Genomic DNA, 56493 nt, shown 5'->3' with positions numbered 1-56493 from the left:
CGCGCCGTCCTCGTCGAACGCCTTGATGTAGCTTTCGAGCGCATAGGGCGCGTTGAAGATGCCCGCGCAGCCGCACGAGGCTTCCTTGGTATGCACGGCATGTGGCGCGCTGTCGGTGCCGAGGAAGAATTTGGGCGAGCCCGAGGTCGCGGCCTTGCGCACCGCGAGCCGGTGATGCTCGCGCTTGGCAACGGGCAGGCAGTAAGCGTGCGGGCGGATGCCGCCGACAAGCATCGCGTTGCGGTTGATGTGGAGATGCTGCGGGGTGATCGTCGCGGCGACATTGGCGGGCGCTTCGGCGACGAACTGCGCCGCTTCGGCTGTCGTGATATGTTCGAAGACGATCTTGAGGCCGGGCAGCGCACGGACGAGGGGTTCGAGCGTACGGTCGATGAACACCGCCTCGCGGTCGAAGATGTCGACGTGCGCGTCGGTGACCTCGCCGTGGATGAGGAGCGGCATGCCGATGTCCTGCATCCGTTCGAGCACGCCCATGATGTTCGCGACGTCGGTAACGCCATGCGCGCTGCCGGTGGTCGCGTGCGCAGGATAGAGTTTGGCGGCGGTGAACACGCCCTCTTCATGGCCGCGCGCCATCTGGTCGGGGTCGCTGTGGTCGGTGAGATAGGCGACGATCAGCGGCGTGAAATCGAGATCGGCGGGCACCGCAGCGTTGATGCGGTCGCGATACGCGCGGCCTTCCTCGGCGGTCGTGACCGGCGGCGAGAGGTTCGGCATGACGATCGCGCGCGCGAACTGGCGCGCGGTATAGGGCGCGACATGGGCCAGCATCGCGCCGTCGCGCAGATGGACATGCCAGTCGTCGGGGCGGCGGATCGTCAGGCGGTCGGTCATCGAAAAGACTCGTCGTAAGTGGGCTTGGCTTTGGCTGCCGCGTCCCTAGATTATCGCCATGGCCAATACCACCCTTCACGACCGCGCCCTCATCCGTCTGTCGGGGGAAGACGTTCGCGGCTTCCTGCAAGGTCTGGTCACCAACGACACGTCGGGCAATCTGCCGGTGTGGGCGGCGCTGCTCACCGCGCAGGGCAAGGCATTGTTCGATTTCCTGATCTGGGCCGACGAGGAGGATGTGCTGATCGACTGCGAGCGCGAGGCCGCCGACGCGCTCGCCAAACGGCTGACGCTCTATCGGCTGCGCCGGGCGATCACGATCGAGCGCGACGAGGGGCTTGCCGTCCACTGGGCGCCCGAAGGCGACCTTGGCGTCGTCGATCCGCGGCTTTCCGAACTCGGCCAGCGCTGGCTCGCGCCGGCGGATGAAGGCGAGAGCGAAGACGGGGACGCCGATGCGGCGTGGCGCGCGCACCGGCTGGCGCTCGGCGTCACCGAAGGGCGCGCCGAGCTTGGCGACGGAACGACGCTCTGGCTCGAATGCAATGCCGCCGAACTCAGCGGGGTCAGCTTTACCAAGGGCTGTTACGTCGGGCAGGAAAATACCGCGCGGATGAACTGGCGGCAGAAGGTGAACCGGCGGCTGGTCGTGGTGCCGATCGCCAATGCCGACGAAAAGCGGCAGGTGATCGCCTATCCCGAACTTGGCTGGTCGGTCGAGCATCGGCGGGCGGAGAATGTCGATGCCGCCGAAGCGCCGGAATGGCTGCGCGAGGGGCTCGCCGCCGGTTCATGACAGGTGCAGGCTTTGCTGATAGATTGCGGCCATGCGCGCACTGCTGATTTCCTCGGCGCTCGCCGCCGCTTTCGCCCTGTCGGCCGCCGTCGGTGCGGTGCCGACTTCGTTGCTGCCTGCCGAGCCGGAGATCGCGGCTCCGCCCTCCGGGCTTTCCCCGCTCGCGGCGGACTCGGCGTGGACCCCGCGTTTCGAGGCTGCGGCCGACGAACTGGCAGCGGCGCTGCGTTCGCGCGACGAAGCCCAATGGGCGCCGCTGCTTGGCGGACGTTGGCTGGCCGCTGCCGATCGCGAGCGCATAAGGAGCCTGCTCGACGATCGTGACAGCCCGTTCCTTCATGCGCTTCTCTCGAAGGGATATACGCATCGCGCGATTCTTGGCTGGAACGCCCCCGCGTCGATGAGCGCCGCCGAGCGCGCAGCGATCGAAGCCGGGAAGGAGGCCGAGGCGCTCGTCTGCTGGACCGCGGGCGGAAGCGGCGAGGGGCCCTGGCCGGCGACGGCGCGCGACGCCGACAATCGCCCCGGTCAGCCCTATGCCTGCGCACGAATCGCTTACAGCATTCGCGGCGAGGCGCCGACCTGGCGCGCTTTCATCGAACAGGGCGAGGAGCGCGCGGCGGCGGCCGCCGCACCACGCGAACCCGCTTAACCAATCTCCAACCCAAATTTGCGACAAACCCGTCCATGATCGGACGGTTTCTTGGATTGGCGGTCGCCATCACGGCGTTGGCGGTCGGCGTGGCGAGCGTCGCCAGCCGATCGACCGGCGATGGCGGCGATGCGCCGGTGACGGCGGCGACGCAGGACAACAGCAACTGGACGACGCAGCGCGGCAAGCGCGGCTGGTCGTCGGGTGTCCCGTCGTCGGGCGCGCGATCGCCGGGCGGCGAAGTGCGGCTCGGCCGGTCGGGCGATTCGCATTTCTATGCCGACACCGAAGTCGACGGCACCAATATCCGGATGATGGTCGACAGCGGTGCGTCGATCGTCGCGCTGACACGCCGCGATGCCGAGGCGATCGGGATCGATGTCGACAGCCTGCCGATCGGCGGCATGGCGCGCACCGCGGGCGGCGACGTGCCGATGCGCACCGTGACGCTCGACAGTGTCGTCGTCGAGGGGATCGAGGTGCGGCGGGTCCCGGCGGCGGTGATCGATGCCGACATGGGCGTGTCGCTGCTCGGGCAGAGTTTTCTGTCGAAGCTGGATGCCGTCAATGTCGAGGGGGATATGATGACGCTGCGGTGACGCGGCGGCGTTGGGGTGGTGAGCGGACTGTCTGGTAATGACCTTGGCTGTTCAGAGCGGACGCTTTGATTTGTTGCGCGGACGGGTAAACAGATCAGTGAACGGGTTTCGGGACAGGGGCAATCGAGTGCACAAAGGGGCTTCTATCTTAGGCTTGATTGCCATGCTGTGCCTTGGCGGATGCGAGGGGGACGAGGCATCTCGCTCGTCGCAACAGCGGCGTGGAGAAAAAGCTATCTCTACCGTGTCGGCTAGCCCCGAGATTCAGAATCCTTTTCCGGGCGCCAAGGAAGTTCGGCTGTTTGTTGAAAAAGGATATGGCCCGGATGGCACGCCAATTTTGAGTAGGCCCGAGGGTCGCCTTTTAAGTGCCAGCGAGTTGGCAGATTTTGAAGGGGCCTTGCGTATCGAAAAAGCTCCAGAAGCCATGGCCGCTTGTTTTATCCCACATCATTTTTTCCGCTATTATGACGAGCGCGGCAGGCAAATCGGCGAGATCAATATCTGCTTCTGCTGCTCAGGCGTAGAAGCATCCAAGGGCGCAAAAATATCGGTAGGTCCTGATCAAATCCTGGCGGCCGATTACAAGAAGCTGGAGGCTCTCGTCCTTCGTCTAGGCGAACCGACAGATGTGCTCTGCGATTGATGGAGCGGGGCCTCAAATAAATTGCCGCTTTCGGGATCGAGAGCGTTTGCATCTGAGGACGGCAATCGGTCGTGAACTGCCACACCGGGGCGGCGGTCGCGATCGCGCGCCGGCCTTGCCATTCGCGACGCTTTTCCCCACATCGAGCGCCATGAATGCTTCCAATCCCCCGATGCGCGCGGCGATCGTGCCGGTCACCGCTTTCCAGCAGAATTGCACGCTCCTGTGGTGCACCGCGACGAACAAGGCGGCCTTTGTCGACCCCGGCGGCGACCTGCCCAAGCTGAAAGAAGCGGTGCAGCAGACCGGCGTCGAGGTCGAGAAGATCCTCGTCACCCATGGGCATATGGATCATTGCGGGCAGGCGGGGATGCTCGCGAAGGAACTTGGCGTCCCGATCGAGGGGCCGCACGAGGACGACCGTTTCTGGATCGAAGCCTTTGCCGAGGACGGCGCGCGTTTCGGGATGGTCGGCGAATCCTTCGAGCCCGACCGCTGGCTGGTCGATGGCGACACGGTGACGGTCGGCAATCTCGAGATCGATGTCATTCATTGCCCGGGGCATACGCCGGGGCACGTCGTGTTCCACCATGCGCCGTCGAAGCTGGCGATCGTCGGCGACGTGATCTTTCAGGGATCGATCGGGCGCACCGACTTCCCGCGCGGCAACCACCAGCAATTGCTCGATTCGATCACGCAGAAGCTGTGGCCGCTGGGCGGCGACACGACCTTTCTGCCGGGGCATGGTGCGCACAGCAATTTCGCCCACGAACGGCGGACGAACCCGTTCGTGAGCGATATGGCGCTGGGCGGCTAGGATCCTGACCCTGGCGTCAGCGCGGCGCGACCGCCACTTCTTCCATTTCGGTCGTCGTGATGTTCGTCGGCGTGAGATAGACGATCGCGAGCGCGCCGATGGCGAGGCCGAGCAGGGTCAGCATGGTGATGATCGTGCCGACCATGCGGCCCCACATCATGCCGTCCATACCGAGCGCGTGGAGGATGCGGCCGACAAGGTAGAGCGCGCCAACGCCCCACAGCCACATCGACGAGCCGAGGCCGAGTTCGACGAGCGCGAGCAGGATCAGCACGAAAGCGGTGTTTTCGACGAAATTGCTGTGCGCGCGCATCCGCCGGGTGAGGAGGTCGTTGCCGCCGTCGCCGATAAAGACCTTTTCCCTTGTGCGAACGCGGCCGACGCGGACCGAGAGCCACAGGTTGAGCAGCGCCGCGCCGGCGGCGATCGTCAGGCTGATCGGCAAGATTATCATTTGGCTTCCCCCTTATGGGCCGGTCGTTCCGGCGATGGGGGCGGTGTGGCATCGCCGGGCGCGCAGGGCAAGCTTGTGCCCGATAATGAAGCCGTGGCCATCTTCGCGCGCAATGGGCTTGCCTTTGCGGGCAAAAACGCTATAGCCGCGCCCGATCCGGCACCCGACACCATCTGGCGTTGAGGCACCTTCCGGCGGAAGATTTTTCCTGCGTCATCTGGGCGGGAATGGGCTTCGGCGTGGCGGGCGGGCCAGTCATTCCCGGCGACGGAGATGACAAATCCGGGTAGCCGATTCGTGACACACTATTTGAGAATGCAGGAAAAATCATGGCCGTTCCCAAGCGAAAAACCTCGCCCTCGAAGCGCGGAATGCGTCGCAGCCACGACAGCCTGAAGGTCGAAGCCTATCAGGAATGCCCGAATTGCGGCGAGCTGAAGCGCCCGCACAACCTTTGCAACGCCTGCGGCCACTATAACGGCCGCGAAGTGGTGTCGGTCGGCGCGTAAAAATTCAGCCGGAGGGCATTAGATGGCACTGACACCGCGAATCGCAATCGATGCGATGGGCGGTGACGTCGGCGTGCAGATGATGCTCGCCGGCGCCGCGATGGCGCGCCACAAGCATGATGGCCTCCGCTTCATCCTCGTCGGCGACGAGGTGCAGATCAAGGCGGCGCTCGACAACCACCCGAACCTGCGCGCGGCGTCGGATATCCTCCACACCGACGGCGTCGTGAAGGGCGAGGACAAGCCCAGCCAGGCGATCCGCAAGGCGAAGAGCACCTCGATGGGACTCGCCATCGACGCGGTGAAGCGCGGCGATGCCGGCGGCGCCGTGTCGGCGGGCAACACCGGCGCGCTGATGGCGATGGCGAAGCTGGCGCTGCGCACGATGCCGGGAATCGACCGGCCCGCGCTCGCGGCGCTGCTGCCGACGCTCGGCGACAATGACGTCGTGATGCTCGACCTCGGCGCCAATACCGATTGCGACGCCAACAATTTGATCCAGTTCGCGGTCATGGGCGCCGCCTATGCGCGCACCGCGATGGGGCTGGAACGTCCGCGCGTCGCGCTGCTCAACATCGGCACCGAGGAATTGAAGGGCACCGACGAGATCCGCGACGCCGCGGCGCGGCTGCGCGAGGTTCACGGGCTGCCGATGGAATTCACCGGCTTTATCGAGGGCGACAAATTGTCGCGCGGCGATGTCGACGTGATCGTCCACGACGGTTTTTCGGGCAATATCGCGCTGAAGACGATCGAGGGGACGGCGCGTTTCGTGACCGACCTGCTCCGCCGCGCCTTCACCAGTTCGACGCGCTCGAAGATCGGCTTCCTGATCTCGCGCCCGGCGACCGAACTGCTGCGCCACCATCTCGACCCCAATAATCACAATGGCGCGGTGTTCCTCGGCCTCAACGGCGTGGTGCTCAAGAGCCATGGCAGCGCCGACGCGAAGGGGGTCGCGAACTGCGTCCACCTGTGCGCCGAGCTGATCGAAAAGGATATCACGCGCCAGGTGACCGAGGATCTCGCGAATTTCCGCAGCGGCGACGCGGCATGACGCTGCGCGCCATCCTGGCCGGCACCGGATCGGCGCTGCCGCGCACGCGGGTTTCGAACGCGGAACTGGCGCAGCGCGTCGATACCAGCGACGAATGGATCGTCGAGCGCACGGGCATTCGCTTTCGCCACATCGCCGAGCCTGACGAGACGACCGCCACGCTTGGCGCCGATGCGGCGCGGCAGGCGCTGACGGCCGCAGGGCTCGAGCCGTCGGACATCGGGCTGATCATCGTCGCCACCGCGACCCCGGACAATACTTTTCCCGCCAGCGCCACGAAGGTGCAGGCGCTGCTCGGCACGCCCGACTGCATCGCGTTCGACGTTGCAGCGGTCTGTTCGGGCTTCCTCTATGCCGTGTCGGTCGCCGACGCGATGCTGCGCACCGGCGCGGCAAAACATGCGCTGGTGATCGGCAGCGAGACGTTCAGCCGTATCCTCGACTGGGAAGACCGCACCACCTGCGTGCTGTTCGGCGACGGCGCGGGCGCGATCATATTGTCGGCGGAGGACGTCGCCGACGACCGCGGCATCCTCGCGACGCGGCTCCACGCCGAGGGCAAATATTCGGACATGCTCTATGTCGATGGCGGACCATCGACGACCGGCACCGTCGGCCACGTCCGGATGCAGGGTCGCGAAGTCTTCCGCCACGCGGTCACCAACCTCGCGAGCGTGCTCGGCGAAGTGATGGAAGATATCGGCCTGTCGCCCGACCAGATCGACTGGGTCGTCCCGCATCAGGCGAACAAGCGGATCATCGACGCGACCGCCAAAAAGCTGGGTTTGCCCGCCGAGCGCGTCGTGCTGACGGTCGACCAGCACGCCAACACATCGGCGGCGTCGGTGCCGCTCGCGCTCGACCTTGCGGTGCGCGACGGGCGCATCAAGCGCGGCGATCTTGTCGTCCTCGAAGCGATGGGCGGCGGCTTCACATGGGGCGCGGCCGTCCTCAGGATGTGACCAAAGGCGGACGCGTCGGCGGCCCGCAGCGGGGCACGGCGGAACTCGTCGCGTCAACTTCTCGCTCCATCCGTTTCAGTTTGGCGGATTAATTCGGATTTGTTACATATGCGTAACGGGACTCGTGACGGTGGGGGCTGTCACAGGACCAATTGCGCATTTTCGCTTCAGGAGGGGGAAGGGATCAACATGACCGCAGGGACACTTACGCGAGCCGATATCGCCAGCCGGATCAACCAGCAGATCGGGCTGTCGCGCAATGAATCGGCGGCGATCGTCGAATCGATTCTGGACCATATGTCCGACGCGCTCGCGGTGGGGCAGAATGTCAAAATCTCGGGCTTTGGAACCTTTGTGCTGCGCGACAAGGCGCAGCGGATCGGCCGCAATCCCAAGACGGGGATCGAGGTGCCGATCCTGCCGCGGCGCGTGATGACGTTTCGCGCCAGCCAGACGATGCGAGCACGCGTTGCCGGCAAATAGCTTTCGCCCCATCGATGCCGAGGCCTGGCATGGCCGGCGATGACGGCAAGGCGCCCAGCGCCATGCTGGCAATCGGCGAACTGGCGGTACGCATCGGGGTGCCGACGCATGTGCTGCGATATTGGGAAACGCGTTTTCCGCAATTGAAGCCGCTCCAGCGGTCGGGCCGCCGTCGCTATTACCGCGCCGAGGATGTCGCGCTCGCCGAACGTATCCACCATCTGTTGCATGTGCAGGGATTTACGGTGGAAGGCGCGCGCAAGGCGCTGTCGGAGCCGGACGCGGCGCCTGCACCACAGGCGGCGCCGATGCGCGATACCCAAGCGCCGCCGCGCGCGGCCGGAATCCCGGTCGAGGCGCTCGTCGCGCTGCGCCAGCGGCTGGCCGCGGCGCTGCAGTGAGGCGACGGCGGTTCGGTCCGATAAGGCCGGCCTAGGGTGAGCGTTTCCGATCCTCCGGGCGGGAAGGATCGGCAGCTTCCAACCAAAAAGAACCTCGATGTGGCGCGGGATTCACGGAAAGAGCCCTGCCAGACGACAGGGCCCTCCCGTCCTCTGCGGTCATGACCAAAGGAAGCCCCCTCGGCTTTCCGGGTCGCCAAGGAAAGCCTCTGTCGTACGAGGCTAGGCCTATTCGGCGATATGTCGAATCAATTCGGCCGCTTCCGCGAGGAGGGCAGGTTTGACGCGCGTTGCGCGGAGCGCGCGCCTTGAAAAACAGGGCTGGCGATCCCACTTACGATATATCGCTGGCTTTGTTCTGCATGCCGGAGACTGAGAGACGATCGCGCTCCCGCAAAAAGGGAGGATGACGGTGGATCTCAACCAACTTCTCTATCATCACCAGATGGCGCTCATGGTCGTGAGCCAAGCCCGGCGCGACGGCCATTTGCTGCCGAGCTTCGATCTGCCGCGCTATTATGCGAAGCGGATCAACGAATATCGCGAGCGCCGCGGCCTGGGGGACGGGTTTGTCGCGGTGGCCGAGCAGGCGCATGGCAGCCCGAAGGCCGGCGCGCCGGTTTCCGAGCCTGCGGCCGATTATCCGGTTTTCGTTGGCGACACGCTGGTTGCCGAATTGCTCGTCAACGAGGCGCTCGCCATGACCGACGAGGAAAGGACATCCTTCGGCCTTGACGACGTCGTTGGCCGCCTTGCCGAGGTCCAGGAAGATATCTGGATTATCGGACGCGACATTTATCGTGCGCTGGGGTTCGATGAGGACAAGCTGGCCACGCTCGCCGCCAAATTGCCTGCCTCGCCCGATTTGCATGGCCGGACGAAGAGCGGGGGCGACGATGCCAGATCCGGATAAACCCCGCCCTGCCTCGGCGAGTCTGCGTACAAATCCGTTTCGGCGAAATCGCCGGTTGACGCCCCTCGCGCCCGATGATGCGCAGCGGCAAGGCGCCATCAGCGCGCTGGCGTTCCAGCTACTTGGCGGGCGGGATGCGGCGCTCGACTTCCTCAACACCGAAGACGCAGTCCTGAGCGGACGTCCGATCGCCGTCGCAACGCAAAGCGAGGCTGGCTATGCCAGCGTCGAACGGGAAATCCGCGCGCGATCCGTTTTGCCGGGCGCGCGCCATGGAGAATGATCCCCCGGATGCGAGCCATATCGTGCGATGCTGGTTCGAATGGCAGATCGACGGCCTTGCGCGAAAGGTCATCCTTGTCGTCGAAACCGATCTCCCCATGCAGCCGGACGAAAACGGCTATGAAGTGATCGCTCTCGACCATCTGCGCGCCGCAGCCATCGCGCGGTCGCGTGCGTCACCCGGCGCCATCGACGGGATCCGCATTGTGCCGGTTCGTTAATAGGGCAGGCCCCTGGCCTGCCCCGACAAGAGGATCGAACGTCCGATATGGCCGACTATGAGATCATCGCCGTTCGCGAAGGTACCGGTAACGGCCGGACGCATCATATCGCAGCGGTGAAAGTGGGCGAGAGCCTGTTCCTCGCCGATCAGATCGTCGACTGGATCAACGCCGGGACGCACCGTTTCTGGGTGTGGTTCCAGAATGAAGAGATCAATCTGATCGCGAGGGAGCAAGGCTCTTCGCGGCGCTATTACCTGACCATAACAGGCGGGAGCTTCCCGCCGATCGCTCTGCTATCGCTGCCCCGGTTCTGATCGGGATGCCGGCCTGGCTCGATGGCCGGCATTCCGCGCGATACCGGCGATGCCCTCAATCGTCGTCCATGGCCGGGGCAAGCGCCGGGTCGAGGTCACGGGGGCGGATGAAGTCGGCGAAGCGCGCGATTCCGGTGTCGAGATCGTGCCAGTCGGCGATGTCGAGGTCGAGCCGCGCGAGCGCCGAGGTCGGAAGCTTTTCCTCTACCTTTGTGCGGAGTTCGTCGCCCGCCGATTCGGGGACGAGCATCAGGACCAGATCCTCGAGGCCCGGATTATGGCCCGAGATCAACAGGTGCTGCGCGTCGCGGCCGGTATCGCGGATCACGTCGATCAGCGTCGCCGCCGACGCGAGATAGATGCGGCGGTCCCAATGCGGTTCGAGCATATCGAGGCCGGCGGCGGGCTGAAAGATGTCGAGCGTTTCGGTCACGCGCACCGCGGGCGAGGCGATGATGCGATCCACCGGTAGCTTCCGCCGTTTCAGCCATTGGCCGATGATTTCGGCGCCGCGCGCGCCGCGCTTGTTGATCGGGCGGTCGAAATCGCGTTCAACCTGGACGTCCCAACCCGATTTGGCGTGGCGCAGGATGGTCAAAGTCTTCAAAATATCTCCCCGCGCCGCTGCGCTATCCCTCGATTTCGCAGGCCTTGTGCCGGAAACTTATGACGGTGAAAAGGCTGGAAACGCGGTAGACTTCGTCCCCCGTCTGCGCGCGACATTGGCGGCGGCGACATGGTTGACCGCCTCGTCGAGCGGCAGGCGGCGGATCGGCGTGCCTTCGGGAAAGGCGCCGAGCAGCCGCGAGGGAAAGCTGGGCGAGAGCATGACGAACTGGCCGAAATCATCGGCGCGGCGGATCAGGCGGCCAAATGCCTGCCCGATCCGCGCGCGGATGACCATATCGTCATAGGCGCTGCCGCCCTGCGCCGCGCGCCGCGCCGCGTGCAGGATCGTCGGGCGCGGCCAGGGCACCCCTTCCATCACGACGAGGCGGAGCGAATCGCCGGGGACATCGACGCCGTCGCGCAAGGCATCGGTGCCGAGCAGCGAGGCGTGCGGGTCGGCGCGAAAAATATCGACGAGCGTGCCGGTGTCGAGCGGATCGACATGCTGGGCATAGAGCGGGAGGGCGGCGCGGGCGAGGCGGTCGGCGATGCGCGAATGGACGATGCGGAGGCGCCGGATCGCGCTGAACAGGCCGAGCGCGCCGCCGCCCGCCGCCTCGATCAACCGGCTGTAAGCGCCGGCAAGCGCGGGCAGGTCGCCGCGCGCGATATCGGTGACGATCAGCACCTCGGACTGGCGGGCATAGTCGAAGGGGCTCGGCACCGCGAAATGGCGGACGCCGCCGTCCATGTGGCGCGCGCCGGTGCGGATGTCGGCGTCGGCCCAGCCGCCGCTGCCGTGCCCGCCGCCGCGTAACGTCGCTGAAGTAACGAGCACACCCTGCGCCGGGCGATAGACAACCTCGGCGATCGGACGCGCAGGGTCGAGCCAGTGGCGGTGGAGGCCGCAGTCGAACTCGCGCCCGTCGTAGCGGTCGACCGCGAGCCAGTCGACGAAATCGTGGTCGGCGGGTCCCCCGACGCGCCCGAGCAGCGACAGCCAGCCGCCGAGCGTGTCGATGCGCGTGCCAAGGCTGTGGCGCGCGCCATCGACGCGCGCGCGGGCCTGTCCGTCGAGCCAGTCGGGCGGGTCCTCGGTCAAGGCTTCGAGCCGTTTGCCGAGGGTCATCAGCGGACGGAGCAGCGCCTCGATCGCGTCGCTCGCGCTCGCGGCCGCGGTGACCAGTTCGGGGTCGGGATCGGCGAGCTCGGTTTCGAGACCATAGCCCGTGTCGGCGGTGCGGCTGTCGATGCCGCGGGCATAGACCATCGCACGCACCGCGACGAGCAGCCGCTCGACCGCGCCCCACGGTTCGTTTTCCGAAAGGCGGCCGAGCCAGCCGTCGCCGGGCAGTTCGGCGGCGGCGGCGATCGCGGCCTGGATCGCGCGGTCGCCCGCCTCGTCATAGCTCGCGACATCGGCGAGGCGTGCGGCGAGCCCGCGGCGGCGCCCGCGCGATTTGCCCTCTGGCCCCAGAACCCAGCGGCGGATTTCGACCGCTTCCTGGCCGGTGAGCGCCGCAGCGAACATGCTGTCGGCGGCGTCCCACAGATGGTGGCCTTCATCGAAGATCAGCCGCGTCGCGGGCGCGCCCCCATCGCGCGGACGCGCCGCCTGCACCATCGTCAGCGCGTGGTTGGCGATGACGATATCGGCCTGCGTCGCGGCGCGAGCCGAGCGTTCGATGAAGCATTTGCGGAAATGCGGGCAGCCCGCATAGATGCACTCGCCGCGCCGGTCGGTCAGCGCGGTTGTGCCGTTGCGGCGGAACAGCGCGGGAAGCCAGCCGGGCAAATCGCCGCCGACCATGTCGCCGTCGCGCGTATAGGCGGCCCAGCGCGCCACAAGCTGCGCAAGGATCGCGGCGCGGCCCGAGAAGCCGCCTTGCAACGCGTCTTCGAGGTTGAGCAGGCAGAGGTAATTTTCGCGCCCCTTGCGCACGACGACTTTTTCACGGTGCGTTGCGGCGTCGGGGTAGAGCCGTTCGGTTTCACGCGACAGCTGGCGTTGCAGCGCCTTGGTGAAGGTCGAGATGCACACGCTGCCCGCCGACTGGTCGATCCATTGCTTGGCGGGAGCGAGGTAGCCGAGCGTCTTGCCGATGCCGGTGCCGGCCTCGGCAACGAGCATCTGCGGCGCGTCCTTGCGCTCGCGCGGCGCGAAGATCGCGGCGGTTGCGCGGGCGTAATCCTGCTGCCCCGGGCGGCGTTCGGCGCCGTCGCCGGTCAGACGGTCGAGCCGCGCCACGACGTCGGCTTCGTCGATCGTCACCTGGCGCGGGGCCCCGCGCGGCGGCGTTTCCTCCCATTCGGGGAGGCGCGCGAAGAGCCAGCGTTCGCTGGCGTCGGGGCGGGGCAGGCGCGGCTGGACCAGCGGCGCCCACGACCAGCGCTGGCGCGACAGCGCCTCGGCGCCGTGCCACGCGCCCTCGCGCTCGGGCCAGTCGGGATCGTCGAGGGTCGAGAGCATCGCGGCGGCGGCCCTGGGCAGGAAAGCGGCGATATCCTCTTCGCTTTCGGGCGGAGTCAGGGCGACGGCGGCGGCGATACCCGCCGGGGTCGGCACCGCGAAACGCGCGGGATAGAGGAACGCGAAAAGCTCGAGCAGGTCGAGCCCCGACAGTTCGGGATAGCCGAGCCGGTCGCCGGTCAGCGTCGCATTGAGGAAAAGATGCGGCGTCGCCGCGACCGCCGCGATCGCCTCACCGCGCCCGACGCGTTGCACGCGGCCGTGCGTGTCGGCGATCCAGATGCCGATGTGGCTCGCGTGGATCGCGGGCAGGGTAAGCGGGTCGGGCGCCATCGCGCCACGGTAGGGACAAAAGGCGAACGCGGCAAGGCGATCGCGACGGATCGATCAGGACAGGCCGCGGCGTCCGAACACAGGCGGGCGGCTGCTGTGGAAAATCTGCGCGGGCTCGACAAGTGCCGCGTCGCGTGCGCTCCGGAGCGCGTTGTAGAGTGCGCCGTGCGCGAGTTCGTAGGGGAAGCGCACGCCCATGCGGTCGTGCTCGGCCCACATGACCACGGCATAGGTCACCTGGCCGCCATAATGGATTTCGCAGCGCGAGCGCGCCGGCATGCTGGCGCCGTCGATGCGCGCGCCGCCCTCGGACAGGTCGGTGATCCGGCCGTCGACGAAGTTGAGCACGCCGTTGACGGTGACGTCGATCGACACCGGGGTGCGTTTGTGGCCGCGGGTCGTGGGGATGCGAAAATGGTCCATGTCCGCGACGTTACGCCTTCATGGTAAATTTTCCGGTAACGATGTTGGATCGCGGCGGGACAATTTTGCCTTTCGATTCCGCCCCGCTTGCCGCTATGGGCGCGGGATGACCGACTTGCATCTTCACCCGTCGCTGCGCGAACCCGCGCAAACGTCCAAGGCCTGGCCGTTCGAGGAAGCGCGCAAGCTGGTGAAACGCTATCCCGACGGGAAGCCCGGCGGCGAGGCGGTGATTTTCGAGACCGGCTATGGTCCGTCGGGGCTGCCGCATATCGGCACCTTCAACGAAGTGCTGCGCACGACGATGGTCCGCCGCGCCTATGAGGCGCTGACGGGCGGCGCGCCGACGCGGCTGATCGCGTTCAGCGACGACATGGATGGCCTGCGCAAGGTTCCCGATAATGTGCCCAACGGCGACATGCTGCGCGAATATCTGGGCAAGCCGCTCACCGCCATCCCCGATCCGTTCGGGAAGTTCGAAAGTTTCGCGCACCATAACAATGCGATGCTGCGCGAATTCCTCGACCGCTTCGGCTTTGAATATGAATTCGTCAGCTCGACCGAGCAGTACAGGGCGGGCGCGTTCGACGACGCGCTGAAGAATGTCCTGCGCCACAATCAGGACATCCTCGACATCATGCTGCCGACGCTGCGCGCCGAGCGCGCCGCGACCTATTCGCCGATCCTGCCGGTCAGCCCCAGGTCGGGGATCGTGCTGCAGGTGCCGGTGACCGTCGTCGATGCCGACGCGGGGCTCGTGTCGTTCGAGGACGAGGGCGAGACGATCACGCACTCGGTGCTCGGCGGCGGCGCGAAGCTGCAATGGAAGGTCGACTGGGCGATGCGCTGGGTCGCGCTGGGCGTCGATTACGAGATGTACGGCAAGGACCTGACCGACAGCGGCGTCCAGTCGGGCAAGATCGCCAGGGCGCTCGGCGGGCGCAAGCCCGAGGGGCTGATCTATGAGATGTTCCTCGACGAGAAGGGCGAGAAGATTTCGAAGTCGAAGGGCAACGGCCTCTCGATCGAGGAATGGCTGAGCTATGGCAGCGAGGAAAGCCTGGCCTTCTTCGCCTTCCGCGAGCCCAAGGCGGCGAAGCAACTCCATATCGGCGTCGTGCCCAAGGCGGTCGACGAATATCTGCAGATGCGCGGAAATTATCCGGCGCAGGAGCCCGACAAGAAGCTCGGTAACCCCGTGCATCACGTCCATGTCGCGCGCGGGCAGGATGTGCCGGCGGCCGAACTGCCGGTGACCTTCGGTCTGCTGCTCAACCTCGTCGGGGTGATGGGCGCCGACGCGTCGAAGGAGCAGATCTGGCGCTATCTCGGCCAATATGTCGCGGGCGCGAATGCCGAGGCCTATCCCGAACTCGATCGGCTGATCGATAATGCGATGGCGTATAACCGCGACTATGTCGCGCCGACGCTGAAGCGCCGCAAGCCGCAGGATGGGGAAGGCGCTGCACTGAAGGAACTCGACGACAAGCTCGCCGCGCTGCCCGCCGAAGCCTCGGCCGACGATATCCAGAATATCGTCTATGAGATCGGCAAGAATGAGGCCTATGGCTTCGAAAACCTGCGCGATTGGTTCAAGGCGCTTTACGAGACCCTGCTCGGGTCGAGCGCGGGACCGCGCATGGGCAGCTTCATCGCGCTGTTCGGCATCGACAACACGCGGCGTCTGATCGCCGAGGCACTCGCCTGAGGCAATAGGAGAAACCCGTTCGTGTCGAGCGAAGTCGAGACACCCATCGGGACGGCGCAAGATCGAGGGGCATCTCGACTTCGCTCGATGCGAACGGAATTGAGGAGGTCCGAATGACCGCTGAGCCTGCTTACGAATTGGCGCAGATCAATATCGGGCGCTTTCGCCTGCCGCCCGAGCATGTCGCGAACCGCGATTTCATGGATGCGCTCGACCATGTGAACGCGGTCGCCGAGGCGGCCGACGGCTTCGTCTGGCGGCTCACCGGCGAGGGCAATAATGCGACCGACGTGCCCGTGACCGACGATCCGCACCTGATCGCGAACATGTCGGTGTGGCGCGATATCGACGCGCTCGCGGCCTATGTCTATCGCACGCCCGATCACCTGACGGTGATGAAGCGGCGCAAGGAGTGGTTCGAGCATATGGCCGTCTATCAGGCGCTCTGGTGGGTTCCGGTGGGCCATCGCCCGACCGTCGCCGAGGGCATGGCGCGGATCGCGACGATCGAGGCGCTGGGCCCGACCGCCGAGGCCTTCACCTTCAAACGGCCGTTCGCGGCGCCCGACGGCACGCCGGCATCGCCCGTGCAGGATGAGTGCGCGTGACCGACATGATCGATATTTTCACGACCGGCGGGACGATCGACAAGGTGTATTTCGATGCGCTGAGCGAGTTCCAGATCGGTCCCGCGGCGATCCCGGACATGTTGCGCGAGAATAATGTCCATGTGCCCCACCGTGTCACGCAGCTGATGCGCAAGGACAGCCTCGAGCTTGACGATGCCGACCGCGAGGCGATCCGCGCTGCCGTCGCCGCGAGCGATGCGTCGCGCATCCTCGTCACGCACGGCACCGACACGATGGTCGTCACCGGCCGCGTGCTGGCCGGGATCGCGGGCAAGACGATCGTGATGACCGGCGCGATGCAGCCTGCGTCGGTCCGCGCGAGCGACGCCGAATTCAATGTCGGATTTGCATTGGCTGCCGTGCAGACGCTGCCGCCCGGCGTTTATGTCGCGATGAACGGGATGATCTTTGACCCCGAAAAGACGGTGAAGGACCGGGCAGGGTCGCGGTTCGTCGCGGAATAGACCTCGGCGATTTTCGGCTCCGTCATTGCTTCGCTTCGCGCGCAATGACGATGGTTTTGGCTCAGCCTTTCGCCGTCACCTGCCGCAGCACGGCGGTGTAATCGGGCGCGATCGTCATCGAATCATGCTTGCCCGCGCGACCGAGTGCGGCGTGGACCTGGGGCAGGCGATAGCAGGGCACACCCATGAACAGGTGGTGCTCGGCGTGATAATTCACCCAATATGGAGCGACCGTCGCGCGTGCGAGCCAGCCCGCGTGGGTGGTCCGGGCGTGGGTGAAGGGATCCTCGCTGCCCGTCGTCGTGCAGGCATGTTCGGCGATGTTGCGGACGCGGAGGTAAAGCTGGAAAGTCGTCGCGAGCCCGGCCAGCCAGAGCAGCCAGGGCGTCCAGCCGTAGAGCGCGAGCGACAGGGCGAGCAGCGCCGCCTGGACGACAAGGAAACGGCCGACCGCGCGGGCCACGGCGATCGCGCCCGCGACGTCGATCGTCGGTGACGTCATGCCGTCATCGGACTGCTTGTTGAACGGCGTTCCGGCCTTGGTGCTCGCGCCGCTCTTTTGCGCGGCCTCGCCGCTGAGCATCGCTTTCAATCCGGCAAAGGCGAAGCCGAATTGCGCCATGCGCTGTTTGAAGAAGGTCTGCCCGGTCAGGTCGCGCAGCATCTTGCGGCGCAGGCTGGCGCGCGTCGTCGGGAAGGGTTTCGACAGCGAAAGGTCGGGGTCCTCGGGCTGCTGGGTGAATTTGTGATGCTGGAGGTGATAGGTGCGATAGGCGATCAGGTCCGACCCGACCGCAGCGCCGGTCAGCCACTGGCCGAGGAAATTGTTGATTTTGCGGTTCGGATGCAGCGCGCCGTGCGCCGCGTCGTGCATCAGGATCGCGAGACCGAGCTGGCGCCCGCCGACGAAGACGATCGCGAGCAGCCATGCGGCAGGGTTCTGCGACCAGGCCGCGAGGCCGACGAGCGCGATGCTGACGATCCATGCGTGCGCCACGAGCCAGATGCCGCGCCACGAGGAGGCGCGTGTGATCGCCGACCATTCGGCGCGGTCGAAAAAGCGGTCGGGCGGAAACAGGCGGACGGCGGGCATGGTTGATTCATAACAAGTTGCGAACCGAAACCCAAGCCCTTCCGTTTTGGCACAATATCGGCGGAAATCAGGGCGCTGCGGTAAGGATTTGGCAACCCTCTTCCGGCCAGTGAGAACCGCGATCACACAGGCGGAGAGTTTCGGGAAATTGACGGTTCGGCGCACCATCATCCGGCCGGGAGCGGGCGATCCGGCGACGGGCGAGTCGCTGTTCGATTCGCCCGAGTTCGTTACCGGCGTCATGCGCGTCGCAAAGCTGTGGCATTATGTGCTGATCGGCCGCGTGCTGGCGTTCCTGACCTTTGCTTTCCTGCCCGGTCTTGCCGGCTTTCTTGATCACCCGTCGCACTGGCTGGTGATGGCGGCCGGGTTGCCGTGTGACGTCGTGCTGACGGTGATCGGGCAGGCGATGCGCCGGCCGCGGCCGATCGCGCACCAGCGTGTGCGGGCGATGGCGATGCTGTGCATGGCGCTGATCGCGCTCGGCACGCTGTTCAACGCGGCGGCGATGTTCGCCGCGATCGCGGCGCCCGACGAGGGCAGCTATTTCGATGCCTTCACCGCGATTCATGTCGGCACGCTGCTCGTCGCGGCGTCAGCGGCGGCGATCGTGCGGCCGGCCTTCTTCACCTTTGCCGGGGCCACAGCCCTTGGCGGTGCGATCGGGGTGGCGTCCTGGCCGTTCGGCGTTGCGGGTTTCATATTCCTCGGCCTGCTCATCGTCATGATGCGCGAAGATGTTCGCCATCAGCGCCGCGCGACGCGCGCCGCGCGTCTGGCGATCGGCGACCAGCAGCGCGCGCTGAACCTGATGCGCGATTTCGAGCGCGCGGGACGTGGCTGGTTCTGGGAAACCGATCGCGAAGGGCGGCTCGTCTATATCTCGCCCACCGTCGCGGCACGCCTCGAACGGCCGCTCGCGCATCTTCTCGGCCATCCCTTTACCGACATCATCCGCAAGCGCGTCGGAAAGGACGAGAGCGAGGAGCGCACGCTGGGGTTCAGCCTGTCGTCGCGCACGCCGTTCAAGGAATTGACCGTGCAGGCCGCGGTGCCGGGGGAGGAGCGCTGGTGGTCGATTTCGGGCCAGCCGATCAGCAATGAATTCGGCAATTTCCAGGGGTTTCGCGGCAGCGGCACCGACCTGACCGACAAGAAAAGGTCGGAGCGGGAGATCAACCAACTCGCGCGTTACGACACGCTGACCGGCCTTGCGAACCGGCGCCACATCACCGACCTGCTCGAACGCGCGCTGAAGAGCCACAGCGGCCAGCCACAGCCCTGCGCGCTTTTGCTGATGGACCTCGACCGGTTCAAGGCGGTGAACGACACGCTGGGGCACCCCGTCGGCGACCAGCTGCTCCAGCAGGTCGCGGGGCGGTTGACCCAGATCGTCGGCGACAAGGGACAGGTCGGGCGGCTCGGCGGCGACGAATTCCAGATCGTCGTGCCGCAGATGAGTCAGCCGGAGAAGCTCGCGGGTATCGCCAACGCGATCATCCTGAGCCTCGCCAAGCCCTTCGCGATCGAGGGCGAGCAGGTGCGCGTCGGATCGTCGATCGGCATCGCCGTATCGGAGGGGCCGGGAGTGAGCGCGTCGGCGCTCGTCCGCAACGCCGACCTGGCGCTTTATGCTGCGAAGGATGCGGGACGCGGCGTCTATCGCTTCTATGCCGACGCGATGCACAACCAGGCGAGCGAGCGCAAGGCGATCGAGGATGCGCTGCGCGATGCGCTGGCCAAGGACGAATTGCAATTGCTCTATCAGCCGATCGTCGACGTCGGGAGCGAGCGGATTTCGGGGTTCGAGGCGCTGATCCGCTGGCATCATGCGACCGCGGGCACGATCAGCCCGTCGAAATTCATACCGATTGCAGAGGAATCGAATCTGATCGTGCCGATCGGCGAATGGATCATCCGATCGGCCTGCGCGGCGATCGCGCGGATCGGCCCCGGCTACCGCGTCGCGGTGAACGTCTCGCCGCGCCAGTTCGCGAACGAAAAGCTGCCCGCGACGATCGTCAACGCGGTGTCGGCGGCGGGTATCCGGCCCGAGCAGCTCGAGCTGGAGATTACCGAAGGCGTCTTCCTCGACGAAAGCGCCGAAAATCTGGCGATGTTCCAGAAACTGAAACGCACCGGCGTGCGGCTCGCGCTCGACGATTTCGGCACCGGCTATTCGGCGCTCGGCTATCTCAAGAAAGCGCCGTTCGACAAGATCAAGATCGACCAGAGCTTCGTCCTTGGCGCCGCCGACAAGAACAGCATGAACGCCGCGATCATCTCGTCGATCGTGGGGCTTGCGACCGCGCTCGATATGGAGACGACCGCCGAGGGGGTCGAAACGCACGACGATCTCGCGCTGGTCAGGGGGCTGGGGTGCAGCCATGTCCAGGGCTATATCTATGGGCGTCCGATGGCGCTGGCCGAGGTGCTCGCGCTGCTCCGCGAAGGCGGCGGGCGCGTCGAAGCCAAGGGTTTCAAAAGCGCGCGCGAGGCGCGGCTGACGGTCTTTCGCACGATCCAGATCGATAGCGGCGGACACCGTTACGAGGCGATCGTCCGCAACATGTCGTCGCGCGGCGCGCTGATCGAAGGGCTGTGGAACGTCCCGCCGGGAACACCCCTCACGCTCGAATTCGGGCCCGGCCAGTCGGTCGATGCCGAGGCGCGCTGGTCGGCGGACAACCGCGTCGGCGTCCAGTTCGCCGCGGGGGTCGAGATCGAGGCGCTGATCGGGTCAAAGGCCGCCGCGCCGGCGCGGGGACGCGTCCGGCGGGCGGCATAAAGGGCGGCGCCGCGGTCAGGCCGCGAGGCCGCGCCGCAGGTCGAGACCGCTCGGTTCCTGGAATGGGCGGAGGCTGAATTCGGGAAGGATCGCCAGCAGATGGTCGAAGATGTCCGACTGGATATCCTCATAGGCGCTCCACGCGGTCGTATTTGTGAAGCAATAGATTTCGACGGGCAGCCCCTGCGGCGTGGGATCGAGCTGGCGCACGATCAGCGTCATATCCTTGGCGATATGCGAATTGGCGCGGAGATATTCGACGATATAGGCGCGCAGCGTGCCGATATTGGTGACGCGGCGGATGTTGACGGGATCGCGCCCGGCCCGTTCGGCCGCCGCGTTCCATTCGCCGAGTTCGGCCTGCTTGTGGCCGAGATAATCGTCGAGCAGCTGGAAGCGGCGCAGCGCCTGCTTTTCGTCGGGCGTCAGGAAGCGGATGCCATTCTGGTCGATGAAGATCGACCGCTTGATCCGCCGCCCGCCCGATTCGGACATGCCGCGCCAGTTCTTGAAGCTTTCCGAAATCAGCCGGTGCGTCGGGATGGTGGTGATCGTCTTGTCCCAATTCTGCACCTTCACCGTGTGGAGCGCGATATCGATCACGTCGCCGTCGGCGTTCAGCGCCGGCATCTCGATCCAGTCGCCGACGCGCAGCATGTCGTTCGAAGTAAGCTGGACCGAGGCGACGAGCGACAGGATCGTGTCCTTGAACACCAGCAACAGCACCGCCGCCATCGCACCGATCCCCGACAGGAGGATCAGCGGCGACTGGTCCATCAGCGCGGCGATGACAAGGACCGCGGCGCCGCCGTAGAGGATGATCTTCAGGAGCTGGACATAGCCCTTGATCGGGCGGCTGGCCGCATCGGGGCGGCGGTCGTAGATTTCGTTGCCAAGGCTGAGCGCGCGGCTGACCGCCATCGCGACGAACAGGATGATCGAGGCGGCGGCGACATTGCCGATCACGGTGACGGCGGCGGGCGGCAGGTGCGGCACCGCCGCGATCCCGTTCGATATGATGAGCGCGGGCACGATATGGGCAAGCCGGGCGGCGACGGGAAGCGGGGTGAGACCCTCGTGCGGCAGCCACCGGGTGATGACGCGCAGCACGATATGCTTGACGATGAAATTGGCGACCCACGCAAAGAATGCGAGGATGCCGAGGCCGGTCAGCGTTTCGGCCCAGGGCGGTAGGTCGGCGAGGAAGGGGATGGAATCGGCGGTCGAAAGGCTTTCAATCGTGAACTGGCGCATAGCGTCATACCCGCGAGACGGCGGGTCGATCTCCTTTGGCTGTGAGCGAAGGCCCAAGGGTGGACGACGCGGCCCGCCGTGTCAAATGACCCGAAGCTGGCGTGGCCGCGGCGACCGGTGCTCAGTCGGCGATGCGGCCGCGCGCCATCACCCAGTCGACCTTTTCGAGCGCGGTGACATCGGCGAGCGGATCGCCGCTGACCGCGATCATGTCCGCCGACATGCCGGGCGCGATGCGGCCGATCTCGCTTTCCATCGAGAGCAGCTTCGCGGCAACCGTCGTGGCGCTTGCCAGCGCCTCGCGCGGGGTGAGGCCATATTTGACGAGCAGCGCGAATTCCTGCCCGTTGCGGCCATGTTCGAACACGCCGGAGTCGGTGCCGAAGGCGATCGGCACACCGAGCGCCTTGGCGCGCGTCACCGCCTTGCCCACATCGCCCAGCGTCATGCGCACCTTCGCCTCGACCGTCGGGGTATAGATGCCCTTGCCGAGCCGTTCGCGGATCCCCTCGAACGCCATGAGGGTGGGGACGAGATAGGTGCCCTTGGCCTTCATCACCTTCAGCGTCGCGTCGTCGGCGAAGGTGCCATGCTCGATGCTGTCGATCCCCGCCGCCGCCGAGGCGGTGATCCCGCCCGCGCCATGCGCATGCGCCATCACCTTCAGGCCGAGCGAATGCGCGGTGTCGGCGATGCTTTGGAGTTCGGCGCTGGTGAAATGGCCCTCGAGCCCGCGCGCCTGTTGCGACAATACCCCGCCGGTCGCGGTGATCTTGATGACGTCGGCGCCGGCGCGCGACGCCTTGCGGACCTTTTCGGCGCATTCGAGCGCGCCGGTGCAGGTATAGCCCGTGTCGAGGACGTCGTGGACGTCTTCGCGGAAGCCGGTGACGTCGCCGTGGCCGCCGATGATCGACAGCGCGGGGCCGGCGGCGACGATGCGCGGCCCCTCGATAAAGCCGTTCGCGGTGCCGCGGCGCAGCGCATAGGCGGTATATTGCGCCGACCCGGCTTCGCGCACCGTGGTGAAGCCCGCGCGCAAGGTGATCGCGGCGTTCTTGGCGCCGACGACGACGCCCCATTCGTCGGGATCGACCGCGGCGGCGCGATAATCGTCGCCGGGATCACCGGTCAGGTGGACGTGGAGATCGACGAGGCCGGGGAGCAATGTCTTGTCGCCGAGATCGACGATCTCGGCGCCCGCCGGCGCTTCGGCGCGGCCGGGGGTGATCGAGGTGATGCGACCGTCGGTGACAATGACGGTCGAGGGCCCCTCAGCGGGCTTGCTCGCGTCGGTGATGACGCGGCCCGCATAGATCGCCGTGGTTTTCGCGTGCGCCGCCGAGCCGAGCAGCGCAAGCGTCGCGGCCGCGACCAATCCCAATTTACGCATGAAGCCTCCCCTGTCTGATCGCGCCACCGTGGCGGAGCGGGCGGGGCAGGGCAAGGGGGGGCGAAGAATGTCGGCTTTGGGGTGGGGAGCGGACGCTCTCAAAAATCTCATTCGTGTCGAGCGAAGTAGAGACACCCATCGACCCTGCACGACGCCGAGGGGCATCTCGACTTCGCTCGATGCGAACGGAGTTGGTTGGGCAGATTTCGGTCGAAACCCGCCAAAAAAAGGGGGCCGGCGAACCGGCCCCTCAGTTTGTCTTCGGGTAACCGAAAGGAATATTACCAGAAGAAATCGTAGATCACGTCGATCACTTCGCCCGAATAGGTGTCGACCAGAAGCGCATCGTCATAATAGCGGATCCAGCGCGTACCGCCGTAGGCGGGCGGCAGGCGGTAATAGCCGGGGTTGTTGATCCAGTAGCGCGAGCTGTAGAACAACGAGTTCAGGCTGAAGCCGATGCTGAACCGCGTATATCCGTAACCGCGATACGGGTTGTAATAGCGCGGCATCCGGTAATGGCTGCGGTTCCGCTCGCGATAGCTGCGCCAGTCATAGCGGCGGTCGCTCCGCCAGTCGCGATTCCAGCTGTGCTGCCTGCGGTTATCATACCGCCGATCGACGCGATTATTGTTGTTGCGGTCGTAACGCCGGTCGATCCGGCCGTCGCGGTTGCGATCGTAACGCCCGTCGCGCCGGTCGATGCGATTGTTGTTGTTGCGATCCCAGCGGCGGTCGAGGTCGCCATTGCGATTGCGGTCGTAGCGTCGATCGACGCGGTTGTTGTCGTTGCGATCATAACGCCGATCGACCTGGCCATTGCGGTTGCGGTCCCACTGGCGGTCGATGCGGCCGTCGCGGTTGCGGTCATAAGTGCCGCCGCGCTGGCGCTGGGCCGCTGCCGCGCGCTGCTGCTGTTCGCGGCGCTGTTGCGATTGCTGGCGCTGCTGGTCGCCGCTGCTGCGCTGCTGCCATTGCTGACGCTGCGCCTGACGCTGTGCGTCATTGCCGCGCTGTTGGCGCATTTCGCTGCGTTGCTGTCGCTGCGGTCGTTGCGCGCGGGTTTCGCCGCGATTGCCGCCGCGCCGCACTTCGGGGCCGCGCGGCCCCCGGTCTCCACGGTCGCCGCGCTGCGCGATCTGGACTCTTTCGCCAGGCGCCTGCGCGGCAGCCGGGGCAATGGGAGTCAGGATCGTCGCCGCCATCAGCAACCCTCCGAACATCTTTTTCATCTCGCCATTCTCCAACTCATGTCCCGTTTGCTGGAGGCACCAGCCGGGATGATGAAGCGATTCTTACCAGTGGCAAGATGATCGATGGCTGACCGCGCCGTTGCCTCCGGTTCAGCTAGATGAACGGGCGCGTTCAGCTGCCGCGCGGCGGGCGGAGCGAAGGCACGGCGCGCGCGGCGTCCTCGGGACGGATGCCGGGGGGCGGCGCGGCGGCGATGCGCTCCTCGCCGCGCATCACCCGGCCGGCGAGGCGGATCGCGGTGCGGATGCGCGGATAGGTACCGCAGCGGCAGATGCCGGTCATCGCGGCGTCGATCTCGGCATCGCTGGGATTGCTGTTCGCGCGCAGCAGCGCGGCCGCCGACATGATCATCCCCGACTGGCAGAAACCGCATTGCGGCACCTGCTCGGCGACCCACGCCTGCTGCACCGGATGGCTGCGGTCGCGCGCGAGCCCTTCAATCGTGGTGACGAAACGGCCCTCGCATTCGGCGATCGTCACCAGGCAGCTGCGGATCGCCTCGCCGTCGATGTCGACGGTGCATGCGCCGCACTCGCCGGTGCCGCAGCCATATTTGGTGCCCGTCAGGTTCGACGCGTCGCGCAGCGCCCACAAGAGGGGCGTTTCGGGGTCCATGCGATATTCGACCGGGCGGTCGTTGACCGAGAATCGCGTCATGCGGGGCTTCTAGCGGCTCGCCAATTCAAATGCGCGCATTTTTCCCCTTCGCCATTGCGAGCGAAGCGACGCAATCCAGGGGCGCCTTATGCCGCTCTGGATTGCGTCGCTTCGCTCCTCGCAATGACGAAGCGCGGGGTTCAATCGCGCCAGCTCGTATCGATCTTGTCGACCTTGCGCACCATCGCGTCGAATTCGGCCTTGCCCGCCTGGCCGGGGATCGAGGCCATGAACAGGTCGCGCTGGTGGACCGCGACGACCTCGTCGGGAACGACGATCGGCTGGCCCATGCTCATCGTCGCCATCTGGATCTCGCAAGCGCGCTGGAGCGCCCAATATTTGATGAAGGCTTCGGTCAGCGTCTTGCCCATCACGACGGGACCGTGATTCTTGAGCATCAGGATGCGCTTGTCGCCGAGGTTCTGGACGAGGCGCTCGCCCTCTTCCTCGCGCACCGTCACGCCCTCGAAATCATGATAGGCAAGCTGGCCCGCGAAGTTGCACGCATAGAAATTGACCGGCTGCAGCCCGCCTTCGAGCGCGCAGACCGCGACCGTCGCGGTGGTGTGCGTGTGGATGATCGCGTGTGCATCGGGCAGGACGCGGTGGAACAGGCTGTGCTGGACGAAGCCCGCCTTGTTGACGTGCCAGGGATTATCCTCGTCGACCTTGTTGCCGTCGATGTCGATCTTGATCAGCGTCGAGGCGGTCACTTCGCTGAAGTGCATGCCATAGGGATTGATGAGATAGCTGCCTTCCTCGTCGGGAACCTTCACCGTGATATGATTGAAGATCATCTCGTCCCAGCCCATCATCGCGAAGATGCGATAGCAGGCGGCAAGCTCTTGCCGCGCCGTCCATTCGGCTTCGCTATATTTGCTGTTGCGCTTGAGCTGGGTCGCCATGTTCCTGTCCCTTGGATGATTGGTTTCGTCCTGCTACCTATGCCATAAGGCATGGGCCAGGCACAATCCCGGGCGCGGGTGGGGCGGTTCGATAGCCAGGCAGGCGCGGTTCGCCGCGCGGGGGCTTGCATTTCGGCGCGAATCTCTCTAGTTGGCGCTTCATCGGAACGTCGCGTGATCGCGGCGCTCTTTTTATTGCCCGAATATCGGCGGTTTATGGCGAACCGGATCCATCCGGTGGCCGCAGATCGTTTTGACGAACAGGAGACGACACGGCGTATGCAGATCATCGTTCGCGACAATAATGTCGACCAGGCCCTTCGCGCGCTCAAGAAGAAGCTGCAGCGTGAGGGCGTGTATCGCGAAATGAAGCTGCGCCGTCATTACGAGAAGCCCAGCGAAAAGCGTGCCCGCGAGCACGCCGCCGCCGTCCGCCGCGCCCGCAAGATGGAGCGCAAGCGGATGGAGCGCGACGGTATCAAGTAAGACCGTCTCCCGTTCGGGATCCTGATCGTGAAAAGGGCGCCGCGGCAACGCGGCGCCCTTTTTCGTTGGATTGGTGCGGGGTGGGCGGGTTTCGACCGGAAGTGGACATTCTTTTGAACCGTCACCCCGGACTTGATCCGGGGTCCACGACTTCAACGCCGCAGGGGATCCCGGATCAAGTCCGGGATGACGAAGGTCTGAAAACGACCGATTTCGGACGAGCGGTAATGTTGGCACAAAGAAACATGCCGAAGTTACCGACATCCTCATCCGTCTTTAGGCTGTTCCTTTGGTACCTCTGGTCGATTCCGATTGTTGTCGCTGTCCTGCACATCTTCGATCTGCATTTCGAGTATGATGGCGATCTAATGTTCTGGGTGATCGCGGGCTACATCGCTCCCGCAGGTTTGCTCAGCGAAGCCGTAGGCCAAGGGTTCGGGGTCGGCCTATCGATTTACATAATCCTGCTTGCTGTCATTACTGCTTGGTCGGTTCGGCGCAGCAGGCGCGCTAACGCGCCGTCTGAGGAAGCCCGCTCCCCACCCAATAGCCGACATTCATTCTCTCGCGGTTCTCATGCTCAATTGCCTCTGGACCGCCGCGCGCCGCACCGCCTATAGGCGTGCGCGACATTCGCCCCCGGGAATGCGGGGCAGGAAAAGGACTGCAAGATGAGCGTAACGACGGTTCCACTGCGCCCGGTGAGCAAGGGCGGGCTGTGGCTGATGTGGTTCGGGCTCGCGGCGCTGCTGGTCGCGGGCGCGGCCTTTGCCTGGCACATGACCCCGCGCATCGGGTTCGAGGTCGTCAAGGCAGGCACCGGGCCGAGCCCGACGAAGGCCGACGTCGTTCTGGTCAAATATGAAGGCAAGCTCGACGACGGCACCGTCTTTGACGCCAACGAACAGGCGCCGATGCAGGTCGCGCAGGTCGTCCCGGGCTTTTCGGAGGCGCTGACCCAGATGCAGAAGGGCGGCGAATACAAGATCAGCATCCCGCCGAAGCTCGGCTATGGCGACCGCGCCGTCGGACCGATCCCGGCGAACAGCACGCTGCACTTCTCGGTCACCCTGCTCGACTTCCGCTCGGAGGCCGAGGTTCGCGCGATGCAGCAGCAGATGCAGCAGATGCAGCAGCAACAGATGATGCAGGGTGGTCCCGGTGGCCCTGGCGGTCCTGGTGGTCCGCCGCCGGGCGCGCCGCAGCCGTAAGGCGCGCGATCACAAAGAAATGCAGAACGGCGGCGGGCTAAATGCCTGCCGCCGTTTTCGCATCGGCGGCGCCGGCGTTGCGTTCGGCTTCGCGTTCGAGCGCGACCTTGATCATCGCGACGATCGGGTCGGCGAGGAACAGCCCCATGAGCCCGAGCAGCGCACCGAAGAGGATCTGCGCGCCGAGCACGAGCGCGGGCGCGAGGTCGACGGTCTTTTTGGCGACCATCGGGACGATCAGATAACCATCGACCGTCTGGACAACGAAATAGATGGCGATCGCCCACAGGCCCGTGTCGGTCCCCGCCGAAAAGCCGACGAGCACGAGCAGCACACCCGAGACGATGGCGCCGATATTGGGGATGAAGGCGAGCAGGCCGGTGAGCAGCCCCATCAACGCCGCCATCGGGATGCCGACCGCCATGCAGGCGAGCCAGGTGCCGACGCCTTCGACGAACATGCCGAGCAGGCGGCCCGCCATCAGCCGGCGCAGCGTGAAGCCCATGCGCGCGGTCGTGATATAGAAATTCTCGCGGGCCTTCATCGGCAGCATCCATGCGACGCCGCGCTCGTAGAGCCTCGGTTCGATCGCGATGAAGATGCCGAGCACGACGATCATCACGAGGCTGGTGAGCCCGCCGAGCACCGTACCGACCGCCGCGGTGACGCGGCCGACGGTGCCGGCGATATTGTCGGTGATCGTCTTGGTATCGAGCTGGAAATTGCCCATGCCATGATCGCTCGCCCAGGCGGCGATGCGCTCGATCTGCGCCATCACGACCGTTTGCAGCGTCGCGGCCTGATCGGCGATCTGCGAGCCCGCGAACAGGATGGTCCAGCCGAGAAACGCCAGGAGCGAGAGGCAGACGATGAGGAGGCGCCAGGCGCGGGCGATCGGCAATACGCGGCCGAGCAGGCGCGTCCCGCCGTCGAGCATCGATGCCATGACGATACCGGCAAAGATCAGCAGGATCGGCTGGATCAGCACGATGCACACGCCGATCAGCAGCGCGAGGCCGAGCCACACGCCCGCCTTCAAAAGCTCGGTGCGGACGAGCTGGCTGCGGATTTCGGTGGGGCCGGGGGCCTCGGTGTGCGCTTCGGGCTGGACAGTGGCGGCGCGTGTCGCTGTCGTCTTCCTCGTCGCCGCCATATCCTGTTCCCCGTTGCTCTAACTGCCCTGACGCTCGGGCCGCAGGTCGGTTCCCGCGCGCCCCGACCGCAGGGCATTAAACCAGCTCAATGGGTTGTACCATTCGGCGGTTCCGTCGGTCGAAAAGCTGATGATCTCGGCGCGTCCGGCGATCGCGTCGAAGGGGACGGGGCCGCCGAGCCCCTTCTGGCTGGCGTCGACGCGGCTGTCGGCGCTGCCGTCGCGGTTGTCGCCCATCAGGAACAGATGATTCGCGGGAACGGTGACGGGGCCGTAATCGTCGGTCGGATAGCCGGGGCCCATGTCGATCGTGTCGAAGGTCGCGCCGCCGGGCAGCGTTTCACGGACGATGGGAAGCTCGAGGACCTGCTGGCCGCTCGTATCGCGATTCACGAAGCGGTACAGGCTGCTGTCGGGGCCGGGCAGGTTCGGGTCGACCGGGATCGAGAGCATCGGTTGCACCTCGCGCTTCACCGGCTTGCCGTTGATGCTGAGTTCGCCATTCCTTAGTTCGATCGTGTCGCCCGGCAAGCCGATCACGCGCTTGATATAATCGACGCGCGTCACCGGATGTTCGAGCACGACGATGTCGCCGCGCTCGGGCAGCTTGCCGAACAGCCGGCCCGCGACCTTGGGCGCGAGGTGGAAGCTGACCGACGAATAAGACCAGCCATAGGGATATTTGCTGACGATCAGCCGGTCGCCGTTGCGCAGAATCGGCATCATCGAATCGGACGGGATATAGAAGGGCTTGGCGACGCAGCTGTGGATGCCGAGCACGAGCAGCAATATCACCACGACATCGCGGATCAACTTGCCCCAGCTGCCGTCATCCTTCGTCCCGGCTTTCGCACCACGCTTCGTCATTATTCACTCAATCCTTGATTGCTTCGATGATGACGAAAGCCTGCGCCCACGGATGGTCGTCGGTCAGCGTCAGATGGATGTGCGCGCGGTATCCCGAGGGGGTCATCTGCGCGAGCCGTTCGGCGGCGCCGCCGGTGAGCGCCAGCGTCGGCGCGCCCGAGGGGGCGTTGACGACGCCGATGTCCTTCATGAACACGCCGCGTTTGAAGCCCGTGCCGACGGCTTTGGAGAAAGCCTCCTTGGCGGCGAAGCGCTTGGCGTAGGTGCCGGCGCGGGTGAAGGGACGGCGTGCGGCCTTGGCGCGCTCGATGTCGGTGAAGACGCGGTTTTCGAAGCGCTCGCCGAAACGGTCGAGCGAATTCTGGATCCGCTCGATATTGCACAGGTCGGAGCCGAGGCCGATGATCACGCGGCGCCTCTCGCCTCGTCCATCAGCGCGCGCATCCGGCGCACCGCATCCTCCAGCCCCGTAAAGATCGCCTCGCCGATCAGATAATGGCCGATGTTGAGTTCGGCGAGCTGCGGGATCGCGGCGACGGGGACGACATTCTCATAGGTGAGGCCGTGTCCCGCGTGGGGCTCGATGCCATTCTTCCACGCGAGCGCGGCGGCGTCGGCGAGGCGGCGGAGTTCGGCGGCGCGCTCCTCGCCCTCGACATGGGCGTAGCGGCCGGTGTGGAATTCGACGACGGGGGCGCGGAGGCGCATCGCCGCTTCGATCTGGCGCGCGTCGGGCTCGATGAACAGGCTGACGCGGATGCCCGCGTCATTGAGGCGGGTGACGATGGGGGCGAGATGATTGTGCTGGCCTGCGGCGTCGAGCCCGCCCTCGGTCGTGCGCTCCTCGCGCTTTTCGGGGACGATGCATGCGGCGTGCGGTTTGTGGCGCAGCGCGATTTCGAGCATCTCGTCGGTCGCCGCCATTTCGAGGTTCAATGGCAGGTCGGTTGCCGCCTGGATGCGCGCGAGGTCGTCGTCGCGGATATGGCGCCGGTCCTCGCGCAGATGCGCGGTGATGCCGTCCCCGCCGACCGCCGCGACGATCTCGGCCGCGCGCACCGGGTCGGGATGCTCGCCCCCGCGCGCATTGCGGATCGTCGCGACATGGTCGATGTTGACGCCGAGCCGCAGGCGCGAGGACGAGGGGCCGGTCAAGCCGCCTTGCTCCGGCTGCCAGGCTTTACCGCCTCGGTCGCGACGAGCGCGTCGGGCAGTTCGTCGGCGGCATAGGTCGGGAAGTTGATCGCGACGAGCGGGTAGAAGGGCACGCCGAGATCAACGCTGCCCGCCGAGCGGTCGACGAGCGCGGCTTCGGCGATCACTTCGCCGCCCGCGGCGCGCACCGCCTCCATCGCCTCGCGCGACGAGAGGCCGGTGGTGACGACATCCTCGACCATCAGGACTTTCGCGCCGGGATCGATGGCGAAGCCGCGCCGCAGTTCGAACGTGCCGGTCGGCCGTTCGACGAAGATCGCGGGCTTGCCGAGCGCGCGGCCCATTTCGTGGCCGATGATCACACCGCCCATCGCGGGCGAGACGACGATGTCGATCGCTTGCCGCAGCTCGCGCGGCAGCTTCGCGGCGAGCGCGGCGGCGAGGCGTCCGGCGCGCTCGGTATCCATCAGCACGCGTGCGCATTGCAGATAATATTCGCTATGACGGCCGGAGGAGAGAAGGAAATGGCCCTGGAGCAGGGCGTCGGCGGCGCGGAATTCGGCCAGGATTTCATCGTCGGTCATGAAGGATTATTCTTTTGTCCTGTGCGTCGCCCATGGCGGGCGAGCGGGTTTAGGCGGCGAAGATTTGCCAGCCGCAAAATAGTGTTAGAGATGCTTGAGGCAAGCGGCAAGCGGGTCTATAGCGCCCGCGAGATTCAGCCTGTCCGATGGCTGCGTGGGCGCATGTCCGGCAGCGGGGAAGGGTGGGCTGGGGCATCATAAGAACAACAGGCAACGGGCGGCACTATCCTTATGAAGAGCTTGAAAACCCTTGTAATTGCGGCGGCTTTGTCGCTCGGCGCGGTCGGCGCCGGTCATGCGCAGGCGCCGGCCGCGGCTCCGGCCGAAGCCCCCGCCGTGGGCGCTCCGGCGAATCCGGCCCCGGCCGCTACCGATGCGGCGGCGACTGCGGCGGCTCCGGCGGGTGACGCCACCTATGTGCCGATGAAGCCGACTCCCGGCGTCGGCCAGCCGGTCGATGCGGGCATCGATTTCCAGCCGCAGGTCAGCCCCGTGGGTGAACAGGCCTATTGGTTCAACCATGTGATTCTGCTTCCCGTGATCACGATCATCACGCTGCTCGTGCTCGGCCTGCTGCTCTGGGCGATGTTCCGTTACCGTGCCAAGGCGAACCCGGTGCCGTCGAAGACGACGCACAACACCCTCATCGAAATCATCTGGACGGCCATTCCCGTGCTGATCCTCGCGGTGATCGCGGTGCCGTCGATCCGGCTTCTGGCCCAGCAGTACGAACCGCCGTCGAAGGATGCGCTGACGATCAAGGTCACGGGGTATCAATGGTATTGGGGCTATGCCTATCCCGACCAGGGTATCGGCGAATATGTCTCGAAGATCTTGCCCAAGGACAAGGCCGAGGCGGCGGGCGAGCCCTATCACCTCGCCGTCGACAACCGCATGGTCGTGCCCGTCGGCCGCCAGGTGAAGCTGATCATCACCGGCGCCGACGTGATCCACAGCTTCGCGGTTCCCGCCTTCTGGACGAAGATGGACGCGGTCCCCGGCCGCGCCAACGAAACGACCTTCACCGCGAACAAGGTCGGCGTTTATTACGGCCAGTGTTCGGAACTGTGCGGCGTCGATCACGGCTATATGCCGATCGCCGTCGAGGTTCTGCCGGTCGACAAGTGGGAGGCATGGGTCCGCTCGAAGGGCGGCAACCCCGCTGGTCCGGTCGCTCCGGCGCCCGCAGCTGCCGCGCCGGCTCCCGCCGTCGCCGCTCCGGCCGCGACGCCGGCCGCCGCCACGACCGAAGCCGCGCCCGCAGCGGCTCCCGCCGCCGCACCGGCTGCCAAGAATTAACAAGGGGTCCGACAGATGACCGATATCGCAGCGACTGCACCCGCGCACGGCCACGCCCATGCGCATGACAACCATGATCACGACACGCCGGGCTTTTTCGTCCGCTGGTTCATGTCCACGAACCACAAGGATATCGGCACCCTTTACCTGATCTTCGCGATCATTGCCGGCATCGTCGGCGGCGTGATTTCGGGCATGATGCGCCTCGAGCTCGCGCACCCCGGCATCCAGTATCTGACCGGCTGGGCGCAATTCTTCGACGCGTCGGCGGGCGAGGTGCAGGCCAAGCATTTCTGGAACGTGATGATCACCGCGCACGGCCTGATCATGGTTTTCTTCATGGTCATGCCCGCGATGATCGGCGGTTTCGGCAACTGGTTCGTGCCGCTGATGATCGGCGCACCCGACATGGCGTTCCCGCGCATGAACAATGTCAGCTTCTGGCTGACGGCGGTGGCGTTCGTCATGCTTGTCGGCTCGATGTTCGTTCCAGGCGGCAGCGGCCTTGGCGCCGGCACCGGCTGGACGGTCTATGCCCCGCTATCGACCAGCGGCTCGCCAGGGCCCGCGGTCGACATGGCGATCTTTTCGCTCCACCTTGCGGGTGCGGCGTCGATTTTGGGTGCGATCAACTTTATCACCACCATTTTCAACATGCGCGCGCCGGGGATGACAATCCACAAGATGCCGCTGTTCGTGTGGTCGGTGCTGGTCACCGCCTTCCTGCTGCTGCTCGCGCTGCCGGTTCTGGCCGCCGCGATCACCATGCTGCTGACCGACCGCAACTTCGGCACCACATTCTATGATGCGGCGGGCGGCGGCGATCCCGTCCTCTACCAGCATCTCTTCTGGTTCTTTGGCCACCCCGAAGTCTACATCATGATCCTGCCGGGCTTCGGCATCGTCAGCCAGGTCATCTCGACCTTCAGCCGCAAGCCGGTGTTCGGTTATCTCGGCATGGCCTATGCCATGGTCGCGATCGGCGTCGTCGGCTTCATCGTGTGGGCGCACCACATGTTCACCGTCGGCATGAGCGTGAACCTGAAGATGTATTTCACCGCGGCAACGATGGTCATCGCGGTCCCGACCGGCATCAAGATCTTCAGCTGGATCGCAACCATGTGGGGCGGTTCGATGAGCTTCAAGACCCCGATGGTATGGTCGCTCGGCTTCATCTTCATGTTCACGGTCGGCGGTGTGACCGGCGTCGTGCTTGCCAATGGCGGCGTCGACACCAATTTGCACGACACCTATTATGTCGTCGCGCACTTCCACTATGTGCTGTCGCTGGGCGCGGTCTTCTCGCTCTTCGCCGGCTTCTATTACTGGTTCCCGAAGATGTCGGGCCGGATGTACAGCGAGTTCCTCGGCCAGCTGCACTTCTGGATCTTCTTCATCGGCGTGAACGTCCTGTTTTTCCCCCAGCACTTCCTGGGCCAGCAGGGCATGCCGCGCCGTTACCCCGACTATGCGGAGGCCTATGCCTATTGGCACCTGATCTCGTCCTATGGTTATGTGATCATGGGCGTGGGCGTACTGATCTTCTTCGTGAACATCCTCTACTCGCTGTTCGCGGGCAAGCAGGCCGCCGACAATCCGTGGGGCGAAGGCGCGACCACGCTCGAATGGACGTTGTCGAGCCCCCCGCCGTTCCACCAGTTCAACGAACTGCCGCGTATCGCATGATCGGTTACGCCCCCTGCCTGGAAACGGCAGGGGGCGTCGCCCCAAAGGCGGGGTCTGGGAAATATGATCAACCCTGTCGAGCTGACAAAGACGGTATTTTTCTGACATGGCGCAGAGCCTGACCCACGGCGAAACCGCACTCCCCGCCGACTGGCGCGACCTGTTCGCGCTGACCAAGCCGCGCGTGATGTCGCTGGTGGTCTTCACCGCGCTGTGCGGGTTGCTCGCGGCGCCGGGCGAGGTGCATCCGGTGCTCGCCTTCTCGTCGATCCTCGCGATCGCGCTGGGGGCGGGGGCGTCGGGCGCGCTCAACCAATGGTATGAAGCGGGCCTTGACGCCAAGATGAAGCGCACCGCGGGGCGGCCGCTCCCCGCCGGCCGGCTCGATCCGCAGACGGCGCTGCAGTTCGGCATCGGGCTCGCCGCCTTTTCGCTGTTCCTGATGCTCTTCGCATCGAACTGGCAGGCGACGCTCCTGCTGCTCGCCTCGATCCTCTTCTATGTCTTCGTCTATACGATGTGGCTGAAGCCCAGGACGCCGCAGAATATCGTCATCGGCGGCGCGGCGGGCGCCTTTCCGCCGCTGATCGGCTGGGTCGCGGCGACGGGATCGATCGCGCCGCTGCCGGTGCTGCTCTTCCTGCTCATCTTCCTGTGGACGCCGCCGCATTTCTGGGCGCTGGCGCTGTTCATGCGTTCGGATTATGCCGCCGCGGGGATCCCGATGATGCCGGTTGTCGCGGGTGAAAAGTCGACGCGGCGCCAGATCCTCTTTTATGCGATCATCATGGCGGCGGGAGCGATCGCCCCGTGGCCGCTCGGTTACACCGGCGCGCTCTATGGCTGGACCGCCATCCTCCTGTCGGCGGTCTTCGTCCTGTTCTCGATCCAGGTCGGCACGCGCACGACGGGCGAGGGCGATCTGATGCAGCCCGAAAAGCGTCTCTTCGCTTATTCGATCGCTTATCTTTTTATATTGTTCGGCGCCGTCGTTGCCGACCATTGGTGGCCGCTATGACCGACGAAAACTCTAAGGAACCTTCTGGACCCGAACCTTTCGACGAGGCCGAATATCGCCGCCGTCAGCGCAGCCGCGCCAATCTGATGGCGTGGATGCTCGGCGGGCTCGCGATCCTCTTTTTCTTCATCACCATCGCCAAGATGCAGATTTTCGCATGATCGCCCGCGTGTCCCCCAACGCGAAAACCGCCAGCCTTGCCGCGCTGCTCGCACTCGCGATGGTGGGCCTCGGCTTCGCGGCGGTGCCGCTCTATAATCTCTTTTGCCGCGTGACCGGTTTCGGCGGCACGACGCAGCGTTTCGACCCGGTCGCCGCAGCGGAGGAGCCGCAGATCCTGTCAGACACGATTTCGGTGCGCTTCGACGCCAATGTCTCGCCGAACCTGCCGTGGAAATTCTATCCTGAACATCCGACCGACACGGTCAGCATCGGCGCGCGCGACATGGCGATCTTCATCGCCGAGAATAATTCGGGGCAGCCCGTCATCGGGACCGCGAGCTTCAACGTCACGCCGACCCAGGCGGGCAAATATTTCACCAAGATCCAGTGCTTCTGCTTCACCCAGCAACGGCTGGAGCCGGGGCAACAGATGCGCATGCCGGTGCTGTTCTTCGTCGATCCGAAGATCAAGGACGACCCCGACGCGCGCGACGTGCAGGAAATCACCTTGAGCTACACCTTTCACCCTGTAGACGAGGGTAAAAAGGCGAGCTAAGGCCGCGAACAAGAGTCTAACAAGACCGGCAGATGATGGGGAATCGTCATGCTGGGGCAGCAAAAACGGGAATTGTGACATGGCCGGTGCCAAACATCATGACTATCACCTCGTAAATCCCAGCGTCTGGCCGCTCATCGGCTCGGTTGCCGCGCTCGTGATGTTCTTCGGGCTCGTCATGTCGATGCACGCCGACCATTTTGGCGGCGTCGGCAAATGGGTTCTCGGCCTTGGCTTCATGGGCGTGATCGCGACCTTCTTCAGCTGGTGGTCGGACGTCATCAACGAAGCGCATGCCGGCGATCATACCCCTGTCGTCCAGCTGCACCTGCGATACGGCATGATCCTGTTCATCGCGTCCGAAGTGATGTTCTTTGTCGGCTGGTTCTGGGCCTGGTTCGACTTCTCGCTCTTTCCCGTGCCGATCGAATATGCCGAAGGTGCGGTCACCTCGCTGTTCGGCCAGGATGGCGCCGACGCGATCACCATGTGGCCGCCGAAGGGCATCGAAGTCATCGACGCCTTCTCGCTGCCGCTGCTCAACACGCTGATCCTGCTCTGCTCGGGTACCACGATCACCTGGGCGCACCATTCGCTGATCCACGGCGACCGCGAAGGCCTCAAGAAGGGCCTGTGGCTGACGATCATCCTCGGTGCGGTCTTCTCGACGATCCAGGCTTATGAATATGCCCATGCGCCGTTCGGCTTCGGACAGAGCAACTATAGCTCGGCCTTCTATATGGCGACCGGCTTCCACGGCTTCCACGTGCTTGTCGGCACGATCTTCCTGATCGTCTGCCTCGTGCGCACCTATAAGGGCCACTTCACGCCGCAGCAGCATTTCGGGTTCGAAGCCGCGGCCTGGTACTGGCACTTCGTCGATGTCGTGTGGCTGTTCCTCTTCATCATCGTCTATGTCTGGGGCGGCTGGGGCGCGCCGGTCGCCGCGCACTAAATTGCCCGCTGGCAATCAACCGCAAAAAGGGCAGCCGCCGATCGCGCGCGCTGCCCTTTTTGGCCTTTGTCCCGAATGCGGCGCGCAGACGCTGTTCGACGGGCCGGTCAAATTCGCGCCGCGTTGCCGCGTCTGCGGGCTCGATTTCGAGAGCTATAATGTCGGCGATGGGCCCGCGGCGTTCCTGACGCTGATCATCGGCGCGCTGCTGATCGCGATCGCGCTGACGATCGATGCCTTGTTCCGACCGCCTTTCTGGGTGCATGTCGTGCTGTGGGTACCGCTGACCGCCGCCGCCGTCGTCTATGGCCTGCGCGTCGGCAAGGCGGCCCTGCTCGCGAGCGAGCATCAGCGGCAAGCCGCCGAGGGGCGGCGGGTGGACGATGACCATGACTGAACCAGCCGAACGGCCCGTGCGGCGCTGGCCGCTGATCCCGACCCTGCTCGTGCTCGCCGCGGTCGCGGTGATGATCGCGCTCGGCGTCTGGCAGCTCCAGCGCAAAAGCGAGAAGGAAGCGCTGATCGCGCTTTACCAGCGCAATATGGCGATGTCGTCGCTGGTGGCCTATCCCGAGCTGCCGCCGGTGGAAGACAGCTTCCTCTATCGCAAGAGCAGCATCGTGTGCCTCGAGCCTGTGCGCTGGGACCCGCGCAGCGGCACCGACCGCAAGGGCAAGTCGGGAATCCGCATGATCGCCGATTGCCGGACCGGCGCCGAAGGGCCGGGGGTGCTCGTCGATGTCGGCATAGGCGACGATTTTGCGCCGCCGAAATGGGGCGGCGGGACGGTGCAGGGGACGATCGTCCCCGGTCCCGAGCAGCCGACGGTGATGGCGCGGGCGATGGGCAAGGCGGTTCCCGCGCGCGCGATGCTGGTCGCCGACGCGCCGGTTGCGAACCTGCGCCCAAGCGGCGTGCCTTCAGCCGACGATACGCCGAACAACCATCTGGCCTATGCGGTGCAATGGTTCCTGTTCGCCGCCGCGGCGCTCGTCATCTATATATTGGCTGTCCGTCGCCGCTTGCGGCCTTGAGCCTCTCCCGCTAGGCGCTGGGCCGCCATGGAATATATCAGCACCCGCGGCTCCGCGCCGACCCTCGACTTTCGTGCCGCGACATTGGCCGGCCTTGCCAGCGACGGCGGCCTCTATGTGCCGGCGAAATGGCCGCGGATGTCGGCGGAGGATATTCGCGCGCTCGCGGGGCTCGACTATGCCGAAACCGCGGTGCGGATCATGCGGCCCTTCGTCGAGGGCGTGCTGACCGAGGACGAGCTGCGCACCCTGTGCCGCGCCGCCTATGGCCGCTTCAGCCATGACGCGGTGACGCCGCTCGTCCAGCTCGACCATCGCCACTGGCTGCTCGAACTGTTCCACGGCCCGACGCTGGCGTTCAAGGACGTCGCGCTGCAATTGCTCGGGCAATTGTTCGAAAAGTTCCTGGCGGGCGGCGATACCGACATCACGATCGTCGGAGCGACGTCGGGCGATACCGGGTCGGCGGCGATCGAGGCGGTCGCGGGACGCGAGCATATCCAGATCTTCATGCTCCATCCCGAAGGGCGTGTCAGCGACGTGCAGCGGCGCCAGATGACGACGGTGCTCGCGCCCAACGTCCACAATATCGCGATCGACGGCAGCTTCGACGACGCACAGGCGATGGTGAAGCGGCTGTTCGGCGACGAGGAAGCGCGGAGCCAGGTCAACCTGTCGGCGGTGAACAGCATCAACTGGGCGCGGCTGATGGCGCAGGTCGTCTATTATTTCTACGCCGCGGTGCGCCTTGGCGGACCCGACCGTCCGGTGGCGTTCAGCGTGCCGACGGGCAATTTCGGCGACGTGTTCGCGGGCTATGTCGCGGCGCAGATGGGGCTGCCCGTGGCAAAGCTCGTCGTCGCGACCAACGTCAACGACATTCTCCACCGCGCGCTGACCAGCGGCGACTATAGCGCGGGCACGGTGACGCCGACCGCGACGCCGAGCATGGACATCCAGGTGAGCAGCAATTTCGAACGCCTGCTGTTCGACCTCTCGGGCCGCGACGACGCCGCGATCACCGGGATGATGAGCGAGTTCGACGCGAACCGCGCGATGACGATCCCTGCCGACATGCTCGCCGGCGCGCGCGACCTGTTTTCGAGCGCGAGCATCGACGGCGACGCGATGGCGCTCGCGCTGCGCTGGGCGCAGGAGCATGGCGGGCAGATCATCGACCCGCACAGCGCCGTCGGCCTCGCCGCCGCGCGCGCGCTGGAGATCGATGCCGATATTCCCGTCGTCACGCTCGCGACAGCGCATCCCGCGAAATTCCGCGAGGCGGTCGAGCGCGCGACCGGCGTGCGCCCGCCGCTGCCCGCGCGGCTGGGCAACCTCTTCGAGCGCGAAGAGCGCTATACGAAGCTGCCCGGCGACTATGACGCGGTGAAGGCCTTTGTCCTCGCGGAAGCGGCGCGTGGCTGACCTCTTACCCCTTGTCACGCTCGTCGGCGAGGCGTGGGACGATTATGGGCTGGTCGACAGCGGCCACGGGCGCAAGCTCGAACGATACGGCCGTTATCGCTTCATCCGCCCCGAGCCGCAGGCGATGTGGGCGCCGGCGCTTCCGCCGAGCGAATGGGAAGCCGCCGACGGCGAATTCATCCCTGCGTCCGACGACGATGGTGGCGGGCGCTGGTATTATAACAAGCCCGTGCCCAGCGAGGGCTGGCCGCTCGCGTGGCGCGAGACGCGTTTCACCGCCTCGTGCACCCCGTTCCGCCATCTCGGTTTCTTCCCCGACATGGCGCCGGTGTGGGACTGGCTGCGCGGCCAGGTGGCCGACAAGCCCGATCCCGCCTTTCTCAACCTCTTCGGCTATACGGGCGTCGGGAGCCAGGCGCTCGCCGCGGCGGGGGCCTCGGTCACGCATGTCGATGCGTCGAAGAAGTCGGTGGGGCAGGCGCGCGAGAATGCGGCGCTTGCCGGCCTGGCCGACAAGCCGGTGCGCTGGATCGTCGACGATGCGGGCAAGTTCACCGCGCGCGAGGTGCGGCGCGAGCGGCGTTACGATGCGATCCTGCTCGACCCGCCGAAGTTCGGGCGCGGGCCGGGCGGCGAGCGCTGGCAGATCGAGGAGGGGCTCGCGCCCTTGCTCACCGACTGCCGCCGTTTGCTCGACGCCGACAGCCGGGCGCTGTTCCTGACCGTCTACGCCGTGCGCATGTCGGCGCTCGCGATCGGCGAGCTGGTCGCGCAGCTTTTCGCCGACCTGCCGGGCAAGGTCGAGTGCGGCGAACTGGCGGTGCGCGAGGAGGCGAGGGGGCTGCTGCTGCCAACGGCGATTTTCGCGCGCTGGAGCCGCTGACGCATTTCCGCGGCGGGCGCTTTGCTGCATACGTTTGCCGCACAAAAAAGCGCAGCATTGTGACCCAAATGCAACGGTCGATGCGTTGACAATGAGAACGTTCCCATTTAGATAACGTTCACATAACGGGAATGCCGCCACCAAAAGAGAGCGGCTATGTGGGAGAAATGGGGATGCGGGCGTCTCAAAAGCAGTGGCTTGCCAAGTTTCTGGCCGGGACTTCGGCGCTGTCGATGATGGGCATGGCGCAGGTCGCCTTCGCGCAGGAAGCGCCGGCCGACAGCGAAGTTGGCGGTGATGAAATCATCGTGACGGGCATTCGTGCCTCGCTCGCTGCATCAGCCGACATCAAGCGCGAGGCGCAGGGCGTCGTCGATGCGATCTCTGCCGAAGACATCGGCAAATTCCCCGACACCAACCTCGCCGAATCGCTCCAGCGCATCACGGGCGTGTCGATCGACCGCTCGAACGGCGAAGGTTCGCTGGTCACGGTCCGCGGCTTCGGCCCCGAATTCAACCTCGTGACATTGAACGGCCGCCAGATGCCGACCGCGCTGATCGGCGACGGCGGCAGCGCGCCGTCGTCGCGGTCGTTCGATTTTGCCAACCTCGCGTCCGAAGGCATCGCGTCGGTCGAGGTCTACAAAAGCGGCCGGGCGACGATCGAATCGGGCGGCATCGGTTCGTCGATCAACATTCGCACGCCGCGCCCGCTCGACAATCCGGGGATGCGCGGCAGCCTTTCGGTCAAGGGCGTCTACGATACGTCGCGCAACAATGGCGACCCGATCACGCCCGAAGTGTCGGGCATCTTCAGCACGACTTTCGCCGAAGACCGCATCGGCATCATGATCGCGGGATCGTACCAGAAGCGCAAGTCGAGCACCAACACGGCGAATGTCGGCTGGCGCGACGGTTATCTGGGCAGCGAAAACAACTGGGGTTCGCTCGCGCAGCCGGGCGATCCGCGCGCCGACAACATCACCAACCGTCCTGGCCCCGACGACGTCTATCAGGTGCCGCAGAATGCGTCCTATGACCTCAACGACATCAATCGCGAGCGCATCAACGGGCAGGCGGTGCTACAGTTCCGGCCGACCGATGAACTGACCGCGACGGTCGACTATGTCTATTCGCGCAACACGGTCGAAACGCGGAACAGCAATGTCGGCGTCTGGTTCAACCACGAAAACACGTCGAGCGCGTGGACCGACGGGCCGGTCGCCGGGCCGATCTTTTACAGCGAGATATTCGCGCCGCCGACCGGGACGCCCGGGCCCGACGCGCTCTATGGCGGCAAGGATCTGTCGTACAGCGGCGCGCTGACCGAAAACCGGGCGGAGAATAATTCGCTCGGCTTCAACCTCGAATGGAAGGGCACGGACGGGGTGACGTTCGAGCTCGACGCGCATCATTCGACCGCCGAGGTCAATCCGGTCAACCGCTTCGGGTCGAGCATGTCGCTGGGTAATGCCGTCTTTGGCGTGCAGAATCAGACGATCAATTTCGAGAATGACCTGCCGGTCATCTCCTACGGCATGTATCCGGGCATCGACCCGCTCGACGCGTCGTTGATCACGCCGACGGGTAATGCCTTCCGCAACGCTTTTTTCCGCAACCGGATCAACCAGGTGCAGCTGCGCGGCCAATATGACCATGACGGCGGTTTCCTCGACAGCATCGATTTCGGCGTTTCCTATGTCGACAGCAAGGTGCGCTCGGCGTTCGGCACGATCCAGAACGACGACACATGGGGCGGCGCGGGTCCGGCGGCGGATATTCCCGACGACATTTTCAAACTCGTCACGCTGCCCGACAAATTCCCCGGTCTTGCGCAATCGGGGATGATCGAGAGTTTCTATACCTTCGATTTCGAGCGACTGGCCGACCTGAACGAGCAGAATTATCAGGTCTGCAGCAACCCCGCGACGGGCGCTGCACAGCCGGGCACCTGCCTTGCCGTCTTCAACACCGATCGGCGCATCTCCGAAAAGACGCTGGCGCCCTATCTGCAGGTCGCGACGGTATTCGACCTGTTCCAGAATCCCGCGCATTTCACGGCGGGTATCCGGTATGAGACGACCGATATCTCGTCGGCGGCGCTGGTGCCGGTGCCGGTGACGACCACCTGGGTCGGCGACAATGAATTCAACGTCGTCTTTTCGGGCGAAAGCGACTTTACGCGGTTCAAGGGCTCCTACGACAATTGGCTGCCGGCGATCGATTTCGACATCTCTCCGATGGAGGACATCAAGCTGCGTGCATCCTACAGCCACACGATCACGCGCCCCGACTATGCCAGCATGCAGGGCGGGCGGACGATCGATACGCTGTTCCGCGTCGGCGGCGGCACGGGTGCGCAGGGCAATCCGGGGCTGGTCCCGTACAAGTCGAAGAATATCGACCTGTCGGCGGAGTGGTATTACGGCCGCGATTCCTATCTGTCGGTGGGCTATTTCCACAAGGATGTGAGCAATTTCATATCCTCGACGCGGATCGACTCGAGTGCGTTCGGGTTGACGACGCCGGTGGGCGGGCCGCGCTGGAATGCCGCGATCGCCGCGATCGGGTCGGGTGCGACTGTCGGGCAAATTCGCGAATATATCATCGAGAATTTCCCCGACACGGTCACGGGCAACATCATCAATGCCGCGCCCGGCGATCCGCTCGTCAATTTCGAAATCGCGACGCCGGTGAACAGCGACCAGACTGCGTCGCTCAACGGCTGGGAGTTCGCGCTCCAGCACAGCTTCTGGGATACCGGCTTCGGCGTCATCCTGAACTATACGATCGTCAACGGCGATGCGACGTACGACAATACGCAGCCGTCGTCGGTGGCGCAGTTCGCGCTGACCGGACTCAGCGACAGCGCCAACGCCGTGGCCTTCTATGACAAGAATGGCCTCCAGGCGCGCGTCGCGTGGAACTGGCGCGACGAATTCCTCGCGGGAACGGGCCCGAACCCCTTCTATACCGAGGAATATTGGCAGATCGACGCGAGCGCGAGCTATGAGTTCATCCCGGGCTTTACGGGGTTCGTCGAGGCGATCAACCTGACGGGCGAGGGCCGCCGCGGGCACCTTCGCAGCAAGAACAATGTCACCTTCGTCCAGCCGGGCTTCGCCCGCTATGCGGCAGGGGTCAGGTTCAGCTTCTAGAACGGCGGAACCCGTCCGCCGGGTTTCCGGCAAGGGGGTCGCGCCTTTTCGGGCGCGGCTCTTTTGCGTGACGGATCACGAAGCGTAGCCTAGGATCGGTGACAATGAATAGCGCGATCGAGAGGGTTGTCATCGTGGGCGGCGGCACCGCCGGCTGGCTGGCGGCGTCGCTGCTCGCGACATCGCGGCGGGCGAAGGCGGCGCCGCTGTCGGTGACGGTGGTCGAGGCGCCCGACGTCGCGATCGTCGGCGTCGGCGAAGGCACCTGGCCGACGATGCGAACGACGCTCCAGACGATCGGGCTGGACGAGACCGAGTTCCTCGCGGCCTGCGACGGGGCGTTCAAGCAGGCGTCGCGTTTCGACGGCTGGGTCGATGGCTCGGCGGGCGATTCCTATCTCCACCCCTTCACCACGCCGCCGGCGGTGCCGCTCGGCGAATTGCTCGCCGCGTGGCAGGCCTCGGCCCCCGACCAGCCGTTCGCGGCGGCGATGAGCGCGCAGGCGGCGGTCTGCAAGCAGCATCTCGCGCCGCGGCAGCGCGCGATGCCCGGCTATCAGGGCGCGGCCAACTATGCCTATCATTTCGCCGCGGAAAAATTCGCGGCGCTGCTGTCGGTGCACGCGACGCAGGTTTTGGGCGTCGAGCATATCCTGGGCCGCGTCACCGGCGCACGGCGCGCCGCGAACGGTGATATCGCCGCGCTGACCACCGACAGCGGGCGCGAGGTCGCGGGCGACCTGTTCATCGACTGCACCGGCTTCAAGGGGCTGTTGATCGACGGCGAACTCGGCGTCGAGTGGATCGACCGCAGCGACCATGCGTTCAACGACCGCGCGATCGCTTCGCAGGTGCCGGTGCCGCCGGGCAGCCCCATCGCATCGCAAACGATCGCGACCGCGCACGAGGCCGGCTGGATCTGGGATATCGGCCTGCCGTCGCGGCGCGGCATCGGCTGCGTCTATTCGAGCCGTTTCATGGACGCCGAACGCGCGGAGACGATCCTGCGCGACTATATCGCGCGCGAACTGCCCGGCGCGCTGCCCAAGGAAGGGGCGTTCGGCGCGCCGTTCAAGCATATCAGCTTCCGGACCGGCCACCGCGCGCGCTTCTGGGAAAAAAACTGCCTTTCGATCGGCCTCGCGGCGGGTTTCATCGAGCCGCTCGAAGCGTCGGCGATCGTGCTGATCGAATTGTCGCTGCGCGCGCTCACCGACAATTTCCCGGCCGACCGCGCCGCGATGGACATCCACGCGGCGCGCTTCAACAAGCTGTTCCGCTATCGCTGGGACCGCATCGTCGAATTCCTGAAGCTCCATTATGTGCTCAGCCGCCGCGACGAACCCTATTGGCGCGCGCACCGCGACCCCGACCATATCCCGCCGCATCTGGCCGACCTGCTGACGCTATGGCGCGACCAGCCGCCATCCTCGTCGGATTTCCCCTATGTCGACGAGATTTTCTCGGCGGAAAGCCACCAGTATATCCTCTATGGCATGGGATTTCCGGCCCCCGCCGGCTGGCCCGCGAGCGACCGCGCGCTGGCGGCGCTGGCCGAGATGCGGCAGCGCGCGCGCACGCTTGCCGCCGGGTTGCCGACGAACCGCGCCTACCTCGACACGCTCGCCGCCGATCGCGTCGCGGCCGAATAGGAAGAAAGACCCGAATGACCCAGCATGCCGTGCTCAACAAAAATACCCATCGCGAACTGCGCGTTCGGGCGGAGGCGGGTGCGGACCTTGGCGACGGGGTGATGGCGACGCTGACCGTGCCGAACGAGTTTCGCAGCATCCAGGGGCATTTCCCGATCCTGTTCCGGCGCGAGATCGACCGCAACGAATTCATCGCGGTCGCCTTGCTCGGCTTTGAATCGGGCGAAAATCTGTTTCTCGACGGCGACCGCTGGGACGCGCGTTATCGGCCGCTGTCGCTCGCGATCCAGCCCTTTCTGATCGGGCGCCCGGCGAGCGGCGACGGGCCGGGACAGGTGCATGTCGACCTGGAGCACCCGCGCATCGCGCCGGGCGGGGAGGGCATTCGTCTGTTCGACGCCGACGGCGCGCCCACTCCCTATCTCGACCAGATCGCCGAGCGTCTTGGCGACCTCGACGAGGGGTATCGCGCGAGCAAGGCCTTTCTCGACGCGCTCGACGCCTATGAATTGCTCGAACCCTTCAACCTCGAAGTCACACTCGACGATGGGTCGATCAATTCGCTCGTCGGGTTCCATATCATCGACGAGGCGAAGCTGCGCGCGCTTGATGGCGAGGCGCTCGGCGCGCTGCACGCGGCGGGGCATCTGATGCCGATCTTCATGGCGCTTGCCTCGCTGTCGCAGCTGTCGGCGCTCGTCGCGCGCAAGAACCGCAGGCTCGGCAGTGGCTGAACAGGGCGGCGCCTTTACCGACCGCCTCGCGCGGGTGCCCGAGCGTTCATGGGATAAGGGGGCGGGGCCGGGCGCGTTGCTCGAAGGCGCGCGCGAGCCCTTTGTCCTTCGCGGGCTTGCCGCCGGCTGGCCGCTGGTCGAGGCGGGCAAAAGGTCGGCGCGCGACGCGCGAGCCTTTCTGCTCGAACATGCCCGCGACCGGCCTTTCAAAGTGTCGATCGGCCCGCCGGGACATGACGGGCGGCTGTTCTACGACGACGACATGGCGATGAATTTCCGCGTCGGGACCGGGAAGCTGGCCGATATATTCGGAGGCATCGATACGGCCGAGGAACGCGGTGAGGCGCGCACCGTCTATCTGGCGTCGATCGATATTCCGTCGCATTTCGACGGGCTCGACGAAGCGAACCCGATCGACCTCGGCGACCGCGATCCGCTGAAAAGCATCTGGATCGGCACGCGCACCAAGATTGCGGCGCACAACGACTTTCCCGACAATCTCGCCTGCTGCGCCGTGGGACGCCGCCGGTTCACGCTGTTCCCGCCGGGCGCGTTCCGTAATCTCTATCTCGGCCCAATCGATAATACGCCGGCGGGGCGCGTCGTCAGCATGGTCGATTTCGACGCGCCCGACCTTGCCGCCCACCCGCGCTTCGTCGATGCGATGGCGGAGGCGTTGACGGTGGAGCTGGAGCCCGGCGACGCGATCTTCATCCCGTCGATGTGGTGGCACCATGTCGAGGGGCTCGCCGACTTCAACATATTGGTGAACTATTGGTGGCGCCGCACGCCCGCCTGGCTGGGCCAGCCGCAGGCGGCGCTCAATCACGCGATCCTCGCGATCCGCGACCTGCCGGCCGAGGACAAGGCGATCTGGCGCGAGCAGTTCGACCATTATGTATTCGACAATGACGCCAGCGTCACCGACCATATTCCCGAAACCGCGCGCAGCATCCTCGCCCCGCTCACGTCCGATACGGCGGGGCGGCTGCGCGCCTTCTTGCTGAGGGCTTTGAGCAAATGAGCGACAGGAAACCGGTCCAGCGCATCGTCATCGCGGGCGGCGGCACCGCGGGCTGGATGATGGCGGCGGCGATCGCGCGCACCATGGGGCCCACGGTCGACCTGACGCTGGTCGAGTCCGAGGCGATCGGGACGATCGGGGTTGGCGAGTCCACCATTCCGCCGCTCGTCAATTTCAACCGCATCCTCGGCATCCCCGAGCCCGAATTCATGCGCGCGACACAGGCGACGTTCAAGCTCGGCATCCTGTTCGACAATTGGAAGCACGACGGCGACAGCTATTTCCACAGCTTTGGCCTGTCGGGCAAGGATCACTGGTCGGCGGGGTTCCAGCATTTCTGGCTCAACGCGCGCGAACGCGGGCATGAACAGCCCTATGAGGATTATTGCCTCGAGCTGGTCGCCGGGATGCAGGGCAAGTTCGCGCACCTGCCCGAAGAGCGGATGAATTATGCCTATCATGTCGATGCGACGCTTTATGGCCGCTATCTGCGCAAGCTCGCCGAGGCCGATGGGTGCACGCGCGTCGAGGGCAAGATCGCGCGCGTCGAGCTGGACGGCGAGAGCGGCGACATCGCCGCGCTGCATCTCGACGGCGAGCGGCGGATCGAGGGCGACATGTTCGTCGACTGCACCGGCTTTCGCGGCCTGCTGATCGACGGCGCGCTGCACGCGGGGTTCGAGGACTGGAGCCACTGGCTGCCCAACGACAGCGCGATCGCGGTGCAGTCGAAGCATCTCGGCCCGCCGATGCCCTATACGCAGGCGATCGCGCACGACGCCGGCTGGCAATGGCGCATCCCGCTGCAGCACCGGATGGGCGCCGGGATCGTCTACACCAGCGGCTATCTGTCGCGCGACGAGGCTTATGACCGGCTGATGGGCAGCGTCGGCGAGCCGCTGATCGAACCGTTCGACATCAAGTTCAAGGGCGGGGTGCGGCGCAAACAATGGTTCCGCAACTGCGTCGCCGTCGGCCTTGCGGGGGGCTTTGTCGAGCCGCTCGAGGCGACGACGGTGCACTTGATCCAGCGCGCGGTGCTGCGTTTCATCCGCCTGATGCCGAACGGACGTGTCAGCGAGCGCGACGCGCAGGAATTCAATGACCAGCAACGGCTCGACATCGAGCAGATCCGCGATTTCGTCGTGCTGCATTACAAGGCGACCAACCGCCGCGACAGCCCCTTCTGGCGCCATGTCGCGAACATGCCGGTTCCGGACTCGCTGCAGCAAAAGATCGAGCTGTTCCGCGAGACGGGCCGCGTGTTCCGCAAATATGAGGAATTATTTGCCGAGAATAGCTGGGTTCAGGTGATGATGGGGCAGGGGATCGAGCCGCAGACCTATCACCCGATCGCCGCCAAGCTGCGCGACGACGAGGTCGAGCGGCTGTTCCAGACGCTGCGCGACAATATCGCGCAGACCGTCGCGACGCTGCCCGAACATCACGCCTATGTCGCGCGCTATTGCGGCGCCGAGGAGCCGAAGGCCGCGTGATGCGCGCTGCGGCGATCCTGATGCTGGCCGCCGCGCCGGCCGCTGCTACGGCGCAGCAGGGCGCGGATGCCGGGTGGCGGCTCGTCTGGTCAGACGAGTTCGACGGAAGCGCGGTCGACCGCGGCAAATGGGATTTCGACGTCGATTGCTGGGGCGGCGGCAACAATGAACGCCAATGCTATACCGACCGGCCCGCCAATGCGGCGATCAAGGACGGCAAGCTCGTCATCACCGCGCGCAAGGAGGCGATGACCGGGCCCGCCTTTCCCTTGTCGCAGCGCGGCGACGCCGAGAAGGCGGCGGCGCAGGCGACGAAGCGCTTTACCTCCGCCCGCCTCGTCACGCGCGGCAAGGCGGCGTGGACCTATGGCAAGATCGAGGTGCGCGCGAAGTTGCCGCAGGGGCAGGGGACGTGGCCCGCGATCTGGATGCTGCCCGAGGCCAGTCATTACGGCACCTGGGCGGCGTCGGGCGAGATCGACATATTGGAGGCGGTGAACCTCGGCGTGCGGTGCGACGAATGCGCGGGCGGGATCGAGAACCGCATCCTCGGCACGCTCCATTTCGGCGGGCAATGGCCCGACAACAAATATAAGGGCGACGAGACCGCGCTTCCCGCCCCGCTCGACGGTTTCCACGTCTTCGGCATTGTCTGGGAAAAGGGCAAGATCGTCTGGACGGTCGACGGCAAACCCTATGCGACGCGCGTCGCGAGCGAGTGGTCGACGAGCGGATCGAGCGAGCCCGCGGCGCCGTTCGACCGGCCCTTTCACCTGATCCTGAACCTCGCGGTCGGTGGCGGGCTCGCCGAGGGGCGCGGGCTGAAGGGAGTCGATGAAAGCGGCTATCCCAAAAACATGGAAATAGATTGGGTTCGCGTCTGGCAATGTGGCGGTGATGCCGTTAGCGATTGCGGCAGCACGGGGGATCAAGACGAATAATGGGGCGTCGGCGGCAGTCGGTCACGATCAAGCATGTTGCAGCCGACGCGGGTGTGTCGCTGCAGACGGTGAGCCGCGTCATCAACGACGAGCCCAATGTCCGGCCCGAGATGAAAGAGCGCGTTCAGGCGTCGATCGACAAGCTCGGCTATGTGCCCTCGATCGCGGCGCAGCGGATGAGCGGGTCCAGATCCTATCTGATCCTCGCGATCAACGACCGCGAGCGCACGATTGCCGACTGGCAGGGGCGGCAGGGCGTCGACTGGGTCGACCAGATGCTGCTCGGCGGGATGCTGAAATGCGCCGAATATGGCTATCGCATGATCTTCGAACTCGTCGACACGCACAACGACCATGTCGAGCGCGAACTGCGCGCGGCTATCGCGGCGCTGCAGCCCGACGGCGTCATCCTGACCCCGCCGCATTCGGACAATCCGCTGATCGTCGGCCTGCTCGACCAGCAAAAAATCCCCTTCGCGCGCATCGGGTCGCGCGGCGGCGCGGCGGGGATCGCGCTGACGATGGACGATGAGGGATCGGCGCGGCGCGCGACGCGGCACCTGATTGACCTCGGCCACCAGCGTATCGGCTTCATCGCGGGATCGCCCGAATACAGCCTCAGCCGCTGGCGCATCGACGGCTGGGAAGCCGAGATGGCGGCCGAGGGCCTGCCGACCGCCGGGCTGCTCGTCGAGGGCGATTTCACTTATGCTTCGGGCGCCGCCGCGGCACGGCAACTGCTCGGCGGTGCGAACCCGCCGACCGCGATCATCGCGAGCAGCGACCAGATGGCGCTCGCGACACTGGAAGTTGCGCGCGAAAGGGGGCTGGGCGTGCCGGGGCAGCTCTCGATCGTCAGCTTCGACAATACGCCCGTGGTGCGTTTCACCCAGCCGGCGCTGACCGCGGTCGACCAGCCGGTTGCCGAAACCGCGTCACGCGCGGTCGAACTGATCATCGCGGCGCAGCGCGGGGCGCCGCGTCCGGTCGAGCCGACGCGCGTGCAGGGCGGGCTCGTCGCGCGCGGGTCGACCGCCGCGCCGGCGGTCGGGCATGGCTGACACCGCCGCGGCGCGGCGCCAGTCGCTCCCGTTCCTGCTTCTCTACGCGCTCGCTTCGGCGGGCGGGGCGATCGCCTATGTCCCGTTCCTGACGATCTGGCTGCCGTCGCGAATGACCGAGCTGGCGGGGCCGGCCGACGTCCAGACCTTGGGCTACGTCACTTTTTTCGGCGCGATCGCGGCGAGCATCGGGGGCATCCTTTTCGGCTGGCTCAGCGACCGCACGCACAGCCGGCGCGCGTGGGTGCTCGCGGGGCTGGTCCTCAGCATCGCCTTGCTGATGCTCGTGCCGCTGGCGGAGGATATCTGGACGCTCGTCGGCATCGTCATCGGGTGGCAGCTTACGCTCAACATGATGCTCGGGCCGCTCGCCGCCTGGGCGGGCGACTGCGTTCCCGACGATCAAAAGGGGCTTCTCGGCGGGCTGCTCGCTTTCTCGCCCGCGCTTGGCGCCTGGTCGGGGGCGCTCGTGACCTGGCCGGGGCTGGTGTCGGACGACAGCCGGCTGGTCGTCATCGCGCTGCTCGTCGCAGGCGCGGTGCTGCCCGTTCTCTTGCTCGGCCGGCCGCGCCCATTCCCGGAACTGACCGCGCCGCCCTTGCGCGCGGACGCTGCGCTGCCGCGGCGGCCGAGCGGCCCCGCGGTGCGGATGTGGCTCGCGCGCCTGCTGGTCCAGATCGCCGAGGCGGCGCTGTTCGCCTATCTCTATTTCTGGTTCCGGTCGATCGACCCCGATATGCAGGACAATGAAAAGGCGCGTATTTTCGGGATTGCGCTGACGCTCGCGGTGCCGATCGCGCTGGCGAGCGGACGCTGGGCCGACCGCAACGACCGGCCTTTCCTGCCGCTTGTCGCCAGCGCGGCGATATCGGCGACAGGGATGATCGGCATGGCGTTTGCGACCGAAGCCGACATGGCCAAGGCAAGCTATCTCGTCTTCGGCGTCGCGACGACGGTGTTCCTCTCGCTCCACGCCAGCCAGACGCTGCGCATCCTGCCGCGTTCGGACCGGCGCGGGCGCGACCTCGGCATCTTCAACCTGACCAACACCGTGCCGTCGCTCATCATGCCCTGGCTGACCATTTCGCTCGTCCCCGGCTTCGGATTCGACGCGCTTTTCCTGTTGCTTGCCGGGCTGACCGCGATCGCGGTGCTCCTCCTCGCGACGATGCCTCGCGCGCGCTGATCCCGCACCGAACAGAGAGCTTGATTTCATCCGGCCGCTATGCGACATCGAGCCTTGATAACGTTCACATACGAGGGATGGGAGAGACGATGCGCCGACAGGCAATGGTGATCGCGACTGCGCTGCTTCTGGCGGGAACCGCAATGGCAGCAACGCAGGACGCAGGCGAGGCCGCGGCCGTCCATCCCGAACTCTGGCCCGCGGCGAAAAGCCCGGCCGCCATCACCGACGCTGCGACCGAAGCGCGCATCGGCGCGCTGATGAAAAAGATGACGGTCGAGCAAAAGGTCGGCCAGCTGATCCAGGCCGACATCAGCACGATCACGCCGAAGGATCTCGAAACCTATCCGCTCGGCTCGATCCTCGCGGGCGGCAACAGCGGGCCCAACGGCAATGAGCGTTCGACCGCCGCCGACTGGGCGAAGCTGGTCGGCGAGTTTCGCGCGGTGTCGATGCGGCCGCAGACAAATGGCGTCGCGATCCCGATCATTTTCGGCGTCGATGCCGTCCACGGGCACAACAACATCCCCGGTGCGACGCTCTTTCCGCACAATATCGGGCTGGGCGCGGCGCGCGATCCCGAGTTGATCCAGCGTATCGGCGCGGTGACGGCGGCCGAAATCGCGGGCAGCGGCATCGAATGGACCTTCGCGCCGACGCTCGCCGTACCGCAGGATCTGCGCTGGGGGCGCAGCTATGAAGGCTATGCCTCCGACCCCAGGCTCGTCGCCGATTATGCGAAGGCGATGGTGCTCGGGCTTCAGGGGACGCTCGCCCCGGGCAAGACCGTCGATGCGAACCATGTCGCCGCGACCGCCAAACATTTCCTCGCCGACGGCGGAACGTTCGAGGGCAAGGATCAGGGCGACGCGAAGGTCGACGAGAAAGAGCTGATCGCCAAACATGCGATGGGTTACCCAGCCGCGATCGACGCCGGCGCGCTGACCGTGATGGCGAGCTTCTCGAGCTGGCAGGGCGTCAAGCACCACGGCAACAAGGGGCTGCTGACCGACGCGCTCAAGCAGAAGATGGGCTTTGAAGGCTTCGTCGTCGGCGACTGGAACGGGCATGGGCAGGTTGCCGGGTGCAGCGTCACCGACTGCGCGCAGTCGATCAATGCCGGGCTCGACATGTTCATGGCGCCCGACAGCTGGAAGGGGCTTTACGATACGACGCTGAAACAGGCGAAGGACGGCACCATTCCCGCCGCGCGCCTTGATGATGCGGTGCGCCGCATTTTGCGCGTCAAATACAAGCTCGGGCTGTTTCCGGAAGGGCATGTCGATCGCAGCGTCGTAAAGGCGGTCGGCACGCCCGACCATCTCGCCGTGGCGCGCGAAGCGGTCGCCAAGTCGCTGGTTCTTCTGAAGAACAACGGCGGCGTGCTGCCGATCAAGCCCGGCGCGCGCGTGCTCGTCACGGGGCCCGCGGCCGACAGCATGGCGATCCAGTCGGGCGGCTGGACGATCAGCTGGCAGGGGACCGACGTCGTGCGCTCGGACTTCCCGAACGGGCAGACGATCTGGGAAGCGCTCGACAAGTCGGTGCGCGATGCGGGCGGCGTCGCGACCTTGTCCGAAGGCGGCGTCTTCAAGGAGAAGCCCGACGTCGCGGTCGTCGTGTTCGGCGAGGCGCCCTATGCCGAATTCCAGGGCGACGTCGCGACGCTCGATTACCAGCCGACCGACGCGACAGACCTCGCGACGCTGAAGAAGCTGAAGGCCGCGGGAATCCCGGTCGTCGCGCTCTTCCTGTCGGGACGACCGATGTTCACGAACCCCGAAATCAATGCCTCCGACGCCTTCGTCGCGGCCTGGCTGCCGGGCTCGCAGGGTGCCGGCGTCGCCGACGTGCTCGTCGCGGGCAAGGACGGCAAGACGGTGCGCGGCTTTACCGGCACGCTACCTTTCGCCTGGCCCTCCGACGCGCGCTCGCCCGTCGAAAAGCCGCAGTTCGCGGTCGGTTACGGATTGAAATATGGCGACACAGCGACGGTGCCGCAGCTTTCGGAAGAGCTGGGCGTCGATATTTCGGCGGCGCTGAATGTCGAGAACTTCTTCTCGGGCGGTCGCGCGCGGGCGCCGTGGGTGCTTTCGATCACCGATGCGGGCGGCAAGCGCCCGGTGGAATCGGCGCCGATCGCAAGCCCCGGCGGCATGATCGCGGCGCGCTCGGTCGACGTGCGCGCGCAGGAGGACGGCAAGGCGTTTGTCTGGACCGGCCCCGCGACGCTCGAACTGACCGGGCCCTATGCGGACCTGTCGCGCCAGCTCAACAACAGCTTCGCGCTTCGCGTCGACTGGCGGATCGATGCAGCCGGCGGCGCGCCGGTCAGCCTCGCGCTCGGCGGCAAGGCGTTCGACATTTCGGAGATGGTCAAGGCGGCGCCGCAGGGGCAGGTTTCGACGATCAAGCTGCCGCTCCGCTGCTTCGCCGATGCGGGCGCCAATTTGCGGCAGGTCGACAATGCGGTGACGGTCAAGGGCGACAAGGGCTTTGCCGCGACGCTGCTGAATACGAATGTCGAGGCCGTCGGCGAGAATCTGCCTTGCCCACCCGCCGCAAAATGACAAGACCGGACGCGGGATAGCCAGAAAACAGGGTTGGGAGAGAGACATGGCATTGGCGCCGAGCGTTGCGACGAGTGTGGACCCGAACGCGGTCGAACAGCCGGGCAAGGGAGGGGGCGGCACCAAAGTCGTGCTGATCCTCGCCTTCGCGGTGTTTTTCCTGCTCGGCGGGGTGACGAACATCAACGATCTGCTGGTCGGCAAGTTCAAGCCGATGTTCCACCTGACGCACGCCGAGGCGAACCTCGTGCAGATGGCGTTCTTCATCGCCTATGGTGCCTTTTCGATCCCCGCCGGGATCATCATGTCCAAACTCGGCTATATTCGCACCTTCGTGCTCGGGTTCATCATCGTTGCGGCGGCCTCCTTCCTGTTCATCCCCGCGTCGGCCGCGGCGTCCTACCCCGGCTTCCTCGCCGCGCTCTTCTGCATCGGCGCGGGGATCACGGTTTTGCAGGTCGCGATGAATCCGGTGATCACGACGCTGGGGCCGGTCGAAACCTCGCACAGCCGGCTGACCTTTGCGCAGGCGTTCAATTCGATCGGCGTGTTCCTGATGGTCTATGGCGGCGCGACCTTTCTGCTCGGCGATTCGACGCCGATCGATGCCGACACCGCGAGCGAGGCGCAAATTCAGGCCTATCGCGTCGCCGAGGGCGCGTCGATCGGCACCGCCTATATGTGGCTCGGCGTGCTGATGCTGGTCATCGCGGCGGTGTTCTGGATGTACCGGTCGGCGCTCGACCACGCCCGGACCGACGCTGTAAAGCTTGAGGGCACCTGGGGCCTCTTGACCCACAACCGCCGCGTCCAGTTCGGCGCGCTGTGCATCTTTGTCTATGTCGGCGCCGAAGTGGCGATCGGCTCGAACCTGATGGCCTATCTGGCCGAACCGAGCGTGATGGGGCTGGGGCTCCAGGCCGCGGGCAAGCTGGTTGCGATGTACTGGCTCGGCGCTCTGGTCGGCCGGTTGCTCGGCGGCTTCATCCTGCGGCTGGCCAAGCCGGGACGCGTGCTCACCACCTTTGCGGCCGGGGCGATTTCGCTGATCCTGCTGTCGGCGGTGACGACCGGCGCGCTGTCGGGCTGGGCGCTGATTCTGGTCGGCTTCTGCAATTCGCTGATGTTCCCGACGATCTTCAGCCTCGCAACCGAAGGATTGGGCGAACGAACGCCGCAGGGATCGGGCATCATGTGCACCGCTATCATCGGCGGGGCCATCGTGCCGTTTCTGTTCGGAACGGTGGCCGATCTCAGCGGCGATATACGTATCGCGCTGGCGGTGCCGCTGATCTGCTACGCGATCATCGCGAGTTTCGGCCTGTGGGCGGCCGCGCGCCAGGCGACCGCGTAACGATTGCCGCGGGCGGCCGGCTCTGGCGCCGGCCGTCCGCGGGCTCCCGCCCCCTCGCGGGAATTCATGCCGGGTCGGCGATGCGAATGCAGTTCCGGCCTGCGGCCTTCGCCTTGTAGAGTGCTTCGTCCGCCGCCTTGAGCGCGGCGCGCGGGTCGCCATAGCCGAAGACGTCGGCGACTCCGCCCGAGAAGGTGATCTGGCCGAAGGGCTCGTCGGTCTTGCGGTTGATCAGGCGCCGGTCGGCGAGTGCTTCGCGGGCGTCGTCGAGCTTTTGCGCGGCCTCGGTCGGGGTCAGGCCGCGGAACAGCATGACGAATTCCTCGCCGCCGTGGCGCGCGACATGGCAATGATCGTTCGAAATCCGCGCCAGCGTGTCGGCGATCGCCTTGATCACGCGGTCGCCCGCCTCGTGCCCGTGGATGTCGTTGACCTTCTTGAACTCGTCGATGTCGCAGAAGGCGACGCTGAGCGGTTCGACCGCGGCGCGCGCTTCCTTGTGATGGCGGTCGAGCAGCACCTCGAAGGCGCGGCGGTTGGGCAGGCCGGTCAGATAGTCGAGTTCGGCGTCGCGCTTGGCGCGCTCGAGGCTCCTGCGTAGCGCCTTTGCCTCGTCCTCGCTCTTGCGCATATCGTCCTCGGCCTTGCGCGTGCGTTCGAGCATGACCTTGGCAAGGTCGGCGAGGCTCGAGACGATGCGGCCGGTCTTTTCGAGCTGCTCGAGATCGGTGACATGCTGTTCGAGCTCGATCCCATAGTCGCTGGTGACGGTCCGGGCTTCCTTCGTATTCGCCTGGAATGCCTCGATATTGGTTTCGAGCCGCGTCATCAGCCGGTCGAGTTCGACGCGGTCGGGTTGGCCCGCTTCCTGTTCGTCGAGTTCGTTGAGCCATTTCTGG

The 56493-nt window shown here is 65.7% G+C and carries 57 protein-coding genes (2 of these 57 running past the window's edge); 40 read left to right on the top strand and 17 right to left on the bottom strand.

The genetic code is table 11. The features are described 5' to 3' along the window. On the bottom strand, positions 1-855 hold the 5' portion of the coding sequence (pyrC, locus tag VSX79_RS10710) for a dihydroorotase (RefSeq protein WP_326913334.1). Its footprint begins 168 nt before the window's first position; only the first 855 of its 1023 coding nucleotides appear in the window; it begins with the start codon at positions 853-855; its stop codon lies beyond the left edge, outside the window. Positions 856-913: 58 nt separating this feature from the next. On the opposite strand from pyrC, the gene ygfZ reads away from it, so the two are divergent. From ygfZ to VSX79_RS10685, 5 genes are all read left to right on the top strand, one after another. Then, entirely contained in the window at positions 914-1651 is a 738-nt protein-coding gene (gene ygfZ, locus VSX79_RS10705) for a CAF17-like 4Fe-4S cluster assembly/insertion protein YgfZ (RefSeq protein ID WP_326913333.1), read from the top strand. Between the two features lie 31 nt (positions 1652-1682). Beyond that, a complete protein-coding gene (locus VSX79_RS10700; protein ID WP_326913332.1) occupies positions 1683-2303 on the top strand; it encodes a hypothetical protein in 621 nt (206 codons plus the stop codon). A 56-nt stretch (positions 2304-2359) separates the two neighbouring features. Further along, the gene (locus VSX79_RS10695) at positions 2360-2902 is read left to right on the top strand and encodes a retropepsin-like aspartic protease family protein (RefSeq protein WP_326913331.1); all 543 of its coding nucleotides are present in this window, start codon (positions 2360-2362) and stop codon (positions 2900-2902) included. 37 nt (positions 2903-2939) lie between these two features. Next, positions 2940-3548: a hypothetical protein gene (locus VSX79_RS10690; RefSeq protein ID WP_179495584.1), complete on the top strand. Its 609-nt coding sequence runs from the start codon at positions 2940-2942 to the stop codon at positions 3546-3548. Between the two features lie 151 nt (positions 3549-3699). Next, complete coding sequence (locus VSX79_RS10685; protein ID WP_306455564.1) at positions 3700-4365, top strand: MBL fold metallo-hydrolase; 666 nt, start codon at positions 3700-3702, stop codon at positions 4363-4365. Positions 4366-4381: 16 nt separating this feature from the next. Here the strand turns inward: VSX79_RS10685 and VSX79_RS10680 are convergent, their stop codons facing one another. Beyond that, positions 4382-4819, bottom strand: coding sequence for an MAPEG family protein (locus tag VSX79_RS10680; protein WP_326913330.1), 438 nt, complete (start codon positions 4817-4819; stop codon positions 4382-4384). A 329-nt stretch (positions 4820-5148) separates the two neighbouring features. Between VSX79_RS10680 and rpmF the strand changes: the two genes are divergently transcribed. From rpmF to VSX79_RS10635, 9 genes are all read left to right on the top strand, one after another. Further along, a complete protein-coding gene (gene rpmF, locus VSX79_RS10675) occupies positions 5149-5328 on the top strand; it encodes a 50S ribosomal protein L32 (RefSeq protein ID WP_056348227.1) in 180 nt (59 codons plus the stop codon). A gap of 22 nt (positions 5329-5350) precedes the next feature. Beyond that, complete coding sequence (gene plsX, locus VSX79_RS10670) at positions 5351-6385, top strand: phosphate acyltransferase PlsX (protein WP_179495587.1); 1035 nt, start codon at positions 5351-5353, stop codon at positions 6383-6385. After that, positions 6382-7347, top strand: a complete 966-nt coding sequence (locus VSX79_RS10665; RefSeq protein WP_326913329.1) for a beta-ketoacyl-ACP synthase III — start codon at positions 6382-6384, stop codon at positions 7345-7347. The genes plsX and VSX79_RS10665 overlap by 4 nt, the downstream gene beginning before the upstream one ends. A 189-nt stretch (positions 7348-7536) precedes the next feature. After that, on the top strand, positions 7537-7830 hold the full coding sequence (locus tag VSX79_RS10660; RefSeq protein ID WP_037556786.1) for an integration host factor subunit alpha: 294 nt from the start codon (positions 7537-7539) through the stop codon (positions 7828-7830). 29 nt (positions 7831-7859) lie between these two features. Beyond that, the gene (locus VSX79_RS10655) at positions 7860-8231 is read left to right on the top strand and encodes a MerR family transcriptional regulator (protein ID WP_179495589.1); all 372 of its coding nucleotides are present in this window, start codon (positions 7860-7862) and stop codon (positions 8229-8231) included. 412 nt (positions 8232-8643) lie between these two features. After that, a complete protein-coding gene (locus VSX79_RS10650) occupies positions 8644-9144 on the top strand; it encodes a hypothetical protein (RefSeq protein WP_179495591.1) in 501 nt (166 codons plus the stop codon). A gap of 55 nt (positions 9145-9199) precedes the next feature. Beyond that, the gene (locus tag VSX79_RS10645; RefSeq protein ID WP_179495593.1) at positions 9200-9427 is read left to right on the top strand and encodes a DUF2384 domain-containing protein; all 228 of its coding nucleotides are present in this window, start codon (positions 9200-9202) and stop codon (positions 9425-9427) included. Next, a complete protein-coding gene (locus VSX79_RS10640) occupies positions 9417-9647 on the top strand; it encodes a hypothetical protein (RefSeq protein WP_326913328.1) in 231 nt (76 codons plus the stop codon). Before VSX79_RS10645 ends, VSX79_RS10640 begins: the two co-directional genes overlap by 11 nt. A 47-nt stretch (positions 9648-9694) precedes the next feature. Continuing rightward, positions 9695-9964 carry a hypothetical protein gene (locus VSX79_RS10635; RefSeq protein WP_326913327.1) on the top strand — a complete coding sequence of 90 codons (270 nt, stop codon included), beginning with the start codon at positions 9695-9697 and terminating at the stop codon, positions 9962-9964. 55 nt (positions 9965-10019) lie between these two features. On the opposite strand, the gene VSX79_RS10630 is transcribed toward VSX79_RS10635, so the two are convergent. From VSX79_RS10630 to VSX79_RS10620, 3 genes are read right to left on the bottom strand one after another with little or no spacing between them, the layout of a single operon-like run. Beyond that, a complete protein-coding gene (locus tag VSX79_RS10630; RefSeq protein WP_326913326.1) occupies positions 10020-10571 on the bottom strand; it encodes a SixA phosphatase family protein in 552 nt (183 codons plus the stop codon). Positions 10572-10628: 57 nt separating this feature from the next. Next, on the bottom strand, positions 10629-13376 hold the full coding sequence (locus tag VSX79_RS10625) for an ATP-dependent DNA helicase (RefSeq protein WP_326913325.1): 2748 nt from the start codon (positions 13374-13376) through the stop codon (positions 10629-10631). A 54-nt stretch (positions 13377-13430) separates the two neighbouring features. Continuing rightward, the gene (locus tag VSX79_RS10620; RefSeq protein ID WP_326913324.1) at positions 13431-13799 is read right to left on the bottom strand and encodes a PilZ domain-containing protein; all 369 of its coding nucleotides are present in this window, start codon (positions 13797-13799) and stop codon (positions 13431-13433) included. Between the two features lie 106 nt (positions 13800-13905). Here VSX79_RS10620 and VSX79_RS10615 point away from each other — a divergent pair, with 106 nt between their 5' ends. From VSX79_RS10615 to VSX79_RS10605, 3 genes are all read left to right on the top strand, one after another. Beyond that, positions 13906-15507, top strand: coding sequence for a lysine--tRNA ligase (locus VSX79_RS10615; protein ID WP_326913323.1), 1602 nt, complete (start codon positions 13906-13908; stop codon positions 15505-15507). A gap of 113 nt (positions 15508-15620) precedes the next feature. Further along, entirely contained in the window at positions 15621-16115 is a 495-nt protein-coding gene (locus VSX79_RS10610) for a DUF3291 domain-containing protein (protein WP_326913322.1), read from the top strand. A gap of 5 nt (positions 16116-16120) precedes the next feature. After that, positions 16121-16600: an asparaginase domain-containing protein gene (locus tag VSX79_RS10605; RefSeq protein ID WP_179497312.1), complete on the top strand. Its 480-nt coding sequence runs from the start codon at positions 16121-16123 to the stop codon at positions 16598-16600. 61 nt (positions 16601-16661) lie between these two features. On the opposite strand, the gene VSX79_RS10600 is transcribed toward VSX79_RS10605, so the two are convergent. Then, entirely contained in the window at positions 16662-17693 is a 1032-nt protein-coding gene (locus tag VSX79_RS10600; protein WP_326913321.1) for a fatty acid desaturase family protein, read from the bottom strand. 148 nt (positions 17694-17841) lie between these two features. On the opposite strand from VSX79_RS10600, the gene VSX79_RS10595 reads away from it, so the two are divergent. Next, positions 17842-20481 carry an EAL domain-containing protein gene (locus tag VSX79_RS10595; RefSeq protein WP_326913320.1) on the top strand — a complete coding sequence of 880 codons (2640 nt, stop codon included), beginning with the start codon at positions 17842-17844 and terminating at the stop codon, positions 20479-20481. A gap of 15 nt (positions 20482-20496) precedes the next feature. On the opposite strand, the gene VSX79_RS10590 is transcribed toward VSX79_RS10595, so the two are convergent. The 5 genes from VSX79_RS10590 to VSX79_RS10570 form a co-directional block, all read right to left on the bottom strand. Continuing rightward, on the bottom strand, positions 20497-21735 hold the full coding sequence (locus VSX79_RS10590; RefSeq protein ID WP_326913319.1) for a mechanosensitive ion channel family protein: 1239 nt from the start codon (positions 21733-21735) through the stop codon (positions 20497-20499). Between the two features lie 121 nt (positions 21736-21856). Further along, complete coding sequence (locus VSX79_RS10585) at positions 21857-23128, bottom strand: metal-dependent hydrolase family protein (protein WP_179495613.1); 1272 nt, start codon at positions 23126-23128, stop codon at positions 21857-21859. Positions 23129-23409: 281 nt separating this feature from the next. Further along, positions 23410-24360: an RcnB family protein gene (locus VSX79_RS10580; protein WP_326913318.1), complete on the bottom strand. Its 951-nt coding sequence runs from the start codon at positions 24358-24360 to the stop codon at positions 23410-23412. Positions 24361-24493: 133 nt separating this feature from the next. Further along, positions 24494-25039, bottom strand: a complete 546-nt coding sequence (locus tag VSX79_RS10575) for a (2Fe-2S)-binding protein (RefSeq protein WP_179495615.1) — start codon at positions 25037-25039, stop codon at positions 24494-24496. A 140-nt stretch (positions 25040-25179) separates the two neighbouring features. Further along, on the bottom strand, positions 25180-25944 hold the full coding sequence (locus tag VSX79_RS10570) for a class II aldolase/adducin family protein (protein ID WP_179495617.1): 765 nt from the start codon (positions 25942-25944) through the stop codon (positions 25180-25182). Positions 25945-26223: 279 nt separating this feature from the next. Between VSX79_RS10570 and rpsU the strand changes: the two genes are divergently transcribed. Continuing rightward, positions 26224-26430: a 30S ribosomal protein S21 gene (gene rpsU / locus VSX79_RS10565; RefSeq protein ID WP_037510267.1), complete on the top strand. Its 207-nt coding sequence runs from the start codon at positions 26224-26226 to the stop codon at positions 26428-26430. Between the two features lie 671 nt (positions 26431-27101). Beyond that, positions 27102-27641: an FKBP-type peptidyl-prolyl cis-trans isomerase gene (locus VSX79_RS10560; protein WP_326913317.1), complete on the top strand. Its 540-nt coding sequence runs from the start codon at positions 27102-27104 to the stop codon at positions 27639-27641. 37 nt (positions 27642-27678) lie between these two features. Here the strand turns inward: VSX79_RS10560 and VSX79_RS10555 are convergent, their stop codons facing one another. From VSX79_RS10555 to pyrE, 5 genes are read right to left on the bottom strand one after another with little or no spacing between them, the layout of a single operon-like run. Continuing rightward, the gene (locus VSX79_RS10555) at positions 27679-28794 is read right to left on the bottom strand and encodes an AI-2E family transporter (protein WP_326913316.1); all 1116 of its coding nucleotides are present in this window, start codon (positions 28792-28794) and stop codon (positions 27679-27681) included. Positions 28795-28812: 18 nt separating this feature from the next. Next, positions 28813-29661: a signal peptidase I gene (gene lepB / locus VSX79_RS10550; RefSeq protein ID WP_179495623.1), complete on the bottom strand. Its 849-nt coding sequence runs from the start codon at positions 29659-29661 to the stop codon at positions 28813-28815. Positions 29662-29668: 7 nt separating this feature from the next. Next, a complete protein-coding gene (gene acpS / locus VSX79_RS10545) occupies positions 29669-30070 on the bottom strand; it encodes a holo-ACP synthase (protein ID WP_179495625.1) in 402 nt (133 codons plus the stop codon). Continuing rightward, on the bottom strand, positions 30067-30816 hold the full coding sequence (locus VSX79_RS10540) for a pyridoxine 5'-phosphate synthase (RefSeq protein ID WP_179495627.1): 750 nt from the start codon (positions 30814-30816) through the stop codon (positions 30067-30069). Before VSX79_RS10540 ends, acpS begins: the two co-directional genes overlap by 4 nt. Then, a complete protein-coding gene (pyrE, locus tag VSX79_RS10535) occupies positions 30813-31400 on the bottom strand; it encodes an orotate phosphoribosyltransferase (RefSeq protein WP_179495629.1) in 588 nt (195 codons plus the stop codon). The genes VSX79_RS10540 and pyrE overlap by 4 nt, the downstream gene beginning before the upstream one ends. Before the next feature lie 231 nt (positions 31401-31631). Between pyrE and coxB the strand changes: the two genes are divergently transcribed. The 20 genes from coxB to VSX79_RS10435 all read left to right on the top strand — a co-directional run bounded on the left by coxB (position 31632) and on the right by VSX79_RS10435 (position 55594). Then, on the top strand, positions 31632-32699 hold the full coding sequence (gene coxB / locus VSX79_RS10530) for a cytochrome c oxidase subunit II (RefSeq protein WP_179495631.1): 1068 nt from the start codon (positions 31632-31634) through the stop codon (positions 32697-32699). Positions 32700-32714: 15 nt separating this feature from the next. Further along, a complete protein-coding gene (ctaD, locus tag VSX79_RS10525) occupies positions 32715-34385 on the top strand; it encodes a cytochrome c oxidase subunit I (RefSeq protein WP_326913315.1) in 1671 nt (556 codons plus the stop codon). Between the two features lie 106 nt (positions 34386-34491). After that, positions 34492-35403, top strand: a complete 912-nt coding sequence (locus VSX79_RS10520) for a heme o synthase (RefSeq protein WP_326913314.1) — start codon at positions 34492-34494, stop codon at positions 35401-35403. Further along, complete coding sequence (locus VSX79_RS10515; RefSeq protein WP_326913313.1) at positions 35400-35564, top strand: hypothetical protein; 165 nt, start codon at positions 35400-35402, stop codon at positions 35562-35564. Before VSX79_RS10520 ends, VSX79_RS10515 begins: the two co-directional genes overlap by 4 nt. Next, complete coding sequence (locus VSX79_RS10510; RefSeq protein ID WP_326913312.1) at positions 35561-36121, top strand: cytochrome c oxidase assembly protein; 561 nt, start codon at positions 35561-35563, stop codon at positions 36119-36121. Before VSX79_RS10515 ends, VSX79_RS10510 begins: the two co-directional genes overlap by 4 nt. 79 nt (positions 36122-36200) lie before the next feature. After that, positions 36201-37076, top strand: a complete 876-nt coding sequence (locus VSX79_RS10505) for a cytochrome c oxidase subunit 3 (protein WP_179495641.1) — start codon at positions 36201-36203, stop codon at positions 37074-37076. A gap of 1 nt (position 37077) precedes the next feature. Continuing rightward, positions 37078-37473 (top strand): DUF983 domain-containing protein, encoded by a 396-nt coding sequence (locus tag VSX79_RS10500; protein WP_326913311.1) that lies wholly within the window; start codon positions 37078-37080, stop codon positions 37471-37473. Then, positions 37466-38110 (top strand): SURF1 family protein, encoded by a 645-nt coding sequence (locus VSX79_RS10495; RefSeq protein WP_326913310.1) that lies wholly within the window; start codon positions 37466-37468, stop codon positions 38108-38110. Before VSX79_RS10500 ends, VSX79_RS10495 begins: the two co-directional genes overlap by 8 nt. Positions 38111-38137: 27 nt before the next feature. Beyond that, a complete protein-coding gene (gene thrC / locus VSX79_RS10490) occupies positions 38138-39535 on the top strand; it encodes a threonine synthase (RefSeq protein ID WP_179495645.1) in 1398 nt (465 codons plus the stop codon). Next, complete coding sequence (locus VSX79_RS10485; protein ID WP_179495647.1) at positions 39528-40418, top strand: class I SAM-dependent methyltransferase; 891 nt, start codon at positions 39528-39530, stop codon at positions 40416-40418. The genes thrC and VSX79_RS10485 overlap by 8 nt, the downstream gene beginning before the upstream one ends. Before the next feature lie 173 nt (positions 40419-40591). Next, the gene (locus tag VSX79_RS10480; protein ID WP_326913309.1) at positions 40592-43576 is read left to right on the top strand and encodes a TonB-dependent receptor; all 2985 of its coding nucleotides are present in this window, start codon (positions 40592-40594) and stop codon (positions 43574-43576) included. A gap of 104 nt (positions 43577-43680) precedes the next feature. Next, on the top strand, positions 43681-45228 hold the full coding sequence (locus VSX79_RS10475) for a tryptophan halogenase family protein (RefSeq protein ID WP_326913308.1): 1548 nt from the start codon (positions 43681-43683) through the stop codon (positions 45226-45228). Between the two features lie 14 nt (positions 45229-45242). Beyond that, positions 45243-45962, top strand: coding sequence for a SapC family protein (locus tag VSX79_RS10470; RefSeq protein ID WP_179495653.1), 720 nt, complete (start codon positions 45243-45245; stop codon positions 45960-45962). Further along, positions 45955-46986 carry a cupin-like domain-containing protein gene (locus tag VSX79_RS10465; RefSeq protein WP_326913307.1) on the top strand — a complete coding sequence of 344 codons (1032 nt, stop codon included), beginning with the start codon at positions 45955-45957 and terminating at the stop codon, positions 46984-46986. The genes VSX79_RS10470 and VSX79_RS10465 overlap by 8 nt, the downstream gene beginning before the upstream one ends. Further along, positions 46983-48482: a tryptophan halogenase family protein gene (locus VSX79_RS10460; RefSeq protein WP_179495657.1), complete on the top strand. Its 1500-nt coding sequence runs from the start codon at positions 46983-46985 to the stop codon at positions 48480-48482. The genes VSX79_RS10465 and VSX79_RS10460 overlap by 4 nt, the downstream gene beginning before the upstream one ends. Further along, a complete protein-coding gene (locus VSX79_RS10455; RefSeq protein ID WP_326915248.1) occupies positions 48482-49423 on the top strand; it encodes a glycoside hydrolase family 16 protein in 942 nt (313 codons plus the stop codon). The genes VSX79_RS10460 and VSX79_RS10455 overlap by 1 nt, the downstream gene beginning before the upstream one ends. Beyond that, positions 49423-50484: a LacI family DNA-binding transcriptional regulator gene (locus VSX79_RS10450; protein ID WP_326913306.1), complete on the top strand. Its 1062-nt coding sequence runs from the start codon at positions 49423-49425 to the stop codon at positions 50482-50484. Before VSX79_RS10455 ends, VSX79_RS10450 begins: the two co-directional genes overlap by 1 nt. Next, the gene (locus tag VSX79_RS10445) at positions 50477-51670 is read left to right on the top strand and encodes an MFS transporter (protein WP_326913305.1); all 1194 of its coding nucleotides are present in this window, start codon (positions 50477-50479) and stop codon (positions 51668-51670) included. The genes VSX79_RS10450 and VSX79_RS10445 overlap by 8 nt, the downstream gene beginning before the upstream one ends. 89 nt (positions 51671-51759) lie before the next feature. Further along, positions 51760-54240: a glycoside hydrolase family 3 protein gene (locus tag VSX79_RS10440; RefSeq protein WP_326913304.1), complete on the top strand. Its 2481-nt coding sequence runs from the start codon at positions 51760-51762 to the stop codon at positions 54238-54240. 46 nt (positions 54241-54286) lie between these two features. After that, entirely contained in the window at positions 54287-55594 is a 1308-nt protein-coding gene (locus tag VSX79_RS10435; protein WP_179495665.1) for a sugar MFS transporter, read from the top strand. A gap of 64 nt (positions 55595-55658) precedes the next feature. Here VSX79_RS10435 and VSX79_RS10430 read toward each other — a convergent pair whose 3' ends face one another. Continuing rightward, positions 55659-56493: the 3' portion of a sensor domain-containing diguanylate cyclase gene (locus VSX79_RS10430; protein ID WP_179495667.1), read on the bottom strand. It continues 302 nt past the right edge of the window; the window shows 835 of its 1137 coding nt (coding positions 303-1137); its start codon lies beyond the right edge, outside the window; its stop codon occupies positions 55659-55661.

The sequence above is a fragment of the Sphingopyxis chilensis genome, from assembly GCF_035930445.1.
GTDB lineage: Bacteria > Pseudomonadota > Alphaproteobacteria > Sphingomonadales > Sphingomonadaceae > Sphingopyxis > Sphingopyxis chilensis.
The sequence above is the reverse complement of the archived record's forward strand: the minus strand, read 5'-3'. Positions and strand labels throughout refer to the sequence as shown.

Coding starts and splice junctions, on each gene's coding strand:
- ygfZ (WP_326913333.1), top strand. CDS start 914: ATGGCCAATACCACCCTTCACGACCGCGCCCTCATCCGTCTGTCGGGG.
- VSX79_RS10700 (WP_326913332.1), top strand. CDS start 1,683: ATGCGCGCACTGCTGATTTCCTCGGCGCTCGCCGCCGCTTTCGCCCTG.
- VSX79_RS10690 (WP_179495584.1), top strand. CDS start 2,940: ATGACCTTGGCTGTTCAGAGCGGACGCTTTGATTTGTTGCGCGGACGG.
- VSX79_RS10685 (WP_306455564.1), top strand. CDS start 3,700: ATGAATGCTTCCAATCCCCCGATGCGCGCGGCGATCGTGCCGGTCACC.
- VSX79_RS10680 (WP_326913330.1), bottom strand. CDS start 4,819: ATGATAATCTTGCCGATCAGCCTGACGATCGCCGCCGGCGCGGCGCTG.
- rpmF (WP_056348227.1), top strand. CDS start 5,149: ATGGCCGTTCCCAAGCGAAAAACCTCGCCCTCGAAGCGCGGAATGCGT.
- plsX (WP_179495587.1), top strand. CDS start 5,351: ATGGCACTGACACCGCGAATCGCAATCGATGCGATGGGCGGTGACGTC.
- VSX79_RS10665 (WP_326913329.1), top strand. CDS start 6,382: ATGACGCTGCGCGCCATCCTGGCCGGCACCGGATCGGCGCTGCCGCGC.
- VSX79_RS10660 (WP_037556786.1), top strand. CDS start 7,537: ATGACCGCAGGGACACTTACGCGAGCCGATATCGCCAGCCGGATCAAC.
- VSX79_RS10655 (WP_179495589.1), top strand. CDS start 7,860: ATGGCCGGCGATGACGGCAAGGCGCCCAGCGCCATGCTGGCAATCGGC.
- VSX79_RS10640 (WP_326913328.1), top strand. CDS start 9,417: ATGGAGAATGATCCCCCGGATGCGAGCCATATCGTGCGATGCTGGTTC.
- VSX79_RS10635 (WP_326913327.1), top strand. CDS start 9,695: ATGGCCGACTATGAGATCATCGCCGTTCGCGAAGGTACCGGTAACGGC.
- VSX79_RS10625 (WP_326913325.1), bottom strand. CDS start 13,376: ATGGCGCCCGACCCGCTTACCCTGCCCGCGATCCACGCGAGCCACATC.
- VSX79_RS10620 (WP_326913324.1), bottom strand. CDS start 13,799: ATGGACCATTTTCGCATCCCCACGACCCGCGGCCACAAACGCACCCCG.
- VSX79_RS10615 (WP_326913323.1), top strand. CDS start 13,906: ATGACCGACTTGCATCTTCACCCGTCGCTGCGCGAACCCGCGCAAACG.
- VSX79_RS10610 (WP_326913322.1), top strand. CDS start 15,621: ATGACCGCTGAGCCTGCTTACGAATTGGCGCAGATCAATATCGGGCGC.
- VSX79_RS10605 (WP_179497312.1), top strand. CDS start 16,121: ATGATCGATATTTTCACGACCGGCGGGACGATCGACAAGGTGTATTTC.
- VSX79_RS10600 (WP_326913321.1), bottom strand. CDS start 17,693: ATGCCCGCCGTCCGCCTGTTTCCGCCCGACCGCTTTTTCGACCGCGCC.
- VSX79_RS10590 (WP_326913319.1), bottom strand. CDS start 21,735: ATGCGCCAGTTCACGATTGAAAGCCTTTCGACCGCCGATTCCATCCCC.
- VSX79_RS10585 (WP_179495613.1), bottom strand. CDS start 23,128: ATGCGTAAATTGGGATTGGTCGCGGCCGCGACGCTTGCGCTGCTCGGC.
- VSX79_RS10580 (WP_326913318.1), bottom strand. CDS start 24,360: ATGAAAAAGATGTTCGGAGGGTTGCTGATGGCGGCGACGATCCTGACT.
- VSX79_RS10575 (WP_179495615.1), bottom strand. CDS start 25,039: ATGACGCGATTCTCGGTCAACGACCGCCCGGTCGAATATCGCATGGAC.
- VSX79_RS10570 (WP_179495617.1), bottom strand. CDS start 25,944: ATGGCGACCCAGCTCAAGCGCAACAGCAAATATAGCGAAGCCGAATGG.
- rpsU (WP_037510267.1), top strand. CDS start 26,224: ATGCAGATCATCGTTCGCGACAATAATGTCGACCAGGCCCTTCGCGCG.
- VSX79_RS10560 (WP_326913317.1), top strand. CDS start 27,102: ATGAGCGTAACGACGGTTCCACTGCGCCCGGTGAGCAAGGGCGGGCTG.
- VSX79_RS10555 (WP_326913316.1), bottom strand. CDS start 28,794: ATGGCGGCGACGAGGAAGACGACAGCGACACGCGCCGCCACTGTCCAG.
- lepB (WP_179495623.1), bottom strand. CDS start 29,661: ATGACGAAGCGTGGTGCGAAAGCCGGGACGAAGGATGACGGCAGCTGG.
- pyrE (WP_179495629.1), bottom strand. CDS start 31,400: ATGACCGACGATGAAATCCTGGCCGAATTCCGCGCCGCCGACGCCCTG.
- coxB (WP_179495631.1), top strand. CDS start 31,632: ATGAAGAGCTTGAAAACCCTTGTAATTGCGGCGGCTTTGTCGCTCGGC.
- ctaD (WP_326913315.1), top strand. CDS start 32,715: ATGACCGATATCGCAGCGACTGCACCCGCGCACGGCCACGCCCATGCG.
- VSX79_RS10520 (WP_326913314.1), top strand. CDS start 34,492: ATGGCGCAGAGCCTGACCCACGGCGAAACCGCACTCCCCGCCGACTGG.
- VSX79_RS10515 (WP_326913313.1), top strand. CDS start 35,400: ATGACCGACGAAAACTCTAAGGAACCTTCTGGACCCGAACCTTTCGAC.
- VSX79_RS10510 (WP_326913312.1), top strand. CDS start 35,561: ATGATCGCCCGCGTGTCCCCCAACGCGAAAACCGCCAGCCTTGCCGCG.
- VSX79_RS10505 (WP_179495641.1), top strand. CDS start 36,201: ATGGCCGGTGCCAAACATCATGACTATCACCTCGTAAATCCCAGCGTC.
- VSX79_RS10495 (WP_326913310.1), top strand. CDS start 37,466: ATGACTGAACCAGCCGAACGGCCCGTGCGGCGCTGGCCGCTGATCCCG.
- thrC (WP_179495645.1), top strand. CDS start 38,138: ATGGAATATATCAGCACCCGCGGCTCCGCGCCGACCCTCGACTTTCGT.
- VSX79_RS10480 (WP_326913309.1), top strand. CDS start 40,592: ATGCGGGCGTCTCAAAAGCAGTGGCTTGCCAAGTTTCTGGCCGGGACT.
- VSX79_RS10475 (WP_326913308.1), top strand. CDS start 43,681: ATGAATAGCGCGATCGAGAGGGTTGTCATCGTGGGCGGCGGCACCGCC.
- VSX79_RS10470 (WP_179495653.1), top strand. CDS start 45,243: ATGACCCAGCATGCCGTGCTCAACAAAAATACCCATCGCGAACTGCGC.
- VSX79_RS10460 (WP_179495657.1), top strand. CDS start 46,983: ATGAGCGACAGGAAACCGGTCCAGCGCATCGTCATCGCGGGCGGCGGC.
- VSX79_RS10455 (WP_326915248.1), top strand. CDS start 48,482: ATGCGCGCTGCGGCGATCCTGATGCTGGCCGCCGCGCCGGCCGCTGCT.
- VSX79_RS10450 (WP_326913306.1), top strand. CDS start 49,423: ATGGGGCGTCGGCGGCAGTCGGTCACGATCAAGCATGTTGCAGCCGAC.
- VSX79_RS10445 (WP_326913305.1), top strand. CDS start 50,477: ATGGCTGACACCGCCGCGGCGCGGCGCCAGTCGCTCCCGTTCCTGCTT.
- VSX79_RS10440 (WP_326913304.1), top strand. CDS start 51,760: ATGCGCCGACAGGCAATGGTGATCGCGACTGCGCTGCTTCTGGCGGGA.
- VSX79_RS10435 (WP_179495665.1), top strand. CDS start 54,287: ATGGCATTGGCGCCGAGCGTTGCGACGAGTGTGGACCCGAACGCGGTC.